Below are 57,210 nucleotides of genomic sequence, written 5' to 3' on the forward strand. Positions count from 1 at the left end.
CCCTGACCGAGCAGAGCAGCGCCAGCAATGACATTGCCAGCCAGGTGGAAAAAGTGGCGCAAATGACCGAAGAGAACAGTGCCGCCGCAGCCGAAACCGCCAGTGCGGCAAATAACCTGCAAGAATTGGCGAATACCATGCGGATAGCGGTGAACCGGTTCAAAATATGAGTTTTTATGGATACTTGGGGGTTCGAGAATATCGTCGAGCCTAAGTCGTTTTATGAACGGCTTTGTACCGAGGCTAGAGAAATCGTTATACTGTGAGGCACACAAACAGTGTCTTGCACAGGATGAACGTAAAAGCCACATTGCCCTTCCTCTTCCTGGCTGCGCTACTTTCTGCCTGTGCCTCCTCGCCTTCCCGGCAGGAAGGAAAAAAGCGTCCCCCGGCTTCATCCGACCTGAAACTTTCCTCCTTTGTAAAAACTGACATCGATACGGTGTCCGAGATTCACCAGCAGGAGAGCTTCAGCCATCTGCGCACGCTGATGGAAAAACTCTATCGGCGAAACCCTCGTGAATGGAAGAAGGGTGGGCAACCCTCCATGGAAAGTGCAATGTTGCGGGCGTTTGATGCCGGGCATGACTGGCGCTTTCCGGAACTTAACGGGAAACGCGGAGCCGAGTGCTTCTACCTGGCCTTCCAGGAAAACTATCAGGGGGATAGGGTGCTGGCTTTTATCGCGGGCCTGGCGACCATGATCATGGCTTCGTACAATGATAAAGCCGAGCTTTATGTCCTCGACGAACTCGATCCGCAGAAACTTTACAATAGTGCACGTAATGTCGAGATCGCGGTCTGGAAGCTGAGTGCCACGCGCGATAGTCGGGGTGAGTTGTTTCTGCTCAGCAATGAAAACGATGCAGCCAACCGTAATATGAGCTTCGAGCGGGAATTCGGCAAGTTGATCGCGCAGCAGGACACCCTGGCCAGAATCATCGCAGAAAAGAACAACCGCACCATCGTACGTGTCTTCCAGAGTGTGGCCAGCGCAGTTTTTCTTCCAATTTAAAGAGCGTAGAAATTGAAAAAGGGGGCATTGCCCCCTTTTTCAATTTCTACTTTGGCCTGCTTGCTGGATTACAACTCGGCAGCGTGCTTGGCCAGGTAATCGGCGACGCCTTTGGTGTCGGCTTTCATGCCGGCCTTGCCTTTGCTCCAGCCTGCCGGGCAAACTTCGCCGTGCTGCTCGGTGAACTGCAGGGCATCGATCATGCGCAGCATTTCATCGATGTTACGGCCCAGCGGCAGATCGTTCACGACCTGGTGACGTACGATGCCGGTCTTGTCGATCAGGAAGGAGCCGCGGTAGGCAACACCGCCTTCCGCTTCAACGTCGTAGGCCTTGCAGATCTCGTGCTTGATGTCGGCCACCAGAGGGTAGGCAACCTGGCCGATACCGCCGTTGTTGACCGGGGTATTTTTCCATGCCAGGTGGGTGAAATGGGAGTCGATGGAGACGCCGATCACTTCGACGTTGCGGTCCTTGAATTCTTTCAGGCGGTGGTCAAACGCGATCAGTTCGGACGGGCAGACAAAGGTAAAGTCCAGCGGGTAGAAGAAGATCACCGCGTATTTGTTCTTGATATGGGCCTTCAGGTTGAAATTTTCGTCGATGCTGTTGTTGCCCAGTACGGTAGCGGCGGTGAAGTCGGGTGCAGCTTTGCCTACGAGAACGGCCATGATTGCTTTCCTTATCGGTGGGGTTAAATTTAGAATATGTCTAAATATTGCACTAGTTTTTATTCCCTGTCAAATGAATTGATACGATAGGCTTAACGTGTCAGTCGTCGATAAATGTCAGCCACTTTAAGCGGCAGTTCTTTCACGTCAGCAATAACAGTGTAGTTTACGGCGCCATACATATGGGGAAGGTAGTCACGCCCTTCGGTATCAATCGTTATGCAGAACGGATGGATGCCGCTGCGCTTGGCTTCGATCAGGGCCATGCGGGTATCCTCGATGCCGTATTGGCCGCGGTAGCCGTCATGGTAGTCGTCCGGTTTGCCGTCCGAGAGCGTGATCAGCAGCTTGGTGCGGGCGTCGACTTCATTGAGAATAGCGGAGAGGTGACGGATGGCGACACCCATGCGCGTGTACTCCTGCGGGGAGATGCCTGCGATGCGCTGTTGCACTATTTCCCCATAGGGTTCGTCGAAACTTTTGACGCGGAATATTTCGCAGCGTTTGCGGGTGATTCCGGAAAAGCCATAGATGGCGTAGCGGTCGCCCAGCAGTTCCAGCGTTTCGCATAGCAGAACCAGGGATTCGCGTTCCGCGTCATTGATCCAGCCCTTGGTTGAGCCGCTCATGTCCACCATGAACATTACCGCAATGTTGCGCTCGCTGCGGTGTGTGCGCATGAATAGACGGTCGCTCATTTCGCTGCCATCGCGTGCATCGGCCAATGCCTCGATTAATGCATCAATGTCCACTTCGTCACCGGATGGCTCGCGTTTCAATAACCGGTTTTCGTCGCGCATTGCCTCGAAGGTGCGGCGCAAGTGTTTGACCAAGCCGCTGTGTTTATCCAGCGTCCGCTGCGTAAATCCATCATTCAGCGGTGTCACCGCCTTCTCTCGTAGCACGCACCAGTTCTTGCGGTAGTGCTGCCGGCCGAAATCCCACTCCGGATAAAGGCTTGCCCCTTCTTCATGGTAGGTGCCCTGCCATACCGTATCGGGGTCCTGGGTTTTTTCTTCTAGCAGGGAGGGATCATATTCGCCTGGCCCTGCGGGTACCAGATATTCGGGAGGGATTTCGCCCAGATCGAGATAGATCGAGGTGAGTAGTTGGTTCACGCCTTCAGGGGGCGCGATCGGTGCATCTTCCAGGGTGATTTCCAGACGCGGCAAATCATTGCGGTCGTCTGCTACCTGCCTGACGTCGAAGTGCGGAGCGTCGCGGCGTGTTTCTATGGTTTGCTTTTCAAGCTCCTGCGCCAGTTTGATCCGCAGCAGAATTTTTTCCCGTTCTACACGTGCCGCGATACTGGCGGCCACGGCGTCCAGCCGCAACTCACCCTGGTAGCAAACGGCATCGGCTGTTGGGTCGGGATAAACCCGCTCCACAAGACGGAGGCTGTCGGCGACGCTGGCTTCCGGTCGGGCGAGATCGGCTGCATGGAGTTCCCAGCCAGCCGGTAGATTCACGCCTGTCTCGGTTTTTAGTCGTTGCATTTCCCGGTACAGGCCAGGGAGTTCGCGGCCGATACATGCTTCCAGGCGCAGGGTTTCCAAGGCATGGAACTGTTTCAGCGCCTTGTCGATATCCGGGTAGGTATTCAGTGCCTCGGTCAGGTTGACGCGGAAGGTGCCGAAACGGGTCTGTGCCCATAGCAGGGCCACCATGGCTTTGCACAGCTTGAAGTTGTCGGCCGCCTCCCGCATCTGGGCAACAACGGCGGGCAGAAACAGGGTCTCGCTGTCAGTATAGGTCGCTTCGCCTTTTTCCAGCTTGAGGTGCCGCCCTGACAGCCCGCGCACGAAATTCAGCAGGATGCCGCCCACCTCCTCGAATAGCGCGCCTGCGGCATGTTCGTGGCTGAGTCGGGCGAAGCTGTCCAGCTCATTGATCACCTTGAAGGCGGGGCGTGACCCGGCTCGGTCAAAGGTGTCCATGGCATGCAATGCCCAGGCTTCGATCATGCGCCGGTCCATGCGGGCGAGTTGGCTGATGGCGCGAAGGGCGAATTGGTGGGCGATCTGGATGTTGGTGGTGGCGATGCGCCTTACCCACCCGAGCAGGAAGTCCTGATCTTCGCGAGGCAGGGCCGCGATCGCGGCGGCCAGATCATCTACCTGGATAAAGGTGAATTCCACCTCCAGCCACTGTTGCAGAGCATGGCTGATCTGTTCGGCCGATAACGGTGCGTTATCCGCCATGTGCTAGAAAAGCGAAGAGGAAAGTTCTCGAACTGCCGCCAGCATTTCGGCGTCGTCGGTAATCGCCTGGGCAATGGCGCTGCGGCAGGCGGCAACCGGTTCCACACCGGAAGCGATGAGCTTGCCTGCATGCACCAGAAGGCGGGTGCTGGCGCCTTCATCCAGGCCGCTGCCTTTTAGGTTACGGGTCATGTGAGCGAATTTGACCAGTTTTTCAGCCAGTGCGGTATCCACGCCGGATTCCTTGGCAACAATCTTGCGCTCCAGGTCTGCACTGGGGTAATCGAATTCCAGGGCAACGAAACGTTGCCGGGTACTTTGTTTGAGATCCTTGAGTACGCTCTGGTAGCCGGGGTTGTAAGAAATCGCCAGGCAGAAGTCGTCGTTGGCCTGCAGCAGGGTGCCCAGTTTTTCCATCGGCAGTACGCGGCGGTCATCGGCGAGGGGGTGGATCACCACGATGGCATCCTTCCGCGCTTCCACGATTTCATCCAGATAGCAAATTGCCCCCGCACGCACGGCGCGGGCGAGCGGACCGTCCACCCATACGGTCTCTCCACCCTTGATCAGAAAGCGCCCGACCAGGTCGGAGGCGGTCAGGTCGTCGTGGCAGGAAACCGTGATCAGGGGGCGCTTCAGCCGCCATGCCATGTATTCCATGAAACGGGTCTTGCCGCAACCGGTCGGCCCCTTGAGTAAAACGGGCAGCTTGTTTTCATAGGCCGCCTCGAAAATGGCGATTTCGTCGCCAGTGGCCTCGTAATAAGGTTCCGATTCGACGAAATATTCCTCACTGGTCAGGGCGCGAACTTGCACGGGATCGCCTCAGTCACAACCGCACTCAGGGTGGTCGTAGGGTGAATCGGGAGCCGGTGCCGGTTCGCTGGATGTCAGGCCCGCTGCCTCACGTTCCTGCTTTTTCGCCAGGCGTTTGTCAAAGGCGTCGGCTTTTACGGCGATGCTTTCTTCACTGAACATGACCTGCCTGAGGAAACGGAAGCCGAACTGCATGAGCTCGATTTCGTCCTCGGCAATCGTTTTCTTGAGATCGTCTGGCAGGTCGTACACTTCGTTGAACGAATCGCTGAAGACGAAATCGCGGAAACGATCGACGTCGTAGCAGGCCATGAAAAATAGTTGCAGGCTGCGCTTGGAGGGCGTCCCAACGGTCGGGCCGGAGGATTTCTTCTTCAGGATCAGTTGGCGCCAGCCGCGGCCCAGTTCGTCATAGTCCTCCAGGCCTTGCTCGTGGCGGTATTCGTCGATGGTCAGGGAGCGGTTTTCCTTATGTCCCAGGCAGTGCGCTTCTTCAACCAAGGCATAGGAATTGGTGTCGGTGTACTCGTTCTGCTTACGCATCGAGACCAGTGCTACGGGGTAGTAGCGGCAGGCGGTGGGGCGGTCTTCATAGACGCTGCATCCCTCGTCGGTCATGAACTGGCATGCGGTTCCATCTTCTACGGGCTTGAATTTGACGCCGGCGATGCTGTCCTTATCCATTTCGTAGGGTTCGGTGAAGCCCAGCAGGAATTCGCCGGAAGTCAGACCCAGACGGCGCTTCAGGCGCAGGATGTCGTAGGGTGTGAGGGTGATGTCGATATTTTTGCAGCAGGCGTTGAAGCAGGCGATTTCCTTATGGCAACGAAACTGGATCACTTTCGAGCCATCGTACGAGGTCGGTATCACCGGGCTTGGGACAAAGGGGGAGTCATTGATAATATTTTCCATCATTCTTACCTCATTGTGCGCTGCAAAAAACCCAAAAATTGGACTCTGCCATGTGTGCAGAGTTGCATGAAACTGAAATTATCTTGCCGTCCATGATACCAAAACGGTTTTAACGGTCTTACAGAATGAAAAACCGGGCGCCGCGAGGCGCCCGGTTTTTGCTTGCAACAATTATTCGCAACTACCTTAGTGAGCGGCAGGCTTGAACAATTTGGACTTGTCGACCAGATCCACGTGGGCGCGCTTGAACACGGTCCACTTCTGGGTGGTTTTGTCGTAGATCGAGTTCACGAAGCACTTCCAGTTTTCCTCATCGACAAAGTTCTTGTCCATGCGGTAGTAGAAGCCCGGGTAACGGGATTCTTCACGGAACTGGATGTGTTTCATGTGGGCTTCAGCCGTCAGGATGCGATGGTAGTTTTCCCATGCACGCAGCAGTTCGTGCAGGTCTTTCGCACGCATCTTCATTGCGTCTTCCTTCAGCATGCCCAGCTTCTCTTCTGCAACGGCCAGCATCTTGTCGTTGGTCGTGTAGTAGGTGGCAACGCCAGCAACGTACTCGTCCATGATTTTTTGCAGGCGGAACTGAAGCATCTTCGGCGTGATGTAGTTGGGGTTCACGTCGATAGCGGTAGAGTAATCCTTGTGCTCCAGGAAGTTACGCACCGGCTGGTAGATTTGCGCGACCAGATCATCGGCCGAGGTATCCAGCTCTGGTTTCCAGTCCTTGTTGTCGATGCAGTACTTGACCATCGATTTGGCACACAGACGGCCTTCAGCGTGTGAGCCGGAGGAGAATTTGTGGCCGGATGCGCCCACGCCGTCACCGGCGGTGAACAGACCCTTGACGGTGGTCATGGAGCGATAGCCCCAGTTCCATCCACTCGGCAGGTGTGCAGGAACCTTGCCAGCATCTGCGTGGCCTTCGGAAGTCGGCGCGCCGACATCTTCTGGACCGGATACCCAGATGCCGCAGCAACCGGAGTGGGAACCGAGCAGGTAGGGTTCGGTAGGCATCAATTCGGAGTTCTTCTTTTCCGGCTCGATGTTCTCACCGACCCAGACGCCGCACTGGCCAATACACATGTCGAGGAAGTCTTCCCAGGCTTCTGCTTCCAGATGCTTCACTTCGCGCGGGGACAGGGTCTCGCGCAGTTTTGCAAGAGCGGTCACAGTGTCCATGTAAATCGGGCCACGGCCTTCCTTCATCTCATGCAGCATCAGGTGGTTACGCAGGCAGGAGGCAGGAACGGCAGCTTGGCCATAGGGCGGGTAGTCGTTCAGCATCTCCTTGTTCCGAGCCATGTACACTTCGCCATTGGCGTTGACGGCTTGGGCCTTGAACAGCAGGAACCAGGCACCGACCGGGCCGTAGCCGTCTTTGAAACGGGCAGGCACGAAACGGTTTTCCATCATGGTCAGTTCTGCGCCAGCTTCGGCAGCCATGGAGTAGGTGGAACCAGCGTTCCAGACCGGATACCAGGCACGACCTTGGCCTTCACCAACGGAACGGGGGCGGAACAGGTTCACGCAACCACCGGCAGCCAGCAGGCAGGCCTTGAACTTGTACACAACCACTTTGTGGTCACGCGTGGAGAAGCCAACAGCACCAGCGATGCGCTTAGGATCGTTCTTGTCGTTCACCAGCTTGACGATGAAGATACGTTCCTGGATGCGATCCATGCCGAGGGCTTTCTTGGCGGCTTCAGCAACGATCCACTTGTAGGATTCGCCGTTGATCATGATCTGCCACTTGCCGGAACGCACAGGCTTGCCGCCGTCTTTCAGCTTGGGCATGTCGACGGAACCGTCATGACGCTCGCCGTTTTCGTCCAGTTTCCAGATCGGCAGACCCCATTCTTCGAACAGGTGGACAGACTCATCAACAACGCGGCCCAGATCGTAGGCCAAGTCGTCACGGGTGATGCCCATCAGGTCGTTGGAGACCATGCGGGCGTAATCCGCGGGATCCTGCGTATCACCGATGTAGGTGTTGATAGCGGACAGACCTTGAGCCACGGCGCCGGAGCGATCCATGGCGGCTTTGTCGACCAGTTTGATTTTCAGGTCCACGCCAGACTCGGCCTTGGCGGCGTCAGCCCAGCGCATGATTTCATAAGCGGCGCCGCAACAGGCCATGCCGCCACCAATCAGAAGAATGTCAACTTCTTCTTGGACTACTTCAGGATTTCCAAAAGTTCCAGACATTGCATTTACCTTTCAATGTTCGTTTATCAAAGACCGTTCGCTGATTCTTACTTGCGGATCAGTTCGGCAGGGTTGCCGGCGCGGAAACCATTTTCCTGGTTGAAGAAACCAGGTTTGGTGATGTTGGCCATGCTTGCAGTAGGTTTGCCGCCGTAGCAGTCGATGGAACCTTCTGGAGTGGTGCGGATCGGGAACTTGAAACGCTTCATGCTGCCATTACGGAATTTGATGGTCCACATGATGGAGTCAGTACCGCGCAGAGGTTGCACGGAGCCGCCCAGAGGAACCATGTCGGCGTAGTGACGGACTTCGATTGCATTTTGCGGGCAAATTTTCACGCAGGAATAGCACTCCCAGCACTGTTCCGGCTCTTGATTGAACGCCTTCATGGCGTGGCCCGTTTCGGAACCATCTTTATCCAGCTTCATCAGGTCGTGCGGGCAAATATACATGCAGGCAGTTTTGTCCTGACCTTTGCAGCCATCACATTTTTCTGTGCGTACAAATGTTGGCATTGCTTCTACTCCTCGTAGTTATCACAGTACTACTATTAACAAAGGCCGGTTACTTGCGTAACCGGCCAACCTTAAAAAACTATTTTGCGGAATGGCCTTTCAGCTCAACCTTGACGTTCTCTTCGGCGCTCAGGCCGGCGTAGTACTTCTGCAGGACCTTGGCGACCTCGGGACGGCTGAATTCGACAGGCAGGTCCTGGCCTTCGGAAAGCATTGAACGCACCTTGGTGCCAGACAACAGAATGCGGTCATCTTTGGTATGTGGGCAGGTACGCTGCGATGCCATGCCGCCGCACTTGTTGCACCAGAAGGTCCAGTCGATGTTCATGTTCTTGGTTTCGAGCGCATCTTTCGGAATCTCGTCGAAGATCTTCTGGGCGTCGAAGGGGCCGTAGTAATCGCCCACGCCGGCGTGGTCGCGGCCGACGATCAAGTGCGAGCAGCCGTAGTTCTGGCGGAACAGGGCATGCAGCAGCGCTTCGCGCGGACCTGCATAGCGCATGTCCAGCGGGTAACCGGCCTGGATCACGGTGTTCGGGGCAAAATAGTTGTCGACCAGGGTGCTGATGGCTTCGGAACGTACATCGGCGGGGATGTCGCCCGGCTTCAGTGCGCCCAGCAGGGAGTGGACCAGCACGCCGTCCATGGTCTCGATGGCGATCTTTGCCAAGTACTCGTGGGAGCGGTGCATCGGGTTGCGGGTCTGGAAGGCAGCGATCTTGGACCAACCCATTTGTTCGAACTTGGCGCGGGTCTCGGCGGGGGTCATGAACTGGTCGCCGTATTTCTCCTTGAAGCCGCCGGTGGACAACACCTTGACCGGGCCGGCCAGGTTGTACTTGCCCTGAGCCATCACCATCTTGACGCCGGGGTGCTCCATGTCGGTGGTCTTGTAGACCTCCATGCACTCGTGGGCCTTGTCGATCGTGTATTTCTCGGTCACCGTCATGGTGCCCATGATCTCGCCGGATTCGCCGTCCACCAGAGCGACATCGTCGCCGACCTTGACGCTCTCGTCGTCGGTCGACAAGGTGACGGGGATAGGCCAGAACAGGCCGTTGGCCATTTTGTAGCCATCGCACACACCCTGCCAATCAGCATGCGTCATGAAGCCGTCGAGAGGGGTAAAGCCTCCGATGCCTAACATAATAAGGTCGCCGGTCTCGCGCGAGCTCATGCGAACCTTTGGCATTGCTTGAGCGCGCGCCAGTTCCTGTTTCAAAGCCTCGCCGCTTAACAGCAATGGTTTGAGCTCTCCTCCGCCATGTGGCCTTACTAGTTTAGACATGATTTATATTCTCCATTATGTGGGAAAAATTCTTAGGTCGGCGAAGAATAGCATGGATGCAAAAGGGGCGTTATCCATTCTTTTTATTGTTATATAAGAAATTTCGATAAATTTCTCCGGTTAGTTTTTATTCGGTTTTCTTTGTCTGTATCGGTTGTCCCGCGGGTAAGCCGAATTGGATTATCAGGAATGCTTGATATGTACAGAAAAAGATTTATGCAGGCCGCTGCGGTGGCTTTTGGACTGATCAGCCTGAGCGGTTTTGCGTCGCAGGATTTTTCGGGGCTGGACACTACGGAATTGACCCGACTGAAACCCCGCGAGATGGGCGAGGAAGACCGTAACGCTTTTCGGACTGAAATGCAGAAACGTTCCGCGAGCATGAGTTCGGCAGAAACGGAGGTGTGCAAGACGGCAGCATGAACCGCGACGCTGCAGATGGTAAAATTTGCCAATTTTACGCACGAGATTGGAAATGCTGACCGCTATCCTGATTTTTGCCGCCACCCTGGCCATGGTGATCTGGCAACCGAGAGGACTCGGCATTGGCTGGAGTGCCCTGCTTGGAGCAGTGGTCGCGCTGGTTGCTGGCGTGATTACGCTTGCAGACGTGCCGGTGGTGTGGGGCATCGTGTGGGATGCCACCTTTACCTTCATCGCCCTGATCGTCATTTCCCTCGTCCTCGATGCAGCCGGATTTTTCGAGTGGGCGGCGCTGCATGTGGCGCGCTGGGGAAGGGGCTACGGCCATTGGCTATTTTTGCTGATCGTGCTGCTGACTGCGGTGGTGGCTGCGATTTTTGCCAACGATGGCGCGGTGCTGATTCTCACCCCGCTGGTGCTGGAGATGCTGCACGCACTGCGATTCCGGCCCGCCGCCGCGCTCGCATTCGTTTTTGCGACCGGTTTCATGGCGGATGCGGCGAGCCTGCCGCTGATGATCTCCAACCTCACCAACATCATCGTCGCCAACTATTTCGGTATTTCCTTCGCTGATTACGCGGCGGTGATGGTGCCGGTCAACGTGCTGGCGGTTCTGGCTTCGCTGGCCGTGCTGTGGCTGTTCTTCCGCAAGGATCTGCCGCCGCGCTTCGAGGTTTCGGCTTTGCCGGACCCTGCGGGGGCGATACGCGACCCCTTTGTGTTCAAGGCTGGTTGGCTGGTGCTGGCATTGCTGATGGCCGGTTATTTCGCCGCGCGTCCGCTCGGCCTGCCGGTGTCGGCCGTGGCCGGGGCCGCGGCGCTGCTGCTGGTGCTGGCAGCGCTGCGCGAGCATTTCATCCGCAAGCAGCCCCAAGCGGTAATCCCGGTGATGACCCTGCTGCGCGAGGCGCCCTGGCAGATCGTGCTGTTTTCCCTGGGCATGTATCTGGTGGTGTTCGGCTTGCGCAACCAGGGGTTCACCGCCGAATTGGGGGTTATTCTGGAATGGCTGGACGGCCAGGGGTTCTGGCCGGCCACTCTGGGTGCGGGATTCCTGTTCGCCTTTTTGTCGGCCGTGATGAATAACCTGCCGACGGTGATGGTGGCCAGCCTGGCCATCCACGACGCCCATCTTTCCGGTTTGACGCGGGAGGCGATGATCTACGCCAACGTGATCGGCTGCAATCTGGGGCCGAAGATGACGCCGCTGGGCAGCCTCGCCACTCTGCTGTGGCTGCACGTGCTGGAAGCGCGCGGCATCAGGATCGGCTGGGGCGAGTATTGCCGCGTTGGGTTTGCGTTGACGCTGCCGGTGCTGCTCATCACTTTGCTCGGACTGGCGGCTTGGCTTATGATGCTGCGATGAATGCAATCGTGAAAAACGTGCCATGAGTTTCTACGGCTTGCTCGCCGTCGGTGCGGGCGCGATGGTGGGCGCCTGGCTGCGCTGGTGGTTCGGCCTCCTGTGGAACCCGGTGTTTCCCACGCTGCCGCTGGGCACGCTGGCGGCGAACTTGGTGGGCGCCTACCTGATGGGACTGGCGATGGCAGTGTTCGCAGACCATCCCGGCCTGCCACCGGAAGCGCGGCTGCTGCTCGCTACCGGCTTTCTCGGCGGACTTACCACTTTCTCCACCTTCTCGGCGGAGACCGTGACGCTGCTGTTACGCGCCCAGTATGCCTGGGCCGGTGGGATTATTGCTATCCATGTAGCCGGTTCGGTCGCCATGACACTGCTTGGCATCGGTACCGTCAAGCTCCTGAAAGGATGAAGCGATGCAGGGAATCTGCCTGAAATTTTTCGTCAGCGAATCGCAAAGGCACCACAGCAAGCTGCTCTATGAATGGCTGCTGGAACAGGCGAAGGGCATGGGCATTGGCGGTGGCACCACAATTCGCGCCATTGCCGGTTTCGGCCGTCATGGCAGGCTGCACGAGGAGGCATTCTTCGAACTGGCCGGCGATCTGCCGGTCGAGGTCGAGTTCCTGGTGAGTGGAGAACAGGCCGAGCGCCTGCTGGCGTTGCTCAGAGACGAAAACCTGCAGCTTTTTTACGTCCGGATGCCAGCGGAGTACGGTATTTCCGGTTGATGTCGCTGCTCGACCAGTTCGTCCTTTTCCTCGCCTCCTTCCTCGCCAACTGGTTTTCCGCCCTTTCCGGCGGCGGGGCGGGGCTGATCCAGTTCCCCATGCTGATTTTTCTCGGCCTGCCATTCGGCGTGGCGCTGGCCACCCACAAGGTGGCGAGCGTGGCGCTGGGACTCGGCGCGACCATGCGCCACTGGCGTGAAAGCCACCTGGAACGGCGCTTTTCCCTGATCATTCTGGGTGCGGGCTTGCCTGGCGTGGTGCTGGGGGCCAGCACTATCCTCAAAATCCCGGCGCATTACGCTCAGCTTGCCTTGGGATTCCTGACTCTTGGGCTGGGGCTGTATTCCTTCTTCAAGCCGAAACTGGGCCTGGAGCACACTCCCAGAAACCGCGAGGGAAGAGCCCTCGCGACTGGCGTGGCCGGCCTGTTCGTGGTCGGCTTCCTCAACGGCTCGATTACTTCCGGTACCGGACTGTTTCTTACCATGTGGCTGATCCACCATTTCGGTCTCGACTACAAGCGCGCCGTGGCCTATACCCTGGTGCTGTGCGGGCTGGTGTGGAACGGAACAGGGGCAATTGTTCTGGGACTGATCGGCACCATCGCCTGGGGCTGGATGCCGGCGCTGCTGGCGGGCTCGCTGATCGGCGGCTATGTCGGCAGCCACTATGCGATCAAAAAGGGCAACCGCTGGATCAAACGCGCTTTCGAGATCGTCACCATTTTGATCGGGTTGAAGCTGATTATTTCCTGAGCAGCGCAACTATCCGAGCACATGATTGATGTGCGTCAATCGTTCTTTAAACATCATGATTTATAATGTTTAAATAAATATTAACTGGCTTACAGGGCCTCATAGTTGGTTTCATACTCCGCATCTTGTGACTGGCACTGCATTCCGCGCGGGATATGAAACCGACTGTGAGTCTCTGAAATAGGGGTACACATGAAGATCAACATGCCGGTCACCGGTATCGAAAAGCAGTTCGCATCGGGCACGATAGTCACCAAAACCGATCTCAAGGGAACAATTACCTACGCCAATGACGCTTTTGTCGACCTCAGTGGTTTCGGGCACGATGAACTCATCGGCAAGAGCCAAAACGTGGTACGCCATCCGGATATGCCGCCCGCTGCATTTGCGGATCTCTGGGCCACGATAAAACAGGGCAAGTCGTGGAGAGGCATCGTCAAGAATCGTTGCAAGAATGGCGACCACTACTGGGTGGAAGCGTTTGTCGTTCCGGTTCGCAAGAATCGCCAGATTACCGGCTACATGTCGGTGCGCACGCCGCCCAGCCGCGAGCAGGTTGCCGCAGCCGAACAGCTTTACGCCAAAGTGAACCAGGGCAAGTCTCTGCCCCAACCTGGCTTGTTAGAGAAATTCACCATCAAGGGCGGTCTGATCGGGCTGCTGAGCCTGATGGGTGTATCCCTGATTATTAGCGTGATCTTGGGTCGTGCCGGTCTGCATATGGAAAACATCTTGTTCGCTGCAGCGGCGATAGTCACCGCCACCGTTATCGGCATGCGGATGATCCGCGATATGAACCATGGTTTTGCCAAGGCGCACGAGATTTTCGAGAACATTGCCGAAGGCAACCTGCAAAATAAAATCGAAACCGGCAGCCAGAGCGAGTTCGGACAGATTCAGACTGCGCTCGCCTATGTGCAGGTACACCTCAAGGTGATTCTCGATGAGGTGGCCGTGGCTTCGTCCGTGATCGAATCGCGTAGCCACGAGTTGGAGCACGAGGTGGGGCGCGTCAGCGAGCGAGTCCATTCACAGAGCGATCAGGTGATGCAGGCTTCGGCAGCGATTGAGGAAATGAGCGTATCCAGCCGGGAAGTGGCGGAACATGCAAAAAACGCGGCAAGTGCCGCAAACCACACCCAGGACGTGGTGAAAGGCGGCAATGTCCAGATGGCGCTGAGTATGGAAGCCACTTCACGCGTGGTGCAGTCAGTGGATGAGTCCAGTTCGACGATTGCCGAACTGGATCAGTCGGTTCAGAGGATAGGCGACATTACCAATGTGATCAGGGAAATCGCCGACCAGACCAATTTGCTGGCGCTGAATGCGGCGATCGAGGCGGCGCGTGCCGGCGAGCAGGGCCGCGGTTTTGCCGTAGTCGCCGATGAGGTAAGAAAACTGGCCGAGCGAACGACAAACAGTACCGCAGATATCACCCGGATGGTGGCCAGCATCAAGGATGCTACTGCCGCCGCAGTCCGTTCGATGCAACAGGCCGCTCAGGAGGTGGATGAGGGGCTGAAGCTGACTCGCGCCAGCAGCGACAACCTGCAGGAAATCAGCGCGGCATCCGACCGGGTTACCGATATGGCACAGCACATTGCCGAGGCATCCGACCAGCAGTCTCTCGCCGGAGAGGATATGGCTGTCAGCATGGCCAGAATTTCAGAACTGGCCGAGGAGTCTAATCAGAGCATCAGCCAGGTGAACCTGGCAACCGAAGAACTGACACGCGTGGCTGCTGATTTGCAGACGCTGGTGAAACACTTCGAAGAGGGTGCCTGAAGAAACATTACCGACCGTATACCCACCGGTTAAGCAGCATCCTGGCGGCGTCGGCCACCTCCGTCGCGGTCAGCCCAATCGGGCCAATGCCTTGTTCCACCCAATCGTCGGCCGCCGCGCCGTGCAGGTAAACCGCCAGCAGCAGGGCTGATTGCGGTGTCAGCCGCTGGGCGATCAGGGCGGCGATCATGCCCGAAAGCACGTCGCCCATGCCGGCGCTGCTCATGCCTGGATTGCCGGTGGGGTTGATGAACCATTCCCCTTTTGGCGTCGCGCAGATGCTGCCGGCGCCTTTCAGCACCACCAGACTGTTGAGACGCTGGGCGATCAGCGTCGCTGAATGTACCCGTTCCTGCTGGATGTCGTGGGTGGTGCTGGACAGCAGCCGCGCTGCCTCGGCCGAATGGGGGGTGAGGATAGTGCCGCCCTTGCGGCTTTTCGTCAGTTCCTGCAGATCGTCGTGGATGGAGAGCAGATTGAGCGCATCGGCATCCAGCACCAGCGGCAGTTCGGTTTCCAGCGCCTGCCTGAGCAGTTGAACCGCTTGCGGGGATTGCCCCAGGCCGGGCCCGACTGCGAGACAGCTCAGGTGATCGATCTGGAAGAGTTTTTCCGGAGAGCACAGCATCAGCTCGGGCTGACCCATGTCCACCGCCGGGGCGACATCTGCCAGCAGTGCGGTATAGACCCGTCCAGCACCCAGCTTGAGCGCAGCGCGTCCGGCCAGCAGCGCCGCACCGCACATCGAGGATGAGCCGCCGAGGATGCCGACGCTGCCGAGCATACCCTTGTGGCTGTTGCGCGGGCGCGGTTTGAGCGCGGCGGCGACTTGGCTTTTCTCCAGCAGCCAGCCGGTGGGCTGGATCAGAGCAGCGGGGTCGATACCGAGGGTGTCGAGGTGGATTTCGCCGCAGTAGTCCGGCCCATAGGCGGTGAGCAGGCCCGGTTTCAGCGCGATGAAAGTGAGGGTGTGGCTGGCGCGGACAGCGGCACGGAAGGTCTGGCCGGCGTCGGCGTCAAGCCCGCTGGGAACGTCCAGCGCCAGAACCGGCAGGTTCATGCGGTTGATTTCCCGCACCAGTTCCAGATAGCGTCCGCTCAATTCGCGCGCCAGGCCGATGCCGAACAGGCCGTCGATCACCATATCCCATTTGCCATCGGCCGGAATGGCATCGAGCAGTTCGCCGCCGGCCTCCTGCCAGGCCTGCATGGCATTGGCGGCATCGACCGGCAGCTTGGCGGCTTCCCCGGTAAATACGACGGTTACCTTGAACCACCATGCTTTGAGGTGGCGTGCCGCCACCAGCGCGTCGCCGCCGTTGTTGCCCGGCCCGGAGATCAGCAGCACCGAGGTCTTGCCGGCCAGCAGTTCGCGCGCCAGTTTTGCCGCAGCCAGACCGGCCCGCTCCATCAGGTCGGCGACGCCAGCTTCCAGCGCCTTCTGCTCCAACTGGCGAATTTCGTGGGAGAAATAAATCGGGGTTTGCATGATTTTCTCTGTTGCATCGGGACAGCTTTAATAATGGGGCAAATATGCCGCCCAATCAACTGGCGGGCTTTTCATTTCAACCCTTCCCGATAATTTGCGGTGAAAGTTGTCAACTGCATGGTGGTGGCGTAGGGGTAATGCTTCCACGGCGTTTTCGGGTATGATTTACCCTTTGACGTTAGTTACTCAGGGTATTCATGCTTAAACTGCGCGGCGGCAACGCCCTTTCTTCTTTCCGTCTCGAAAAATTGATGCAGAGCCTGCGCGAAGCGGCACCTGCCATCTCTCACGTCCATGCCGAATACTGGCATTTCGCCGCCACCCGCCGCGCGCTGGAAGCGCTGGAATTGTCGGTGCTGGAGAAGATCCTTACCTACGGCCCGGCATCCCAGGTGGAAGAGCCGAAAGGCGAATTGTTCCTGGTGGTGCCGCGTCTGGGCACGATTTCGCCGTGGTCGTCGAAGGCCACCGACATTGCCAGCCATTGCGCCCTGGAGGCGGTCGAACGCCTTGAGCGGGGCGTAGCATTCTACGTGCAGAAGGCCGACGGCACGGGACTGGCGCAGCCGGAAAAGCAGGCGCTGCTACCGCTGATACACGATCGCATGACGGAAATGGTGCTGGCTGATTTCGACGCCGCGGAAAAGCTGTTCCGCCATTTCGAGCCGGCACCGTTTCACACCGTGGATATCCTGGGGCAGGGCAAGGACGCGCTGGAGCAGGCCAACCGCTCGATGGGGCTAGCGCTATCGCCGGACGAGATCGAATACCTGGTGGAGAACTTTAGCCGCATCGGCCGCAACCCGACCGACGTCGAACTGATGATGTTCGCCCAGGCCAACTCCGAGCATTGCCGCCACAAGATTTTCAACGCCGACTGGGTCATCGACGGCGAGAAGCAGGACAAATCCCTCTTCGCCATGATCCGCAACACCCACGAAAAAAGTCCACGCGGTACGGTGGTGGCTTATTCCGACAACTCCTCGATCATCGAGGGCTATAAAGTCAAACGGTTCTATCCGGGTGCGGGCGAAAAATACGGCTACAACGAGGACGATGCGCAGATCCTGATGAAGGTGGAGACCCATAACCACCCCACCGCGATTTCACCTTTCCCCGGCGCGGCCACGGGTTCGGGCGGCGAAATCCGCGACGAAGGCGCGACCGGCCGCGGCTCCAGGCCGAAGGCCGGGCTCACCGGTTTTTCCGTGTCCAACCTGAATATTCCAGGATTCAAGCAGCCATGGGAAGCTGATTACGGCAAGCCGGGGCGCATCGCCTCTGCTCTCCAGATCATGCTCGAAGGGCCAATCGGCGGCGCAGCCTTCAACAACGAATTCGGCCGCCCCAACCTGGCCGGCTATTTCCGCACCTACGAAGAGCAGGTGGCCGGGGAAATGCGCGGCTACCACAAGCCGATCATGCTCGCCGGCGGCGTCGGCAACATTTCCTCGCGTCATGCCGAGAAGCACCAGATCATGCCGGGCGCGCTGATCATCCAGCTCGGCGGCCCGGCCATGCTGATCGGCCTTGGCGGCGGCGCGGCCTCGAGCATGGACACCGGCGCGAATGCCGAAAACCTCGACTTCGACTCGGTGCAGCGCGGCAACCCGGAAATGCAGCGTCGCGCCCAGGAAGTGATCGACCGCTGCTGGCAACTGGGCGACCGGAATCCCATCATCTCGATCCACGATATCGGCGCGGGCGGGCTGTCCAATGCACTGCCGGAGCTGGTCAACGATTCCAAACGCGGCGGAATCTTCAAGTTGCGCGCCATCCGCAACGAAGAGCCGGGCATGTCGCCGATGCAGATCTGGAGCAATGAGGCGCAGGAGCGCTACGTGCTCGCCGTCAAGCCGGAGGATTTCCCGCAGTTCGAGGCGATCTGCCAGCGCGAGCGCTGCCTCTACGCCGTGGTCGGCGAGGCTACCGCCGAACAGCGACTGATACTCGAAGACAGCTATTTCAACAACAAGCCGATCGACATGGAACTGTCGGTGCTGCTCGGCAAGCCGCCGAAAATGACGCGCAACGTCGCGCACCTGGCCCGGGAATTGCCGGCTTTCGAGGCGGCCGGGATCGACCTCAACGAGGCAGCGCTGCGCGTGCTGCGCCTGCCGGCGGTAGCGGACAAGACCTTCCTGATCGCCATCGGCGACCGCACCGTCGGCGGCATGACCGCCCGCGACCAGCTCGTCGGTCCGTGGCAAATCCCGGTGGCGGATGTGGCGGTGACTCTGGCGGGATTCGAGGAATATCGCGGCGAGGCCTTCGCCATGGGCGAGCGCACGCCGCTGGCGCTGATCGATCCGGCCGCCTCCGGCCGCATGGCAATCGGCGAGGCAATCACCAATATCGCCGCAGCGCTAATTGCCGAGATCGGCGACATCAAGCTATCCGCCAACTGGATGGCGCCGGCCGGCCACCCCGGCGAGGATGCCGCGCTCTATGACACGGTGCGCGCGGTCGGCATGGAACTGTGCCCGGAATTGGGCATCAGCATCCCGGTGGGCAAGGATTCGATGTCGATGAAGACGGTGTGGGAGGAGGGCGGGCAAAAGAAGGAAGTCACCGCGCCGCTGTCGCTGATTATTTCCGCCTTCGCACCCTGCATCGATGCGCGCCAGACCCTGACCCCTTGTGTGCGCACCGACGCCGGCGACACCGATCTCATCCTGATCGATCTCGGCCAGGGCAAAAACCGGCTGGGAGGCTCGGCGCTGGCCCAGGTTTACAAACAAATCGGCAACGATGCGCCCGATGTGGTGAGCGCGGCCCAGCTCAAGGGGTTTTTCGATACGGTGCAGCGTCTCAATGCGGATGGACGCATCCTTGCCTACCATGACCGTTCCGATGGCGGACTGTTCGCCACCCTGAGCGAGATGATGTTCGCCGGGCATTGCGGCGTGACGATAGATGTTGACGAGCTGTGCCTCGAACGCATCCGCAACGATGCCGAGCTCAGCGGGAAAGAACCGGTAGTGCCGCCTGGCGGCTATACCGAGCGCATCTTCGGCGTGCTGTTCAACGAGGAACTGGGTGCGGTGCTGCAGGTGAAGCGCAGCGACACGGCGGCGGTGATGGAAGCGTTCTTCGCCACCGGCCTGCGCGGCGAGCTGCACATCATCGGCACGCTGAACCGGGACGACCGCCTGGTCATCCAGCGCAGCGACAGGGAAATCCTGGATATGCCGCGCGTCGAACTGCAGCGCACCTGGTCGGAAACCACCAGCCGGATGCAGGTTTTACGCGATAACCCAGAGTGCGCACAGCAGGAATTCGAACGCATTCTGGATGCCGGCGCCCCCGGCCTGCACGCGGCCTTGAGCTTCGACCTCAACGACAACGTCGCCGCGCCATTCATTGCCAAAGGCAGCCGCCCGCGCATGGCTATCCTGCGTGAGCAGGGCGTCAATGGCCAGGTGGAAATGGCCGCCGCCTTCGACCGCGCTGGTTTCGAGGCGGTGGACGTGCACATGAGCGATGTCATCGAAGGCCGGATTGCACTGAAGGATTTTCATGGCCTTGCCGCCTGCGGCGGATTTTCCTTCGGCGACGTGCTCGGTGCCGGGGAGGGCTGGGCCAAGTCGATCCTGTTCAATGCCCGTGCCAGAGACGAGTTCGAGGCGTTCTTCCAGCGCGGAGATACCTTCGCCCTGGGCGTGTGCAACGGCTGTCAGATGATGAGCAATCTTCACGCCATTATTCCCGGTGCGGAAAACTGGCCGCATTTCGTGCGCAACAAGTCGGAGCAGTTCGAGGCGCGCTTCGTCATGGTGGAAGTGACCAAGAGCCCGTCGCTGTTCCTCGATGGCATGGCCGGCAGCCGCATGCCGATCGTGGTGGCGCACGGCGAGGGCTACGCAGAATTCGGGAGCGAACAGCAGATGAATGCGGCCCAGGTGGCGTTGCATTACGTCGACAATCGCGGCCAGCCGACCGGAAATTATCCGGCCAACCCGAATAGCTCACCCCGGGGCATCACCGGCCTGACCACTCCGGACGGGCGTTTCACCATCATGATGCCGCACCCCGAGCGAGTCTTCCGCGCCGTACAGCATTCCTGGCATCCCGCAGAATGGCGCGAGGACGGGCCGTGGCTGCGGATGTTCCGCAATGCGCGGAAGTGGGTGGGGTGATCGGCGCAGAAAGTTGTCGCTGACAAACTGGCTTAGAAGTACAGGTGCATATTGAAGTGCAAGTTGCAATCTCGTTTGGGTTGGCAATTTCCATCTCCGTTGTCGGTGCAGTTTTTACCGTTATGGGGGTAGCTATGAAAAACTTAAACGCCTTTATTTTTTGCTTTGTGGCATGTATTTGGTGCGGAATATCGTTCCTGCGGAGCTTGGTGGAAATTCCAACCCAAATGAGAGAAAAACTTGTATAGACCGTGTTGCCTGCTAAGAGTGAACGCGGGAGGTTCGATTCCTTCCCTCCGCACCAATTTATTGAGTTGGCTAGCAACTCGCGTAAGGCGCAATGTAGGGTGCCAATAAGCGAAGCGCATTGCACCGGCCGTTTTCATTCGGCGTAATAACGATTGCACCCACACGGGTTGGCTGCTTGACTGCGATTGTTTACTCAAGTCATTCGCCGCAACATTTCATGCACTCCGGTGGTGAAGCACATATCAGGTTTGCGCCCAGCCGGAATCCGTCATTAGGTTCTCGTATAAAAAAACTTGAGGGGAAAAATGCGCATTTCACGTGACCGGATGGCAGACTGGGACTCAGTTAACCGTGGAACCAAACTCTCGGCGTTGATTCAGCTTCGGGATTACACTGGCATGAACAGCCAGGACGCCAAGTTGCGGCTCTGGTTGCCTGACATTGCCAAGCAGGCTTTGGAAGAGGTGTGTGAACGCGCTGAAATATCGATGACTGTCTATCTCACAGAATATTTCTCTATGTATCTGTATGGCTGGCACGAACTCCTGCGCATGCGAGAAACGAAAACCGGACTCTATGAGCCTTTGATGATCCGCTATTGCATGGAAGGCGTAGCCCAGGAACCACAGCCCAACCTGGGGAAAAATATCTTTGCACTGAAGATTTTCGTACCCATCAAGCTTAAGGCTGATCTGCTGCAATTGGCAGAGCGGTCAGCAATGACCTTGGGCGAATTTGCCCGTGGCTTGGTCTGCGCCCATTTGTTCGGTCGCGAATACGGACCAGGTAAACTGAAAGACTGGACAGACGAGGACGAAACGATGGCAAGGCAGTGGGAAGAGAGTGGTGCCGTTACTTGATCCCCATCTTTCCTGGACCGAAAAGGATGAGTCCGGCCTGAAAATCATCCTCGAAAAGTGGTCGAGAAACGGATTCGAAGGAGAGGTTAACCTGGGCAATCTGGCTGAAGGTTACGCTTCTATCACAACTCGCAACTGGGCGGCTCGTGCCGCGAAGCACGGCTCTTTCGTGACGATGGAGGTGCACAAGCTGCGGGGCAAGAAAGGTTTCTTCGGCACTAAAACCAAGTGGGTCGTACGCCAGTTTTCATGCGAAAGCTATGACGGCGTATTCCCTGTGATGCACGGTTGCGCGGAAGGCCATAATATTCTCTCGGCCCTTGCTCAGGCCATGCTGGATGTGGGGTATGGGTTTATGAGCAGGAGCAGATTGGAGGTGTATTTTGAAAAATAGGATGAACCGATTGATGGTGCGGCAGACAGTATCGTGAAGTCCATACAACCTAGCCAAGGCACATGGGTTACATTGTCCGCTGGGCATATGAAATCCATAATGGATTTTCGAGTGATTTACCAGGATGGTTCACTAGGTACCATCATTGACGAAAATCCTGCGATGGACGAATACACGATTTGTTTTGATGATGGAGTTGTGTCAGCTCAACCTCGGCATACATTTAAACCGGACGAAGAGTATCTGTCATATATTGAGGCTAAACGCCAAGACCTTATCAACAAACTCAGGCGGCGATTTCAGGATAATTTCCTTAATGCAGACGCACTGTTCAATCAACCTGAGTTCCTTGCCCTGATTTCCCCAGAAGAGTACGAGCAGGAAAAGTCACTCTTCATCCAAAATTGGATCAAACAATTACCCAAAGGGTCGGATGGCAAGAAGGCCACAGTGCCGGATGCCGAGCAGGCGGCGGCAATTGCCTCGACAGGGGGGCACATCCAAGTAATTGCCCGCGCCGGGAGCGGCAAGACAGAGACCATCGCTAATCGGGTGGTTTTCTTACATAAGCATTGTAATGTCGCGCTTGGGCAAATGCTGCTACTGGCATTCAATCGAAAAGCGGCGAAAGAAATGAGGGAACGACTTACAGGCAAGCTTGGTGAAGGTAATGTGCCGCACATCATGACCTTTCATGCTTTGGCCCTCGCCATCATCCCTCCCGAGCAGAACAGGGATTTGCTGACCAACGATGCTGAGGGAGAGAGCCAGGGCCTGAACAGGGTGTTTCAGGATGTGATCGACGGCTACCTGAAGGATGATGCCAGCCAGCAGCGTATTCGCCGTCTGATGCTGGCGCACTTCAAGGAGGACTGGGAGCGCATCATCGAAGGCGGATACAATCTTGGCCAAGAGGAAAAGCTACGCTTTCGGCGTAATTTGGCGCGGGAGACGCTGCGTGGCGAGTACGTAAAGTCTTATGGTGAGAAGGCAATCGCCAACTTTTTGCTTGAACATGGCATCTCATACCAATACGAACGGAATCATTGGTGGAGTGGCCTCAACTACCGCCCTGATTTCACGATTCCGCCAGACAAGCCAGAGAAACGAGGCATCATAATTGAGTATTTTGGTCTGATTGGCGACCCGGATTACGACGAACAAATTAAGCTGAAACGTGAGTACTGGGAATCCAAGAAACAGGACTGGGTGCTACTGGAATACACGCCGAATGACTTGGCTAACGGCACCGAAGGATTTGAGCAACGGCTCCAGACCGAGTTGAAGAAATTGCTTGGCACTTGCGATAAGCTGAGTGAAGACGAAATCTGGCAGCTGACAAAGAAGCGTGCCATTGGTCGATTTACTACCGCTATGACGGGATTTGTGGGCCGATGCCGTAAGGACTGGATACTTCCTGACAAACTGGCGGAAAAGGTTGCCGTCCACACCCCGCTTTCTGATGTGGAATCGTGGTTTCTTGAGCTGGCCTGCGAGCTATACACGGGCTATCTTGATCGCCTAGAAGCGACCAATCAGGAAGATTTCGATGGGTTGATGCAACGTGCGGCAATGCAGGTTGATGCCGGTGAAACCCAATTTGCCCGCAAAGCTGGAGCTGGAGATCTCAGAGACCTGAGATATATCTTCGTCGATGAGTATCAGGATTTCACTGAACTGTTCCAGCGTCTGGTGGAAGCTATTCGAAAGCACAACTCCACTGCCGAATTCTTCTGTGTCGGGGATGACTGGCAAGCGATCAACGGATATGCCGGTTCTGATCTTAAATTCTATAAAAACTTTGCAACCTATTTCGGAGAGTCGAAACAGCGGGACATCTCGAAAAATTATCGGTCAGTGAGAAGTGTAGTTGAGGTTGGCAATGCCCTCATGGACACATTGGGAAAACCCGCAACTACGGATAATCAAGACATGGGAGGGGTGCTTGTCGCCGATCTTAAGCAATTCATGCCGACACTATTGGAGGAGCAGAAATTCAAGAGTGGTTTGCTGACACCTGTGATCCTACGGATCGTAGGCAAGGTGCTGTTTGAGACAAAAATGAATGTGGCCTTGCTGAATCATGCTAATCATCTGTTTGTTCCAAGCGGTGGGCGCAAGCACATCGATGATTACCTAAACCTGTTGCGAAATGAATTGCCTGAAGAATGGCGCGACAGGGTCACCATTTCAACCGCCCACCGTTTCAAGGGAAACGAATGTGATGTGGTCATCGTAATGGATGCCTTTGAACGAAGCTACCCATTGATACATCCCAACTGGGTATTCGCACGAATACTGGGAGAGAGTTATCAGGAAATTGAGGCTGAGGATCGCCGTTTGTTCTACGTGGCGCTCACACGCGCCAGGCAAAAGTTGGTCATCATCACAGAAGCAGGACGTGTATCACCCTTCCTTCAGGACATACAGCGTCATATTCGGATTCCAGATGTAAATTGGGACGACTACCCCCCGCTTCCCGCCAAGACGCGTTGGCTGGTCGTCAAGGTGGGCGGTTCAATGGACGTCAATATGAGCCTCAAGGCAGAGGGGTATCAGTTCAGAAATCTTCAGCAGCGGGCTTCCAACGGTCAATTCGGTGGATCAAACCTGAAAAGCTGGGATAAGAGTTTCTTACGTGAGGGATTTTCCATTCAAACGTTGCAAAGCAGTGGATGGGCAATCAATGCCAAGCAGGAATTGCGGTGCCGATTATCTGTTCGAGTGCATGATGACAGGAACCAACCGCTTGCCGAATACGAAGTGCATGCGGGGCAATGGTTTTGTGTCATGGATAAGCTCAATGCTGATTAGGCCACAAGGAGCACTCTGCCGATGGCTGTAGAGAAGTTACTTTCGACACGAAAGCTCGCCGAGTATCTTGACCAAGAGGCAGAAGATCAGCTCGACGGGCACCATGTCTATGACATCGGAAACTACGGCTGGGTTGATGAAGACACTCCCGACCCACAGTTTCTAGGGCATGCCATGTGGCAAGTCGATCCGCCGCTGCAACACGAACATCATTCGTGGTATGGAGAAGCCCCAGTCCGCCATAGGCCAACCGAGGAAGAAGAGATACTGGCCGTATCCGGCACGGACTTTGAGGGCCTGATGCGCTTCGCGCGGATGTCTTTGGGGCTTAGCCTATGGCAGCAACAACTCGCTGAGGATGCACTGTTCGATGACAATCACTACTTCTGGCTCCACTACCTCAGCGCCATGGTAATGCTCAATGCTGCTTCCGACAGGCTTCGCGAGTTTTTTGTAATGGCCTTCTTTCGGGACAAGATCAAGATATACGAAAAAAAGGGCAAAAAACACTCGTGGTATCAAACACCATTCTCCGAGGCGAGAGACGCCACAAACGAATCAATGGCCGAGCTACTCGGAAAACTCGACTCCTTGGCTGAGGAAATCTACCAACACAGAGACAACCGAAACAAAATGATCCATGAAGTCGCTACGAAAGTCGGAAAATGGGAGCGCGAGCTGACGTACCAAAAGCGCCAACGATTTGACGAGCAGAAAAATTTTGGTTTCGTAGGGCAGTCGCCAGAGTTCAAGGATATCACAGCGAATTTTACGGAGGCTCAGGAGCTACATAAGGTGGAACTCCGCAAGACCACAGAGCAGATCATCTCGTGGTACAAAACACTCATTAAGGCGAGTAGTTACGTCTTTGAGGTGGAAAACATCATGCGCAGACGAAGGTCCTGAGCGAGGAAGCGCCAGTGCCAGCGGTGAAGTACATATCAAACTTAGCCTGTCGGTATCCGGCATCGGGCTTTCGAAAAAAACTTGAGGGGAAAAACGCGCACACATCCTGACCGGGTGGCAGACTTGGGCATCGTAATCACATGCCGCCAAGGAGAGTGAAATGGGAATCGGACTAGCGCACATGGACTTCACGCCGCTGTTCTACGGCATCGTGATGTTCCTCGGGTTGTGGAGCATGTGGCACAAGATCATAAATGGTCAGTTCCTCGGCTTCATTGTTGAAGTGTCCGTGTTTACGCTCGTGTTCATGTTGCACGGGGGCACCATGGCTGGCGGTTTTGCTGCCATGATCTGTGCCTTGCTGGCAGGAGTCATTCTGCCGCGTACTATAAGGAGGAAGAGATGATTCTGACTGGGAAAATTTGGGAATTAGAATCCATCTGCGCATGGAAACAATTTGTTGCGCGCCATCTATAATTTAGTCGAAGAACCCGCCCCATGTGGTGATGGCCTTTCGACAGGACTTAGAATGGAACTCTATGAGATTCGATTATGATCCCGAAGTGGACGCGTTGTATTTGCGCTTGTCGGAATCCAATGTGCTTGAATCCGAGGAGGCTCAGCCTGGCATCATTCTGGATTTCGACGAGAGCGGAAACGTCGTCGGCGTTGAGGTCTTGAACGCCAGCAAGCGCGGTCATCCGACACAAGCAGAAAAAATCGCTGCCTGACCACGCCGGGTGGGCATCACCCTGGGCATCCCGCGGAATGGCAGGAGGACGGGCCGTGGATGCGGATGTTTCGCAATGCCCGCAAGTGAGCAGGGCAGGGCGGGCTGGTTGTAGCCGGGTGCAACGGCGCGTGAATTGATGCTTCCGAAATGAACAAGGGCGCCAGTGGCGCCCTTGTTCATTGTTGCGGGTAGTTCGCTACGTTATTTTTTATCAGCTGCCGCTTCTGTCTTTTCTTCAACCTTGGCCTTGGCGCGCAAATCAGAGATCATCTTGTCGATTTGCTGTTGTTGCGCGCGCTGACGCAGGTTCTGTTTCACCTCGTCGAAGGGTGGCGCCTGCAACATGCGCGAGTCCTCGAGCTTGATGATATGCCAGCCGAACTGGCTCTTCACCGGTTCGGTAGTGTACTGACCTTTCTTCAGCTTGGTCATGGCGGCGCTGAATTCCGGCACGAAATTGGCCGGGGCAGCCCATCCCAGGTCACCGCCCTTGACCTTGGAGCCCGGGTCTTTCGATTTTTCAGCCAGCTTCTCGAATTTCTCGCCTTTTTTCAGCTTGGCGATGATGTCCTTCGCCTCAGCTTCCTTCTCCACCAGGATGTGGCGGGCATGGTATTCCTTGTCGCCCATCTGGGATTTGATTTTTTCGTATTCGGCTTTCAATGCATCATCGCTGAGGGGGTTGTTCTTGATGAAGTCCTGCAGGTAGGTGCGGATCAGTATGGTCTGCCGTGCGAGGTCGATCTGGGTGAGCACGTCGGCGGATTTGTCCATGCCTTTCTTGAGCGCTTCCTGAGCAACGATTTCCTCGGTAATCAGCTTTTCACGAAGGTTTTTCCGCGCTTCGGGGGAATCCGGTTGGCCCTGCTGCTGGGAAAGCTGGAGCAGGAAGTTGAAGCGTGCCTGGCTGATCGGGACGCCATTCACCGTAGCGATGGCGGCTGAGCTGACAGCAGGTGGCGTGGCGGATTTGTCGCCATCCTGAGCGTTGCACGAAGCGAGGGTGAGCATGCTGCCGATGGAGACTGCAAGAATTCGGGATTTGTATGAAAACATCAATAACATCCTTTGGTTAAAAAAACTTGGAAGGTTAAGTATAGTTTATTTAATTCTCGCCGGGAGTGTACGCTTTTATGCTGATGGCGTGAATCTCTTTTTGCAGCATTTCTCCCAACAGTTCGTTGATCATGCGGTGTCTGGCAATCAGCGATTTGTCGGCGAACTGGGCCGAAACGATAGTCAGGCGGTAGTGCCCGCCGCCACTCTTGGCGCCTTCATGGCCGGCATGCCGGGCGCTTTCGTCCTCGATTTCCAGGCGTTCAGGGGAAAGCGAGGCGAGTCGTTCGCGAATTTTTTCCGGTGTGCTCATGCAGGTAATACTTTCTTGAATGGTTTGACGGTAACCCGTTCGTAAACCCCGGCCGAGAGGTAAGGGTCGGCCTCGGCCCAGGTGCGCGCTGCATCTAGTGATTCGAATTCGGCCACGATCAGGCTGCCGGAAAAGCCGGCCGGGCCGGGGTTCGGGCTGTCGATCGCGGGAAATGGTCCGGCCAGCGCCAAGCGCCCATCCTGCTGCAAGGCATCCAGGCGGGCGAGGTGTGCGGGGCGGGCGGCCAGGCGATTTTCCAGGCTGTCCGGTACGTCATCGCCGATTATGGCATACAGCATCACTGAGCGTCCTTGTCTTCTTCAACTTCAACAACGTATTTTGCCAGCAGCACGCCCTGGCCGAGGATGAATACCAGCATCAGGCCAAGGATTCCGAACAGCTTGAAGTTGACCCAGGTGTCGGTGGAAAAGTTGAAAGCCACGTACAAGTTGACGAATCCGACCACGGTGAAAAAGGTGGTCCAGCCCAGATTCAATCTGTGCCAGATGTTTTCCGGCAGGACCATCTGCTTTCCCATCATGGCTTTAATCAGGTTTTTTCTGAAGACGACCTGGCTGATCAGCAGCACGCTGGCGAACAGCCAGTAGAGTACGGTCGGTTTCCACTTGATGAAAGTTTCATCGTGCAGGAGCAGGGTCGCGCCGCCGAACACCGTGATGATCGCAAGGCTGATCCACAGCATCTTGTCGACTTGGCGGTGGCGAAACCAGACCCAGCCGATCTGGGCAAATGTCGCGCCGATGGCTACCGCAGTGGCGGTGAAAATGCCGTAGAACTTGTAGGCGGCAAAAAACAGGATGATGGGAAACAGGTCGAAAAGGAATTTCATCAGGGCAGGTCGGATTACGCATCATTTCATCGAGACCCGTATTTTGCTATGATTCGGGTTGTTTTAACAAGCCCACTATTAATGTCTTCCGTTATTGACTTGCATAGTCACTCAACCATTTCCGATGGTTTGTTCACTCCTTCCGAGCTAGTCCGGCGGGCAGCCGCCCAAGGCGTCAGGGTGCTGGCGCTGACTGATCATGACGATGTCGCCGGGCTGGATGAGGCGCGTGCGGCCGCGAGCGAGGCTGGCATTGCGCTGGTCAACGGCGTCGAGATTTCGGTAACCTGGAACAAACGCAGCGTGCACATTGTCGGTCTGCGCATCGATCCCGCTTACGAGCCACTGCGAAATGGCCTGGCAGCGATTCGTGCCGGCCGAGGCGAACGTGCCATACGCATCGCCGCCGAGCTGGAAAAGGCTGGTATCCCGGACAGCCTGGAAGGCGCTTACGCCTATGCCGCCAATCCGGGCATCATCAGCCGTACCCACTTTGCCCGTTTTCTGGTGGCAAAGGGCATCGTCAAGGATACCCGTACCGTGTTCAAAAAATACCTGGTCAAGGGCAAGCCGGGCTATGTGGAGCACAGCTGGGCCGATTTTGCCGATGCAATTGGCTGGATTCGTGCGAGCGGCGGGATCGCGGTGCTTGCCCACCCCGGCCGTTACGATCTGGGCAGGACCAATCTGGGCAGCCTGATCGCCGATTTCAAGGAGACTGGCGGAGAGGCGATCGAAGTGGTGACGGGCAGCCATACCGCTGATCAGTTTATTCAATTTGCCAACTATGCCAGTGAATTCGATTTGCTGGCTTCCACCGGTTCCGATTTTCACGGTGTGGGCGAAAGCTACATGGATCTGGGTCGTTTGCCCGCGTTGCCATCCGGCTGCAAGCCGGTGTGGCACAACTGGCCTGAAATGAGTCCTGAGTCGGAAGTCCTGAGTTCTGAGTTGGGGACGGTGAGTTTTACTCAGCACTCAGCACTCAGCACTCAGGACTGATCTGCCATGGCCCAGTTTTTTGTCATTCACCCAGAAAATCCGCAGCCGCGCCTGATTCACCAGACGGTGGAAATCATTCGCAACGGTGGGGTGATCGCCTATCCGACCGACGCCAGCTATGCGCTGGGCTGCGGCCTGGGCGACAAAGAGGCGCAGCAGCGCATCCGCGCGATCCGCGGTGTGGATGAAGACCATCCGCTTACCCTGGTATGCCGCGACCTGGCCGAGATTTCCGTTTATGCCAAAGTAGACAACCGCCAGTTCCGGCTGCTCAAGGCGAATACGCCGGGCTGCTACACTTTCATCCTGGAGGCGACGCGGGAGGTGCCGAAGCGATTGCAGCACCCGAAGCGCAAGACCGTCGGCCTGCGCGTGCCGGATCATCCGATTCTCCAGGCGCTGCTGGCCGAGCTGGGCGGGCCGTTGCTGAGCACGACCCTGCAATTGCCCGGGGACGACCAACCGCTCAACGACCCTTATGATATTCGCGACTTGCTCGAGCGCCAGGTTGACCTGGTTGTGGATGGTGGCTACGGCGATGTGGACACCACCACCGTGATCGACCTGAGCGGTGAGATGCCGGTGCTGGTGCGGCGGGGCAAGGGAGACATACAACCGTTTGGACTGGAAGAAGAATAAATGGAATTAAGCATCGTACAACAGGTCGCCGTTTATGCCTTGCCGGTGGTGTTTGCCATCACCCTGCACGAAGCGGCGCATGGCTACGTCGCCAAGCACTTTGGCGACACCACCGCCTACATGCTGGGGCGTGTGAGCCTGAACCCGCTGCGCCACATCGATCCGATCGGCACCGTGCTGATCCCGCTCCTGACCCTGTTTCTGGGCGGTATCCTGTTCGGCTGGGCCAAGCCAGTGCCGATAAATTTCAACAATTTACGCAATCCGAAGAAGGACATGCTGTGGGTGGCACTGGCCGGACCCGGCGCAAATCTTGCCATGGCGCTCGGCTGGGCGGTGGTGATGAAGCTCGCCAACATGATGCCGGACAGTGCGCTTTCCCTGCCGATGTCGCTGATGGGCATGGCCGGAATCAACATCAATGTGGTGCTGATGGTGCTTAATCTGCTGCCGCTACTGCCGCTGGACGGCGGACGCATCGCTGTCAGCCTGTTGCCGAACCGGTTGGCCTACCGCTATTCCATGCTTGAACCCTACGGCATGATCCTGCTGGTGGTTCTGTTGTTCAGCGGCGTGCTGGGGGCCATCATGTGGCCGCTGATTAATGTGGCAAAATCGTTGATATTGCTGCTATTCGGTATTTGATAAGAAAGAACTAAGAACATGTTTACTGAACGCGTTTTGTCCGGCATGCGCCCGACCGGGAGCCTGCATCTTGGCCACTACCACGGCGTACTGAAGAATTGGGTGAAGCTGCAGCATGAATACGAGTGCCTGTTTTTTGTTGCCGACTGGCATGCGCTGACCACCCATTACGATACCCCAGGCATTATTGAACAGAGCGTCTGGGACATGGTGATCGACTGGCTCGCCGCGGGCGTGGACCCGTCCCGCGCAACCTTGTTTATCCAGTCGCGCGTACCCGAACACGCGGAACTGCATCTGCTGCTGTCGATGATGACGCCGCTGGGCTGGCTGGAGCGGATTCCAACCTACAAGGATCAGCAGGAAAAACTCAGCGGAAGGGATTTGAGCACCTACGGCTTTCTTGGCTACCCGTTGTTGCAAGCAGCAGATATCCTGATCTACCGCGCCAACCAGGTGCCGGTGGGCGAGGATCAGGTGCCGCACATCGAGTTCACGCGCGAGCTGGCGCGGCGCTTCAACCATCTCTACGGGCGCGAACTGGGTTTCGAAGAGAAGGCGGAAGCCGCGGTCAAGAAGCTTGGCGGCAAGCGCGCCAAGCTCTACGAGGAACTGCGCACCCGCTACCAGCAGGAGGGGGACGAGGAGGCGCTGGAATCGGCGCGCGCCCTTCTCAACGACCAGCAGAACCTGTCTTTGGGTGACCGCGAGCGGCTGTTCGGCTATCTCGAGGGCGGCGGCAAGATGATTTTGGCCGAACCGCAGGCGCTGCTCACCGCGGCTTCAAAAATGCCGGGGCTGGATGGGCAGAAGATGTCGAAATCTTACAACAACACCATTTCACTGCGCGAGGCTGAAGACAGCGTGGCGAAGAAAATCCGCACCATGCCGACCGACCCGGCGCGAGTGCGGCGCAACGACCCCGGCACGCCGGAGAAATGCCCGGTATGGCAGTTCCATTTGGTCTATTCTGAAGAAGACCGAAAGGAATGGGTGCGGCAGGGCTGCACCACCGCCGGCATCGGTTGCCTGGAGTGCAAGCAGCCGGTGATCGACGCCGTACTGGAAGAGCAGAAGCCGATGCGCGAACGGGCGCAGATGTACATGGACGACCCCACCCTGGTGCGCAACATCATATCCGACGGTTGCGAAAAAGCGCGCGAGCTGGCATCCGAAACCATGCGCGATGTGCGGGAGGCGATGGGGTTGAATTACGGCTGACCTAGCTCCATGTTAGGAATACCATGCCAAGAAAAAAGAAAATCACGCTAGATCAAGAATTCCTCGAAGGCGAGGTGCTGCGGTCCACCGATGTCGAAGAGGAAGCTGCGCCGCCGGTTCCTGCCGCCATTTATCCCACTACGCTTTACCTGCTGCCCCTGTCGGAGCGCCCATTTTTCCCTGCCCAGACCCTGCCTTTGTTGATGAACGAGGGGCCGTGGCTGGAGACGGTGAAGAAAATCGGTGAAACGCCACAGCAGATGGCGGGCATCATCCTGGTCAATCTTCCCCACGCCGAAGGGGCGACGCCGAGGGATTTCTATTCCATCGGCACGCTCGTGCGCATGCATCACCCGGTGCGCGCCGAAGGCAAGATCCAGTTCATTGCAGAGGGCCAAAGCCGCTTCCGCATCGTTAAATGGATTTCCACCAAGCCGCCTTACGTGGTGCAGGTTGAATACCCCCCTGAAATCGCGCGCAACGAAGATGAGCTGAAGGCTTACGCGATGGCGATCATCAACACCATCAAGGAGTTGATGCCACTCAACCCGCTGTATAGCGAGGAACTCAAGTTCTTCCTCAACCGTTTCAGCCCGAACGAGCCCTCGTTGCTGGCCGACTTCGCCGCTTCCCTGACTACCGTGTCGAAAGAGGAATTACAGTCGGTGATGGATGCCTTCAACCTGCGCCGCCGCATGGAGAAGGTGCTGGTGCTGATCAAGAAGGAGCTCGAGGTCGCCAAGCTGCAGTCGCAGATCCGCGAGCAGGTCGAGCAGAAGATGAGCAAGCAGCAGCGCGAATTTTTCCTGCGCGAGCAGCTCAAGGAAATCCAGAAAGAGCTAGGACTGGCCAAGGACGACAAGACCGCCGACATCGAACGCTTCAGCGAGCGGCTGGCCAAGCTGAAACTTTCCGAATCAGCGCAAAAGCGCGTCGACGAGGAGATGCAGAAGCTCTCGGTGCTCGAATCCGGCTCGCCGGAATACGCGGTGACGCGCAACTACCTCGACTGGCTGAGCCAGTTGCCGTGGGGCAGGTTTTCCAAGGACAAGCTCGATCTGGCGCGTGCGCGCAAGATCCTCGACCACGATCATGATGGTCTCGGCGACGTCAAGGAACGCATCATCGAGTTTCTTGCGGTGGGTTCGCTCAAAGGCGAAATTGCCGGTTCCATTCTGTTGCTGGTGGGCCCGCCCGGCGTCGGCAAAACTTCCATCGGCCGGTCCATCGCCAATGCCCTGGGACGAAAATTCTACCGTTTCTCCCTCGGCGGGATGCGCGATGAGGCCGAGATCAAGGGTCATCGCCGTACCTACATCGGCGCCATGCCGGGCAAGTTCGTCCAGGCGATCAAGGAATGCGGCGTGGCCAACCCGGTGATCATGCTCGACGAGATCGACAAGATCGGCGCCTCCTATCAGGGCGACCCGGCTTCGGCGCTGCTGGAAGTGCTCGATCCCGAGCAGAACGTCGATTTTCTCGACCACTACCTGGACGTGCGTTTCGACTTGTCCAAGGTGCTGTTCATCTGCACCGCCAACCAGCTCGATACCATCCCCGCGCCGCTGCTGGACCGGATGGAGACGATCCGGCTTTCCGGCTACATCACCGCCGAGAAGGTGCAAATCGCCAAGCACCACCTGTGGCCGAAACAGCTCAAGAAGGCCGGGCTGAAGCGCGGCAATCTCACCATCACCGAAGCCGCGCTGAAGCGCGTCATTGAAGGCTTTGCGCGTGAGGCGGGGGTGCGGAATCTGGAAAAGCAGCTTGGCAGCATGGTACGCAAGGCGGCGGTGAAGATCGTCGGCGGAGTGGAACAGCCAATTCGCCTGGGTGTCGATGAGGTCGAGGCATATCTGGGCAAGCCGGTGTTCATGCCGGAAAGGCCGATCACCGGCATCGGCGTGGTGACCGGCCTGGCCTGGACGGCGATGGGCGGCGCCACGCTGTCGATCGAAGCAACCCTGGTGCACACCAAGAACCGTGGCTTCAAACTCACCGGCAAGCTCGGCGAAGTGATGCGCGAATCGGCTGAGATCGCCTACAGCTACATAGCGTCGCACCTCAAGGCATACAAGGGCAACCCGGCGTTTTTCGACGAAGCTTTTGTCCACCTTCATGTGCCGGAAGGCGCGACGCCCAAGGACGGCCCGAGCGCAGGCATCACCATGGCCACAGCGCTGCTGTCGCTGGCGCGCCACGAGAAGATTTCCCGCCCGCTCGCCATGACCGGCGAGCTGACCCTGACCGGCGAAGTGCTGCCTATCGGCGGGTTGCGCGAGAAAGTCATTGCGGCAAGGCGCATCCGTATTACGGAGTTGATTTTCCCGGAAGCCAACCGGCGTGATTTTGATGAGCTGCCGGATCACATAAAGGAAGGCGTGACGGCGCATTTTGTGAGACAATTCAAAGATGTGGTGAGGATTGTTTTTGCCTGAACCAAACTTAACCACGAATTACACGAATGTTCACGAATGAACTCGAATATACAGAGGGCACAAATAAAACCATTCGTGAAAATTCGTGTTTATTCGTGACATTCGTGGTTAAAGGTTTTGATGATTGAAACCCTGCAATCGCCCGTTGCCCGCATCCACGGTGAGCCGCTCGCCGAGATGCCGCACGACCTCTACATTCCGCCCGAGGCGCTCGAGGTTTTTCTCGAAACTTTCGAAGGTCCGCTCGATCTCCTGCTGTACCTGATCCGCCGCCAGAACCTGGATGTACTCAACATCCAGATGGCAGAACTGACCCGGCAGTACATGCACTACGTAGAAATGATGCATGCCGGCCAGCTCGAGCTGGCGGCCGAGTACCTGCTGATGGCGGCGCTGCTGATCGAGATCAAGTCGCGCATGCTGCTGCCGCGTCGCGACGAGAGCACCGAGGACGAAAACGATCCGCGCGCCGAACTGGTGAGAAGGTTGCTGGAATACGAGCAGATGAAGCTGGCGGCACAGCGACTGGATGAGCTGCCTGTCGCCGGGCGCGATTTTGCACTGGTTCAGGTATGGCTGGAGCAGGCTGCGGCAAAGCGCATACCGGAAGTCAGTCTGGACGATCTGAAACAGGCCTGGCTGGGCGTGCTGGCGCGTGCCAGGGTCAATTGCCACCACAAGGTGAGCCGTGAGGAGCTGTCGGTGCGCGAGCACATGAGCCGCCTCCTGCGCCGCCTGAAGGACGAGCGCTTCGCCGAGTTCGGCGCGCTGTTCGACCCGACACGTGGAGTACCGGAACTGGTGGTGACCTTCCTCGCCGTGCTGGAGCTGGTGCGGGAGTCCCTGGTGGTGGTCACCCAGCAGGAACCGTTCGCACCGATTTATGTGAAACTGAGCCATGCAGACGCCTAATCTGAAAGAGATTAAACTGGTGCTGGAAACTGCCCTGCTGGTGGGCCAGGAGCCGCTTTCCCTGCACGAGCTGAAAAAGCTGTTCGACTTCGAACTGAGCACGGATATCCTGCGCAAGCTACTGGAAGAACTGCACCAGGACTGGACGGGGCGTGGCGTGGAGCTGGTCAGTGTAGCGAGTGGCTGGCGCTTCCAGGCGCGCGCCGAATACCAGAAACATCTCGACCGCCTCAACCCGGAAAAGCCGCCGCGCTATTCCCGGGCAGTCATGGAAACCCTGGCGATCATCGCCTACAAGCAGCCGGTGACGCGTGGCGATATAGAGGATATCCGCGGCGTTACGGTCAGCAGCCAGGTGATCAAGACGCTGGAAGAACGCGGCTGGATCGATGCGATTGGCCACCGCGACGTGCCGGGACGGCCGGCGCTGTTCGCCACCACCAAACAAATGCTCGACGATCTCGGTTTGCGCTCGCTGGAGGAATTGCCACAGCTGGAGCAGACCGACGTAAATTTACTCGCAACAACTAACGAATAGCGGAAAGCAGGACGATATGCCAGAAAAGAAGGATTCCACCGGACCGCGCTCCGATTCACCGCCAAGGAAGAAAGCGAGCAACCAGGAATTCCGCGGCGGCAAGAAGACGCCATTTCGCAAACCGCTGAAGGCGCAAAGCGATGTGAAGCCTGCCAAGGTAGAGGAAGTTCTCGCTCCAGTGTATGAAGTTGAGGAGGACGATGAGGTAGCCGACAAAGCCGCCACGCCACATGCGCGTCGAGGTCAGCCAACCCAGAAGTTGCAGAAGATCCTGGCCCAGGCCGGACTGGGTTCGCGCCGCGACATGGAAGAGCTGATCAAGGCCGGACGGGTGACGGTCAACGGTCAGGTGGCCGAACTGGGCGCGCGCATCAGCGATGAAGACATGGTGCGGGTGGATCGCAAGAACGTCCGAGTTCGCGCGGCTGGCAAGATGCCGCGCATCATGCTCTACCACAAGCCGGAAGGCGAGATCGTCAGCCGTGACGACCCGGAAGGCCGTCCCAGCGTGTTCGATCGCCTGCCACAGATGAGAACCTCGAAATGGATCGCCATCGGGCGCCTGGATTTCAACACCAGCGGCCTGCTGATTTTTACCACCTCCGGCGAACTGGCCAATCATTTGATGCACCCGCGTTTCGAAGTGGAGCGCGAATACGCAGTGCGCACCCTGGGTACGCTCACGCCCGAGCAACTGGGGCAGCTCACGGCGGGGATCGAGCTTGAGGACGGCACGGCGAATTTCGATACGATTTCCGACCAGGGCGGTGAAGGCATCAACCACTGGTACCGTGTCGTCTTGCGTGAGGGTCGTAACCGCGAGGTGCGGCGCATGTTCGAAGCCGTCGGCCTGACCGTCAGCCGTTTGATGCGGGTGCGCTTCGGCGCGATCAACCTGCCGCCGCGCCTGAAGCGCGGGCAAACCATGGAGCTGGATCCGGTACAGGTGCGTCAGATACTGAAATGGGCGGGGATAGAAGCTCCCGCCATCGCCGACAAGCAGTCGCGCCCCGACGAGGAGAAGCGAGTAAGCAGGATCAGATCACATCCTCCTGTGGCGCCAGCTGTGGCATCAGAAAAACCGGCTCGCCGTCCGCGCAAGTCGTCGCCATCCCGCTGATTTTCTGAGAGTTGGGTGAGCATGCAGCACAATTAGCGCCACTCATGCTTCGACAGGTCCAGCACGAACGGCGGAATTGAATCGCGTCGGGATTAAGCCATTTGCTCGCGGGTAAGCAGGAAGACATGCTCGTCGCCAGCGCTGGTTTCCAGCCAGGTAAACGGCAGTTCGGGGAAGGCTTCTTCCAGCGCATCGCGGTTGTGGCCGATTTCCACCACCAGTAGTCCATCCTTGTTCAGGTGTTTGGGGGCCTCGCGCAGGATCGTGCGTACATGCTCCAGACCGTCCTCGCCGCTGGCCAGTGCACCAACCGGCTCGCGCCGGTATTCCTCGGGCAGGGTTTGCATCGAAGGTGCGTTGACGTAGGGCGGGTTGCTCACGATCAGGTCGTAGCGCCGTCCTTCCAGTGCCGTGAACAGGTCGGACTGGATCAGGCTCAGCCGGTCTTCCAGGCCATAGTCGGCGACATTGCGCCGTGCCACATCGAGCGCATCGGCGGAAAGATCGACCGCGTCGATCTGGGCGTTGGGGAAGGTGAGCGCCATCAGGATGGCAAGGCATCCAGAGCCGGCGCACATGTCCAGGCCGCGGGTGATGGCTTCAGGATCCTCCACCCAGGGTTGAAGGTGTTCGCGCAGCAGTTCAGCGATGAAGGAGCGTGGCACGATCACGCGTTCGTCGACATAAAATCGCAGGTCACCCAGCCAGGCTTCATGGGTGAGATAGGCCGCAGGCAGGCGTTCCTCGACGCGGCGGCGCAGGATTTCCACCACGGCATCGACTTCCTCCGGCAGCAGACGCGCATCGAGAAACGGCTCCAGCCGGTCCAGCGGCAGGTGCAGCGTGTGCAGGATCAGGTAGGCCGCCTCGTCGAAGGCGTTGGTGGTGCCATGGCCGAAAAACAGGTTGGCCTGGTTGAAGCGGCTCACTGCGAAGCGCAGCAGGTCGCGCACCGTAATCAGCTTATCTTTCGCTTCTTCGAAACTCATTTTGTCACCAATAAATTCACCAGCGTACGCCGGTAAATTTCCTTCAGCGGTTCGATGTCGGCCACGGCCACGCATTCATCGATCTTGTGGATGGTGGCGTTGAGCGGGCCGATTTCGAGCACCTGCGGGCAGATGTCGGCGATGAAGCGGCCATCCGAGGTGCCGCCGCTGGTGGAAAGCTCGGCTTCCACCCCGGTCGTGTCCTTGATTGCCTGGGCGACAGCGTCCACCAGGCTACCTTTGGGAGTGAGGTAAGGCTTGCCGGAGAGTGCCCATTCCAGATCGTAGTCCAGACCATGCTTGTCGAGAATGGCGTGAACCTTGGCTTTGAGACCATCGACCGTGCTCGCTGTGGAAAAACGGAAGTTGAACAGGATTTCCACCGTGCCGGGCACGACGTTGGTGGCGCCGGTGCCGCCCTGGATGTTGGAAATCTGCCAGGTGGTGGGCGGAAAATATTCGTTGCCCTCGTCCCACGTGGTATTCGCCAGTTCGGCGATGGCCGGGGCGGCGAGATGGATCGGGTTCCTGCCCAGATGCGGGTAGGCGATGTGGCACTGGATGCCTTTCACCACCAGCGTGCCGGATAGCGAGCCGCGCCGGCCGTTCTTGAGGGTGTCGCCGAGTTTGGAGACGCAGGTGGGTTCGCCGACGATGCAGTAATCGATTCCCTCTCCCCGCTTTTGTAGCGCTTCGACCACGCGTACGGTGCCGTCTACCGCCACGCCTTCCTCATCCGAAGTTATCAGCAGCGCAATGGAACCGGACGCGTCGGGATTTGCGCTGGTGAATTCCTCAATAGCGGTGACGAAGGCGGCGAGCGAGGTTTTCATGTCGGCAGAACCGCGCCCGTAGAGCATGCCGTCGCGCAGGGTGGGGGTGAAGGGCTCGCTGCCCCATTTTTCCACCGGGCCGGTGGGGACTACGTCGGTGTGGCCGGCAAAGCAGATCACCGGCTTGGCTGAGCCGCGGCGCGCCCAGAAGTTGTCCACGTCGCCGAAGCGCATGCGATCGATTTTGAAGCCGATTTTTTCCAGGCGTTCGATCAGGATATCCTGGCAGCCGGCGTCGTCCGGCGTGAGCGAACGGCGGGCAATCAGGGCCTTGGCCAGTTCCAGCGTGCTGTTGTTCATCATTTAATTCCGAATAGCGATTGATAAGCGGCTTCGTCGAAGCCGAGGATGATCTTGCCGTCCATTTCCAGTACCGGGCGCTTGATCACGCTGGATTTTTCCAGCATCAGCCGGATCGCGCTGGTTTCATTGCAGACCGCGGCCTTGGCTTCGTCCGGTAGTTGGCGCCAGGTGGTGCCCTGACGGTTAACCAGTTTTTCCCAGCTGATCTGTTTCAGCCAGACCTTGAGCAGCTCCTCGCTGACACCCTGTTTCTTGAAGTCGTGGAAAGGGATTTCGATGCCGTTTTCCGTCAGCCAGGTGCGGGCCTTTTTGACGGTGTTGCAGTTGGGGATACCGTAAAGTTTCATGAGAATCATCTCAGCGATTGCAGGGATCCACATTCAGTTGCAGCCACAGTTCCAGCAGGGCCAAGTGCCAAAGCTTGCTGCCCTGGATGCGGGTGAAATGGGCTTCCGGTTCGGCCAGCAGCTTTTCCACATAAGGGCGCTGGTAGAGGCCGCGTTTCATGCAGGCGTCCGACAGCAGAATGTTGCGCATGAATTCGAGGAAATCACCGCGCACGTATTTCAGCGCCGGCACCGGGAAGTAGCCTTTGGGGCGGTCGATCACCGCATCCGGGATCAGCCCGCGGGCGATGGCCTTGAGCGGGTATTTTCCACCTTCCTTGAGTTTGAGCGAAGGCGGCATCTTGGCCGCCAGTTCTACCAATTCGTGGTCGAGAAAGGGGACACGCGCTTCCAGACCCCACGCCATGGTCATGTTGTCGACGCGCTTGACCGGGTCGTCGACGACCAGCGTGGTGGCATCGAAGCGCAGCACCTGGTCGATAAAGGTGTCGGCCTTTGGTTTCGTTAGTTCCCGCTCCACCAGTTCGGCGGTGACGTCCGGCACATGCCAGGCCGGGGCGACGGTTTCCAGGTATTCGGCATGGTCGCGGTCGAAATAGTTGAGGCGGAAGCGGTCGAGGGCGGAGCCTGTGGCCTCGTCCATACGCGGATACCAGAAGTAGCCGCCGAACACCTCGTCCGCGCCTTGGCCAGAGAGCACCACCTTCACTTCATCCGCAACCCGCTCGCCGAGCAGGTAGAACGCCACCGCATCCTGGCCGACCATCGGCTCGGCCATGTTGGCCACAGCCTCGGGCAGGCGCTTCAAGACTTCAGCGTTGGGAATGAGGTATTTGTGGTGGCGGGTCTTGAAGCGTTCCACCACCTGGTCCGAATACTCGAATTCGTCGGCTTTTTCCGCGCCTTCGCCGACATCCTCGAAACCGACCGAGAAGGTCAGCAGGTCGTCCACGTGATCGGCCAGCAAGCCCACCAGCAGGCTGGAGTCCAGTCCGCCGGAGAGAAGAACCCCGACCGGCACGTCGGAGGCCAGACGGTGGCGCTCCACGGCGCGGTTCAGCACGGCACGGGTGGCGTTCAGCCAGTCCTGTTCGGACAGCACATGCGCCGGGCGGGTGGCATCCAGGCTCCAGTAGGTGCGCTGGGTAACCTGTCCCGCGGCGCTCACCGTCATGGTGGTGGCCGGGGGCAGCTTTTTCACACCGTTGAGAATGGTGCGCGGAGCAGGCACTACGGCGTGCAGGGTGAAGTAGTGGTGCAGGGCGATCGGGTCGATGCTGGTGTCCACACCACCTGCGGCAAGCAGTGCCTGGACGCTGGAGGCGAAGCGCAGGCTGGCGCCGTCCAGCGAGTAATAGAGAGGCTTGATGCCGAAGCGGTCGCGAGCCAGGAACAGGCTGGCGTGGCGCACGTCCCACACGGCGAAGGCGAACATGCCGTAGAAGCGCTCCACGCACTTTTCGCCCCAGGCATGGTAGCCCTTGAGGATGACTTCGCTGTCGCCTTCGGAGAAGAAGGTATAGCCCATCTCCGAGAGTTCCTGGCGCAGTTCCTTGTAGTTGTAGATGGTGCCGTTGAACACCAGGGAAAGGCGGAGTTCCTTGTCCACCATCGGCTGGTCGCCGCTGGGGGAGAGATCGATGATGGCGAGGCGCCGGTGGCCGAAAGCCAGTGGGCCGTCGCTGATCAGGCCTTCGTGGTCGGGACCGCGGCGGGCGAGCTTCTCCGACATCCGCCGAATGACGGCGGTGTCAGGAGAAGCTTGGTCAAAGCGCAGTTCGCCGCAAATGCCGCACATAATGAAGGCTTAACCGCAAAGGCGCAAAGAACGTGAAGAGGAAGTCAAAACTTTGCGTCTTTGCGGTTCAGTTTTAGATCCCGCGCAACAGTTCGTTGATGCCGACCTTGGAGCGGGTCTTTTCGTCGACCTTCTTCACGATCACGGCGCAATACAGGCTGTAGCTGCCGTCCTTGGAGGGCAGGTTGCCGGAAACCACCACCGAGCCGGCGGGGATGCGGCCGTAGGTGACTTCGCCGGTTTCGCGGTCGTAGATCTTGGTGGACTGGCCGATGTAGACGCCCATCGAGATGACCGCGTTGTCTTCCACAATAACGCCTTCCACCACTTCAGAGCGGGCGCCGATGAAGCAGTTGTCGCCGATGATGGTGGGGTTGGCCTGTACCGGTTCAAGCACGCCGCCGATGCCGACGCCGCCGGAGAGGTGGACGTTCTTGCCGATCTGGGCACAGGAGCCGACCGTGGCCCAGGTGTCGACCATGGTGCCTTCATCGACATAGGCGCCGATATTGATGTAGGAAGGCATCAGCACGACATTCTTGCCGATGAACGAGCCCCGGCGCGCGGCGGCAGGTGGCACCACGCGGAAGCCGCCATCGCGGAAATCCTTGGAGTTGTAATCGGCGAACTTGGACGGCACCTTGTCGAAATAGTTGGTGAAACCGCCCTTGATGAAGAAGTTGTCCTCCATGCGGAACGACAGCAGCACCGCCTTCTTCAGCCACTGGTGGGTAACCCAGTCGCCGTTGATCTTTTCCGCAACGCGCAGCTGGCCTTTGTCCAGCATGTCGATCACCTGCTCGACGCTGTCCTTGAGTTTGGAATCGACGTTGCGCGGGGTGATGTCGGCGCGGCGTTCAAAGGCTTCATCGATAATGCTCTGTAGTTCGTTCATTGTTATTCCTAAGTTCTTTAAAAAGGCTAACCACGAATTTACACGAATGTTCGCAAATGTTCACGAATGAAAAAGGAACAGTCCCAGAGTTTTTATTCGAGCAAATTCGTGTTTATTCGTGTCATTCGTGGTTAAGTTTTTTTACCAGATTCTGGATTCTTTCCGCTGCTTCCATGCATTGCGCCAATGGCGCGACCAGGGCGATGCGGACGAAATTCGTGCCGGGGTTGAGACCGTGTGCTTCGCGCGCAAGAAAACTGCCGGGCAAAAGCGTGACATTATAATCCCGGTACAGCGCTTTCGCGAATCCCGTATCGGATACCGGGGTCTGCGCCCACAGGTAGAACGCGGCGTCGGGCTCCTCCACTTTGAGTGCCTGCCGCAGGAGCGGGGTGACGGTGGCGAATTTTTCCCGGTAAAGGCGGCGGTTTTCCTCGACATGCGCTTCGTCGTTCCAGGCCGCAGCGCTTGCTGCCTGCACCGCCGGGTTCATGGCGCAGCCGTGGTAGGTGCGGTAGAGCAGGAATTTTTCCAGGATCGACTCGCAGCCGGCGACGAAGCCGGAGCGCATGCCGGGCACGTTGGAGCGCTTGGAAAGGCTGTTGAACACCACCAGCCGGCCGTAATCTTCGCCGCCCAGCTGGTGCGCGACCTGCAGCGCGCCGAGCGGCGGCATATGCTCATCGGGGTACAGCTCCGAATAGCATTCGTCGGAGGCGATGATGAATCCGTATTTGTCGGACAGGTCGAACAGGCGCGACCATTCCTCGATATCCATCACCTTGCCGGTGGGGTTGCCGGGCGAACAGGCATAGATCAGCTGGGTGCGCCGCCAGATTTCCTCGGGAACGCTGGAGAAATCCATGGCGTAGCCGTTTTCCGGCGTGGTGTTGAGGAAATACGGCGTGGCCCCGGCCAGTAGCGCCGCGCCTTCATAAATCTGGTAAAAGGGGTTGGGGCAGATGATGACCGGGTCCGGCTTGCTGGTGTCGATGACCGCCTGGGCGAAGGCGAACAGCGCCTCGCGGCTGCCGTTCACCGGCAGGACCTGGGTGTTCGGGTTGAGCTGCGGAATGCCGTAGCGGCGCTCTATCCAGGCGCCGATACTCTGACGCAGCGCATCGCTGCCCTGGGTTGTGGGATAATTCGCCAGCCCGTCCAGGTTTTCAGCCAGCGCGCGGCGGATGAAGTCGGGTGTTGCGTGCTTCGGTTCGCCGATGGAAAGATTGATCGGACTGTAATTCGGGTTCGGCGTCACGCCGCGGAACAGGTCGCGCAGCTTCTGGAACGGGTAGGGGTGGAGCAGGTCGAGGTTGGGGTTCACAATTTTCGGGACGGTAACGTTTCTAGATGCAAACATTATAAAGGCTCGCTGCGTGGCATCCAAAGAAAAACTTCTGGCCGTTTCCGGTCTGCTCTCTGGCGCGATCATCTGGGGATTGATCTGGTACCCCTACCGGCTGCTCGAACAGATGGGCGTTTCCGGCGCGCTTTCCAGCTTTGCCACCTATTTGATCCCGCTGCTGCTCGGCTTCACCCTGTATTCCGAGCGCTTGCGGCTGCGGCATTTTCCTCCGATTCTGCTGCTGATCGGTCTGACGGCAGGCTGGACCAATCTCGCCTACGTGCTGGCGGTCATCGACGGCGAGGTGATGCGGGTGTTGCTGCTGTTTTACCTCTCGCCGCTGTGGACGGTGCTGCTGGCGCACCTGCTCCTGCACGAGCGCCTCCATTTTCATGGCTACATGGTGATGGCACTCTCTTTTGCGGGTGCCGTGGTGATGCTGTGGCGGCCGAGCCTGGGGCTGCCGCTGCCGCAGAATACGGCGGAATGGATGGCGCTCTCCGCCGGGTTGACGTTCGCCGCAACCAACGTGCTGTCGCGCCGCGCCGAGGCATCCGATATCTGGCTGAAATCGCTAAGCGTATGGGTCGGCGTAAGCGTGCTGTCGTTGCTGGCGCTGATCTACCAGCCCGCCACGCTGGCGGCTTTGCCGGTTTTGCCCTTTTCCGGATGGGTGTGGCTGCTGTTGGTCAGCATCCTGATTTTTACGGTGACCCTGACCGTGCAATACGGCTTGGCGAGGGCGCCTGCCAACCAGGCGATCGTGATTTTCCTGTTCGAGCTGGTGGTGGCGGCGGTAGCGAGCTACCTCCTTGCCGGCGAAGTGATGACGGCCCAGGAATGGCTGGGCGGTGCGATGATCGTCGCCGCCAGCCTGTTTTCAGGCAAGCTGGATGGGATTCCGCTAGCAGTCAGTCAACATGAAAAGTCGCCATCGTAGGTCGGGTTTTAAGCCGACATCCCGGAAATTCAACGTGACTGACTGCTAGTCATGGTGGTGCGGCTTGATTGCGCGGCGGTGGTAGCGGAAAACGGTGCGGGAGAGCCAGTCCTGAGCTTCTTCGTCGAGATGGGTGAAAGTGGCGTAGATCCTTGTTCCGCCCGGCTCTGGCTGTACGGCTTTAATTTTCGCGGGTAGAACCAGCGGTTGTGGCAGTTTTGGGCTGACGTAGGCGGAAATAACGATATTATCGCCCTCCGTAGCCGCTTCTTTGCAGATCCATTCCATGCCCTCGGCGCTGACAAAGGCGGGGCAGGTTGAGGGCATGGCTGCATTCTGTGTCAGCAGTTTGGCAACCAGGCTGAGCGTCAGGTCGATTTTGAATTCGAGGCGCTCCAGCACCTTGCCCACGCCGGACCCCATGTCGCCATCCCGCTCCGGCTGCATTGATTCGATCGTGGCCAATGCTCGCAGCAGCGTGACGTCGTCATACATCCAGACAGCGATATCGTCAGCCGAGGGCTCAGCCTCCGGGCGCCAACTCAGGGGGATAATGGTGAAGTAGGAAACGCCTTCCTGAGAGAAAACCCTGTCCAGTCTGTCCATTTAGTTGCTGTTCTCCGCTTGTGCTTGCTCACAGCATAACAAATTTTCTCCCCTGGCCGCCAGTAGCGCGGTGCCATAGGCGGCTTCAACGTGAGAGGAAGGCTGCACTGGCACGCCAAGGAATCGGGAGCGCATCGCGGTCCAGGCCGGATTGCCTGCCCCGCCTCCGGCGGTCAGCACCGAGTCGAGCGGGGTTGCACCCAACTCCTGCAGCAGTCGATAACCCTGCGCCTCGATTCGGGCCATCCCCTCCAGCAGGCCATGCAAAAACAGGGTGTCGTCTTGCGGTCTGGGCGTCAGGCGTGGCTCTAATTCCGGATCGTTGATCGGGAAACGCTCTCCCGGACTGGGCAGGGGGTAATAGTCCAGGCCGCTGCCTGTTTCTGGATGAACGCGGGCACTTAATTCTTCCAGTCGGGCGTCGCTGAAAAACGATCGCAGCACTGCGCCGCCGCTGTTGGAGGCGCCGCCCGCCCGCCACAGGTTGCCGATACGGTGGCTGTAGATGCCATATTGCGCTGCGTCTACCCGCTTCCGGCTCAGCAGTTTCAGCACCAGGGTCGATCCGAGCGAAGTCACTGCCTGGCCAGGATGGTCGGCGCCGCTGGCAATGAAGGCAGCGATGCTGTCGGTGGTGCCGGCGCGAATGAGACAGTCGCGCGGAAGGGCGAGGTGCTCGGCGATTTTGGCGGTGACCGGGCCGATCGCGGCTCCCGGTGCCAGGACTCGCGGCAATAGCGGTGTCACCGTCAGGCGCAGCAGCCATTCCGGGTAACGCAGGGTTTCCGGGTCAAAGCCGAGCTTGAGGCTGTTGTGGTAGTCGCTGATGCCCGGCCTGCCATGCAGCAGCGAGGCCAGCCAGTCGGCCTGGTGCAGGAAAAAGCGGGCGCGGGAAAATTCGGGCTGTTTCTGGAACCAGAGCAGCTTCGCCAAGCTGGAACTTGCGCTCAGCACCGGATGGCCGGGCGGGGCGATCTGTGCAAGCAGCCTTGCCTCGGCCTGAGCCCGCGCATCGTAGTAAGGCAGGGGCGGGCAAAGCGGCTGGTTGTCCGCGTCGCATAATAGCGCGGTGGTTGAAGTGCCGTTGATGGCGATGGCGGTTAGCCTGCGCCTGATGTCCGCCGGAATTTGACCGATCAGGTCGAACAGGGCAGCGCGCCAGGCTTCCGCGGTTTGATCGCTGAAAACCCATCGCGCCTCGGCGAGGATGTTTCCACTGCGGTCAATGGCGATTGCACGGGCGCCGCTGGTGCCGAAGTCAATGCCTAGAAAAGCGTGAGGGGTGAGGGGTAATGAGGGATGGGTCATGATGCCGAACTTCAAGAGTTTCCTCGCTTCTCACGCATTACCCATGACTTATTATCGGGTATTCGATTGGTGCGCGAAGGCCGTCAGGTCAACCAGAGGTTGCGGTTCCCAGCCCGGCTTGCGGTGTTCGGCCACGACATTGGTGAAGATGCCGCCGCGTACGTAGAATTTCGCCGTCAGGCGCATGAAACGCGGCTGAGTCGCGGCCACCAGGTCGTTCAGGATGCTGTTGGTGACGGCTTCGTGAAATGCGCCCTCGTTGCGGAATGACCAGATATACATCTTGAGGCTCTTCAGTTCGACACACTTCTGATCCGCGATGTAGTCGAGATACAGCGTGGCGAAGTCAGGCTGACCGGTCTTCGGGCACAAACAGGTGAACTCAGGGATTTCCATGTGGATATGGAAATCGCGTTCCGGGTTAGGATTCTCGAAGGTTTCCAGGGTTTTGCTGGGTTGGCTGGCCATTTTCGCACTCTCAACTAAATCGGTTAAAATGCTGTCATTATAACGCAGGCTTTATGCCCCACCTTTCCAAAACTGCTGCCGACAAAAAATTGCGTCTTACCCACATCAAACTCGCCGGCTTCAAGTCCTTCGTTGATCCGACCACGATCCCAGTCCCCGGGCAGCGGGTTGGCGTTGTCGGCCCCAATGGTTGCGGCAAGTCCAACGTGATCGACGCGGTACGCTGGGTGCTGGGCGAATCGCGGGCGCGGGAGCTGCGCGGCGAATCCATGCAGGACGTGATTTTCAGCGGCTCCGCCACGCGCAAGGCGGTGAGTCGAGCCAGTGTCGAGCTGATCTTCGACAACAGCCTGGGCAAGGCCGCCGGGCAATGGTCGCAGTACGCCGAGATCGCCGTCAAAAGGATACTTAGTCGCAACGGCGAGTCCGCCTATTACATCAACAACCTGCACGTCCGTCGCCGCGATATCACCGATATTTTCCTGGGTACCGGGCTGGGGGCGCGCGCCTACGCCATCATCGAGCAGGGCATGATCTCGCGCATCATCGAGGCGCGACCCGAGGAGCTGCGCGTTTTTCTGGAAGAGGCGGCGGGAATTTCCAAATACAAGGAACGGCGCCGCGAAACCGAGCTGCGCATGAAGGATACCCGCGAGAACCTGCTGCGCGTCGAGGACGTGCGCCAGGAGCTGGACAAGCAGATCGGCAAGCTGGAAACGCAGGCCGAGGTGGCACAGCAGTATCTGGCCTTGCAGGCTCAATTGAAGCTGTCGCACAACCTGCTGGCTTTGCTCAAAAAGCGCGAGGCGGCCGCACAGTGCGAGCGCTGGCAGCGCGAAGTGGCGCGTCTGAACAACGAGCTGGAAGCGGAAAACGCGCGCCTGCGCCAGGCCGAGAGCCAGCTGGAACAGTCGCGGGAAGCCCATTACGCGGCCAGCGATGCGCTGCATGAGGCGCAGGGCGGCATTTATGCGGCCAATGCCGAGGTTTCCAGGCTGGAGCAGAACCTGCAGCACCAGCGAGAAAGCCGCCAGCGCCTGGCCACACAGTCCACCGCCCTGCGCGAACAGGGCGAGCGCCTGGCAAGGCAGCGCGATGAGGCGCTGACAGCCCTGGAACACTGGCGCGGCGAACTTGCGGTGGCGGGTAAACTCTTGGTGCAGAACCAGGAACAGATGGAGCAGGAGAGCCGCAATCTGCCGCTGGCCGAGGAAAGTTTCCGTGGTTGCCAGCGGCGCTACGGCGAGCTGCAAAGAAGCCTTGCCCAGGCCGAGCAGGCGAAGCAGATCGAGGAAACCCATCGTGCTCATGCGCAAAGAAATTTGCAGCAACTGCAAGCCAGGCAGCAGCGTTTGCAGCAAGAGGCCGGCAGCTTGCCGCGCTTCGATGTCGCGGTGCTGTCACAGAAAGAGGTCGAGCTTGCCGATGTGGCGGGCCAGTTCGAGACGGTTCAGGCTGAATTGGCACGGCTGCTTGCAGTGTTGCCCGAACTGGAAAAGGGTGCGCGCGAGGCCAGGGACGGATTGCAAGCGGAGCAGCGCCATGCCACCGAATTGGAAGCCCGGTTGAACGCCTTGAAACACCTGCAAAGCCGCCTCGACCATAACCAGAAATTGCAATCGTGGCTGGCAAAGCACCAGCTGGAAAATTTGCCGCGACTGTGGAACAGCCTGTGCATTGAAGCGGGCTGGGAGGATGCGCTGGAAAGCGTGCTGGGCGAGCGCCTGAATAGTATTGCGCTGGAAAACATCGAGCAGGCGCAGGGGTGGCTGGGGGATGCGCCGCCGGCGGCGGTCACCGCATTCGAAGTTGCTCCCGCCCCACCGGCGGAGGAGGGTTGGGGAGAGGGGATGGTGCCTCTGTCCCGCTACGTGTCTTGGGCGGATGGCAGCGGCCCTGTTTTCCTGGGCGACTGGCTGGCTGATATCTATGTAACCGAAAACGCCGCCGAGGGTTTCGCTCAGCGTAAAGAGCTGCCGCGCGGTGCGATGCTGGTATCACGCGCGGGCCATGTTTTTACCCGCCACAGTATTCGTTTCCATGCGCCGCAAAGCGAGCTGCACGGGGTGTTGGCACGCCAGCGCGAAATCGGGCAACTGCAGGCGGATCTTGAAGTGAAGCAGGCGGCGCTGGCGCAGCGGCAAACCGCGATGGTCCAGGCCGAGTCTGCGCTGGCGCAGCAGCAGAAAGAGATTTCCCGGCTGCGCGGCGCTACGGGCGAAGCGCAGCAGAAGCAGCACCGCCTGCAACTCGAGGTGCAGCGGCTGGTGCAGGTCAGGCAGCAGGCCGAGCAGCGCCAAAAAGGGATTTCAGCGGAGCAGGCGGAAATCGCCGAACAAATGGAGCAGGAAAGCGAGCAACTCGTTGTCGCGGAAACTAGCCTGGAGCAGGGCCAGATCCAGATCGAGGCGCTGCGCGAGCAGCTGGAGCTAACCCGCCAGGAGCGTTCAGGTGTTGAGCAAAATCTCAACCGGCAACGCGAGGCGCTACGGCAGGCGGAGCGCGCCGCGCAGGAGGCGGTGTTCGTCGAGAAGAACTGCCTGAACAAGATCGGTGAACTGGAGGTTTCAAGCGTCCAGCTCGCCGAACAGGCCAATGAAGCGGTCACCCAGCTTGAAAACCTGCTCGCCGAGCAGCAGGGGTTCAGCGAGGAACCGTTGAGCCAGGCGCTGCAGCAGGGATTAGCCCAGCAGCAGGAGAAGGAGAGCGCTTTGGCGCTGGCGCGCGATGCCTTGGCCGAGGCGGCGAACAACCTGCGCGAGCTGGAGCAGCAGCGCATGAGCAGCGAGCAGAGACTGCAACCGCTGCGCGACCAGATCGGCGAGCTGTGCCTCAAGGAACAGGAGGCGCGTCTTGGCCAGGAACAGTACGAGGGCCAGCTCAGGGAAGCCGGTGCCGACGAGGCGGAACTGGTGCAGCTGATGGAGAAAAACCTCAGGCCCAATGCCCTGCAGGGCGAGATCGTCAGGCTCACGGCGGAAATCGAAGCGCTCGGCGCGGTCAACCTGGCCGCACTGGAAGAGCTGCAAGGCAGCCGGGAGCGGAGCGGCTATCTCGAATCCCAGGTCAACGACCTGAACGAGGCCATCGACACGCTGGAGCAGGCGATCCGCCGCATCGACCGGGAAACGCGGGAGCGCCTGCAGAGCACTTTCGATGCAGTGAACCGTAATTTCAGCGAGCTTTTCCCGTCGTTGTTCGGTGGCGGGCAGGCGCGCCTGGTGCTGACCGGCGAGGAAATTCTCGACGCCGGGGTACAGATCATCGCCCAGCCGCCGGGCAAGAAAAACAGCTCGATCCACCTGCTTTCCGGCGGGGAGAAGGCCCTGACCGCGCTGGCGCTGACCTTTTCCCTGTTCCAGCTCAATCCCGCGCCGTTCTGCCTGCTCGACGAGGTGGACGCGCCGCTCGACGATTCCAATACCGAACGCTTCTGCGAGCTGGTGAAAAAAATGTCCCTGCAAACCCAGTTCGTCTACATCAGCCATAATAAGATCACCATGGAAATGGCGGAGCAACTGGTCGGCGTCACCATGCAGGAAATGGGCGTGTCGCGCGTGGTGGCGGTGGACATCGAAGAGGCGATGCGGATGAAGGATGAAGTGCCGGCGTGAGTTATAATCCTAAAAAACTCAGTTGAACCGCAGAGACGCAGAGGCGCTGAGGAAAAACAATGAGTTATAGTATTGTACGACCTCACCCATTTGGAGAGACAGAAAATTGTTGTAACCCATTTACTCCTCTGCGTCTCTGCGCCTCTGCGGTTAAGCGATTGCCGTTTTTAGGATAATTTATGCAGCAATAGTCCGATAAAAAATGCGTTTACAGCAGAGGGCGCAGATGCGGTTCAATAGCTTTTGTAGAATAACGGAAATTTTATGAGCGAATTGCAAATCAGTTTGCTGGCGATCGGTCTCCTGATCGTTGTCGGCGTGTACGGTTTTAACCGTTTCCAGGAAAGGAAGTATCGGCGCATTGCCGAGAAGGCTTTCCCTGCCAAGCCGGAGGATGTGCTGCTGGACAGCGGCTCTGATACGCTTCCCGACACACTTCCGGACGCGCACGAAATTGCCGGATTTCGCAAAGAGTCGCGGATCGAGCCGGTCGTTTCGGCGCCGCCGGAGGAGTTGCCAGTGGAGCCGGCAGAGGAATGGGTGGCAGAGGAAGAAATCATCGAGGAAATCGAGCCCATCCCCGCGGTTGAATCGCAGCCGGAAGAGGAGGTAAAGCCGCCTCTCGTCGCTCAGCACGAAGACAGGCCGGACGTGCTGCAGGATGAAACCATCAATTACCGGGTTCAGCTTCATCTGAGCGAACCGGTTGGAATCGCGACTCTCATTGAAGCGATACAGCGCCAGGGAGACTTCGGGAAACGCGTGCACTGGCTCGACATGAATTCACTGACCGGCAGATGGGAAGAGCTCGGGCAGGGGAGTGCCGAGGAATATCTCAATATTGTCGCAACATTGCAGCTGGCGGATCGCTCCGGGCCGGTTTCAGAGCCGGATCTGGCGGCGTTCTGCAGCCAGGTTCAGGCGGTAGCCGACGATCTGATGGCGATCGCCGAATTCCCCGACCGGCAGCCCGCCTTGGCGCGCGCCGCGGCGCTCGATCAGTTTGGCGCCGATGTCGATGTGCTGATCGGGGTGAACGTGATCACGCAGAACGGTGTGGCCTTCGCCGCCACCAAGGTGCGGGCCATGGCTGAAGCAGCTGGAATGAAATTGCAGCCGGACGGTGCGTTCCACTTTTTCAATGAAGAAGGTGCGGATTTATTCTCGCTGGCCAATCTGGACCCGGCGCCGTTCTCCGCAGAAAACATCCGCCAGCTCAGCACCCATGGCGTTACCTTTCTGTTCGATGTGCCCAGGGTTGCCGACGGAGTGCGCGTATTCAACCAGATGCTGATGTTGGCCAGGCAGATGGCCTCCTCGTTGGGTGGGCAGGTAGTGGACGATAACCGCCGACCGCTGAGCGACGCCGGAATCGCCAGGATCAAGCAGCAGCTTGCCGACATCTACGCAAGGATGGAGGCGCAGCAGATCAAAAGCGGTAGCGCCCGCGCGCTAAGGCTGTTTTCCTAAATGGCTGTTCCGCAGGATGTCGCCGCCCGCACCCGTTTCCTGCGCGAGGAAATCGAGCGGCACAACTACCTGTATTACGTCCTGGACAAGCCGGAAATTCCGGATGCCGAGTACGACAAGCTGTTCCGCGAATTGGAGCGACTGGAGGCGGAATATCCGCTGCTCGCCACGCCCGATTCCCCCACCCGGCGCGTTGGCGCCGTGCCCCTCGCCGAATTTTCCCGACTGACCCACCGTGTGCCCATGCTTTCCCTCAACAATGCGTTCGAGGACGAGGAAGTGGCGGCGTTCGACCGGCGCGTGCGGGAGGGTCTCGGCGTCGAAGTGGTGGAATACGCGGTAGACCCCAAATTCGACGGCCTGGCAATCAGCCTGATCTATGAAAAAGGCATCCTGGTTCAAGGTGCGACGCGGGGCGACGGCTACACCGGCGAGGAGGTGACCACCAATCTGAGGACGATCAAGGCCATACCGCTGCGGCTCCATACGGCGAATCCGCCAAAGCTGCTGGAAGTGCGCGGTGAAGTGCTGATCCTCAAGGCGGACTTCGAAAAGCTCAATCGCCAGCAGCGGGAAAAGGGTGAAAAGGAATTCGCCAACCCGCGCAACGCCGCCGCCGGTTCGCTGCGCCAGCTCGACCCACGCATTACAGCCACGCGTCCGCTGGCCTTCTTTGCCTACGGCCTGGGGAGTGTCGATGGGGTGAATTTGCCGCGCAAGTTAAGCGCCGTCATGGATTTCCTGGAAAGCCTGAGAGTGCCGGTTTGCCGCGAGCGCAAGGTGGTGCAGGCGCTTGAAGGCCTGCTGGACTACTACCGCATGATCGGTGCCCGGCGTGGCGGCCTGCCCTACGATATCGACGGCGTGGTGTACAAGGTCAACGACCTGGATTACCAGGAGCGGTTGGGGTACGTCGCGCGCGCGCCGCGCTTCGCCGTCGCCCACAAATTCCCGGCGCAGGAAGCGATGACCGAGCTGCTGGGGATCGACGTGCAAGTCGGGAGGACCGGGGCGCTGACCCCGGTGGCGCGCTTGAAGCCGGTTTTCGTCGGCGGGGCGACGGTGTCCAACGCCACTCTGCACAACGAGGACGAAATCCGCCGCAAGGATGTGCGGATTGGCGACACCGTGATCGTGCGCCGCGCCGGTGACGTCATTCCGGAGGTGGTGGGCGTCGTGCTGGCAAAGCGTCATTCCGGGGCGCAGGAATTCAGCTTGCTGGAACAATACCCGGTGTGCCCGGTGTGCGGCTCCCATGTCATCCGCCTGCCGGACGAAGCGGCGGCGCGCTGTAGCGGCGGGCTGTTCTGCCCGGCGCAACGCAAACGGTCTATCCTCCACTTCGCCAGTCGCCGTGCCATGGATATCGAGGGCATGGGCGACAAGCTGGTGGACCAGCTGGTGGACAAGGAACTGATCCATACCCCGGCCGACCTGTATGAACTGGATATGGATACCCTGGCCCACCTCGATCGCATGGCGGAAAAATCCGCAAGCAATACGCTGGCGGCGATCGAGGCCAGCAAGAATACTACCCTGGCGCGGTTCATTTTCGCCCTCGGTATCCGCAACGTGGGCGAGGCTACCGCCAAAGATCTGGCGCGCCATTTCGGCGGCCTCGACGCACTGATGGCAGCAGACGAGGGTGCGCTGCAACAGGTGCCGGATGTGGGGCCGGTGGTGGCGCAGAGCATCGCCCAGTTTTTTGCCGAGCCGCACAACCGCGAGGTGATCGCTCAGCTTATCGCCGCCGGTGTGCACTGGAAAGAGGGCGCAGGGTCGCCGATCAGCACCAGCCCGATCAGCGGGAAAACCTTCGTGCTGACCGGAACCTTGCCGAACTTGACACGGGATGAGGCCAAGGAAAGAATCGAGGCTTTGGGCGGCAAGGTGAGCGGCAGCGTGTCGAAGAAGACCGATTATGTGGTGGCCGGTGCGGAGGCGGGCAGCAAGCTCGCCAAGGCTCAGGAGTTGGGTGTTACGCTATTGGACGAAGCAGGATTGATGGAGTTACTGGAAGAGAAACGATGACAAAAATAACCAAGGCGGTTTTTCCGGTGGCGGGTATGGGTACGCGCTTCCTGCCTGCAACCAAGGCCAGTCCGAAGGAAATGCTGCCGATCGTGGACAAGCCCCTGATCCAGTATGCGGTCGAGGAGGCGGTGGCGGCCGGCATTACCGAGCTGATTTTTGTCACCGGGCGCAGCAAGCGCGCGATCGAGGACCATTTCGACAAGGCCTATGAAATGGAGGCCGAGCTGGAAGCGCGCGGCAAGACCAAATTGCTCGAGCTGCTGCGCGGCATCACCCCGCCCAACGTGACCTGCGTCTACATCCGCCAGGCCGAGGCCTTGGGACTCGGACATGCAGTGCTGTGCGCCCGGCAGGTGGTGGGAAACGATCCATTCGCTGTGCTTCTGGCCGACGACCTGCTCGATGGCGTGCCGCCGGTGCTGAAGCAGATGGTTGACCTCTATGCACATTATCACAGCTCGGTGATCGGGGTGCAGGACGTGCCGCGCGAGGAAACCTCGCAATACGGCATCGTCGATGCCAAGGAATGGGAAAAGGGCATCTACAAAATGAACGGCATCGTGGAAAAGCCGCAGCCTGACAAGGCGCCTTCGACCTTGGGGGTGGTGGGGCGATACATTCTGACCCCGAGCATCTTCAAGCATCTGGAAAAAGTCCAGGCCGGCGCGGGGGGGGAAATCCAGCTGACCGATGGCATCGCCTCGCTGCTCAAGCAGGAGCAGGTACTGGCTTATGCATACAAGGGCATCCGCTACGATTGCGGTAGCAAGATCGGCTACCTCAAGGCGACCATCCAGTTTGCCCTGAAACACCCGGAAGTGAACGACGATTTCCGCGCCTATCTTTCTTCTCTCGAGTTATAAAATGATTTCGGCGCAAGAAGCACTGGATATTCTTGACGGGGCGGAGCAAATCTGTCCCGCCGAGGAAGTCGCCGCCACCGTCAAAAGGATGGCCGGTGAAATAGGCGCGTCCCTGGGGCAGTCCCATCCGTTGGTGTTGAGCGTGATGGGAGGCGCTGTGGTGTTTAGCGGCCAGCTGTTGCCCCTGCTCAATTTCCCGCTGGATTTCGACTACATTCATGCCACCCGCTACGGCAATGAAACGCGGGGCAACGCATTGCAATGGAAAGTGATGCCCAAGGAGAATGTGGCGGGGCGGGTAGTGCTGGTGCTCGACGATATCCTGGATGAAGGCCACACTCTGGCGGCGATCCGCGACAAGATACTCGGTCTCGGCGCCAAGTCATTCCACAGCGCCGTGTTCGCGGACAAGGAATTGGGTCGACCAAAGCCAATCCAGGCTGATTTTGTCGGGATCAGCCTGCCCAACCGCTATGTGTTCGGCTTCGGCATGGATGTGCGCGGGGCATGGCGTAACTTGCCCGCAATTTATGCATTAAAGGAAGAGTAAAAAAATGTTAGGAATTATCGGCGGCACCGGATTGACCCAGCTGGCAAATCTCGAGATCACCCATCGGCAGGTGATCCGAACTCCCTACGGCGAGCCATCCGGCGCGCTGACTTTCGGCAAGATCAAGGACCATGAGGTGGCTTTCATGGCACGGCACGGCTACGGCCACTCCATTCCGCCGCACGAGGTCAACTATCAGGCCAATATGTGGGCGCTACAGGCTCAAGGGGTGAAGAATGTCGTGTCGATCGCCGCTGTTGGGGGAATCAACCCGGATTACGAGCCTGGCGCCATCGTCATCCCCGACCAGATCATCGACTATACCCACGGGCGCAAGGCCACTTTTTATGAGGGAAATGGCAAGTCGGTCACTCACGTTGATTTCACCGAACCCTATTGCGAGAAAATGCGCCAGCAGTGCATGCAGGCAGCATCGTTGGCAGGAGAGAAATTCATCGATGGCGGGGTATATGCCGCGGTGCAGGGTCCGCGCCTGGAAACGGCAGCTGAAATCAACCGCCTCGACCGTGACGGCGCCACCATGGTGGGCATGACCGGCATGCCGGAAGCGGTGCTCGCCCGTGAACTGGGGCTTTGTTATGCCGCTATTGCCGTGGTCGCCAATCACGCGGCCGGCCGAAATTCCAGCAAGCATGTCATTAGCTTCGAGGAAATCGACGCCGTGTTGAAGCAGGCCATGCAGCGTGTAAGAATCATCCTGGAGCATGTAGTGGGGCTGGATGGTGATTAAAACTAATTCTGTTCGTTTAAGCTCGTTCGCCCTGAGCTTGTCGAAGGGTGAATGGGCATCGACAAGCTCAGCCCGAACGGTAATTGACCCGTATGGCGATTAGAGCCGTGTTGCGTATGGGTGACCCGCGGCTGCTGGAGGCCGCAGTCCCGGTCATTTCTTTTGATACCCCGGAATTGCACGCACTGTTGCAAGACATGCGTGACACCATGGCCGCCTTCAGTGGCGCAGGGTTGGCCGCGCCACAGGTCGGGATCGGCCTGCAAGTGGTGATTTTCGGCGTAGCCTCCAACCCGCGCTACCCGGATGCCGAGCTGGTGCCGGACACGGTGCTGATCAATCCGGAGCTAACGCATCTCAGCGACGAAATGGATGAAGGCTGGGAAGGTTGCCTGAGCATCCCCGGTCTGCGCGGCTTGGTGCCGCGTTACAAAAGGTTGCGCTACCAGGGCTTCGATCAGTTCGGCAACCAGATAGACCGCACCGTGAGCGGCTTCCATGCCCGGGTGGTGCAGCATGAATGCGATCACCTTTTGGGCATTCTGTACCCGATGCGGATCAGGGATATGAGTCGGTTTGGGTTTGTCGAGGAATTGTTCCCCGACAATCCACCTGTTGCTGAGTAGCCGGGAGTCCGGTGGTGCTTCATAGTTCAGTTGGGGAAACTCTCGGCTATGCAGGGAGACTCATAAAGGTTCGGCTTTTGCGGCGATTGTGTGGAAAGTCAAAAATAGAATTCCTTCTCTTGGCAGCATAAATCCTCGCAACGGGCGTATTCGTACTGATGATTTGGACTACAATACGAAAATCATGAACACTCTCAGCATCCTACGAAGCAAAAGAACCGAAATCCTGGCCCTTGCAGCCAAGCATGGGGCAAGCAATGTTCGCCTGTTCGGTTCGGTTATCCGTGGTGAAGATCAGGAAGGCAGCGACGTGGATTTCCTGGTGGACATGCAGGAAACCCGCAGCCTGTTTGATTTGATCGGCCTGCAACAAGACATCGAGAAGGCAATCGGTAGAAAAGTTGACGTGTTGACCCCCAACGGCATCAATCGTTACCTGAAAGACCGCATTCTGGGCGAGGCTGCGCCATTG

General features: G+C 58.4%; 53 protein-coding genes and 1 tRNA gene (2 of these 54 cut by a window edge). 33 read left to right on the plus strand and 21 right to left on the minus strand.

Translation table 11 applies throughout. The annotated features are described in order from the left end of the window. The first annotated feature begins 292 nt into the window (after positions 1-292). The gene (locus VMV64_RS07480) at positions 293-1,015 is read left to right on the plus strand and encodes a hypothetical protein (protein WP_325329327.1); all 723 of its coding nucleotides are present in this window, start codon (positions 293-295) and stop codon (positions 1,013-1,015) included. A 68-nt stretch (positions 1,016-1,083) separates the two neighbouring features. Here the strand turns inward: VMV64_RS07480 and VMV64_RS07485 are convergent, their stop codons facing one another. From VMV64_RS07485 to sat, 7 genes are all read right to left on the minus strand, one after another. Then, positions 1,084-1,686 carry a peroxiredoxin gene (locus tag VMV64_RS07485; RefSeq protein WP_325329328.1) on the minus strand — a complete coding sequence of 201 codons (603 nt, stop codon included), beginning with the start codon at positions 1,684-1,686 and terminating at the stop codon, positions 1,084-1,086. A gap of 92 nt (positions 1,687-1,778) precedes the next feature. Further along, positions 1,779-3,887 (minus strand): nitric oxide reductase activation protein, encoded by a 2,109-nt coding sequence (locus VMV64_RS07490; RefSeq protein ID WP_325329329.1) that lies wholly within the window; start codon positions 3,885-3,887, stop codon positions 1,779-1,781. A gap of 3 nt (positions 3,888-3,890) precedes the next feature. Continuing rightward, the gene (locus VMV64_RS07495; protein WP_325329330.1) at positions 3,891-4,703 is read right to left on the minus strand and encodes a CbbQ/NirQ/NorQ/GpvN family protein; all 813 of its coding nucleotides are present in this window, start codon (positions 4,701-4,703) and stop codon (positions 3,891-3,893) included. Positions 4,704-4,712: 9 nt separating this feature from the next. Next, positions 4,713-5,618 carry a YkgJ family cysteine cluster protein gene (locus VMV64_RS07500; RefSeq protein WP_325329331.1) on the minus strand — a complete coding sequence of 302 codons (906 nt, stop codon included), beginning with the start codon at positions 5,616-5,618 and terminating at the stop codon, positions 4,713-4,715. Between the two features lie 183 nt (positions 5,619-5,801). Then, complete coding sequence (gene aprA, locus VMV64_RS07505; RefSeq protein WP_325329332.1) at positions 5,802-7,823, minus strand: adenylyl-sulfate reductase subunit alpha; 2,022 nt, start codon at positions 7,821-7,823, stop codon at positions 5,802-5,804. Positions 7,824-7,870: 47 nt separating this feature from the next. Further along, positions 7,871-8,338, minus strand: a complete 468-nt coding sequence (gene aprB / locus VMV64_RS07510) for an adenylyl-sulfate reductase subunit beta (RefSeq protein ID WP_325329333.1) — start codon at positions 8,336-8,338, stop codon at positions 7,871-7,873. Positions 8,339-8,417: 79 nt separating this feature from the next. Then, the gene (gene sat / locus VMV64_RS07515) at positions 8,418-9,626 is read right to left on the minus strand and encodes a sulfate adenylyltransferase (protein ID WP_325329334.1); all 1,209 of its coding nucleotides are present in this window, start codon (positions 9,624-9,626) and stop codon (positions 8,418-8,420) included. 198 nt (positions 9,627-9,824) lie between these two features. Between sat and VMV64_RS07520 the strand changes: the two genes are divergently transcribed. The 6 genes from VMV64_RS07520 (at position 9,825) to VMV64_RS07545 (ending at position 14,680) form a co-directional block, all read left to right on the plus strand. Then, entirely contained in the window at positions 9,825-10,049 is a 225-nt protein-coding gene (locus VMV64_RS07520; RefSeq protein ID WP_325329335.1) for a hypothetical protein, read from the plus strand. Between the two features lie 52 nt (positions 10,050-10,101). Further along, positions 10,102-11,415, plus strand: a complete 1,314-nt coding sequence (locus VMV64_RS07525) for an arsenic transporter (RefSeq protein ID WP_325329336.1) — start codon at positions 10,102-10,104, stop codon at positions 11,413-11,415. 22 nt (positions 11,416-11,437) lie between these two features. Then, complete coding sequence (gene crcB, locus VMV64_RS07530; protein ID WP_325329337.1) at positions 11,438-11,821, plus strand: fluoride efflux transporter CrcB; 384 nt, start codon at positions 11,438-11,440, stop codon at positions 11,819-11,821. A gap of 4 nt (positions 11,822-11,825) precedes the next feature. Further along, entirely contained in the window at positions 11,826-12,140 is a 315-nt protein-coding gene (locus tag VMV64_RS07535; protein ID WP_325329338.1) for a DUF190 domain-containing protein, read from the plus strand. Beyond that, the gene (locus VMV64_RS07540; RefSeq protein WP_325329339.1) at positions 12,140-12,895 is read left to right on the plus strand and encodes a sulfite exporter TauE/SafE family protein; all 756 of its coding nucleotides are present in this window, start codon (positions 12,140-12,142) and stop codon (positions 12,893-12,895) included. Before VMV64_RS07535 ends, VMV64_RS07540 begins: the two co-directional genes overlap by 1 nt. 192 nt (positions 12,896-13,087) lie before the next feature. Continuing rightward, positions 13,088-14,680 (plus strand): PAS domain-containing methyl-accepting chemotaxis protein, encoded by a 1,593-nt coding sequence (locus VMV64_RS07545; protein ID WP_325329340.1) that lies wholly within the window; start codon positions 13,088-13,090, stop codon positions 14,678-14,680. 7 nt (positions 14,681-14,687) lie between these two features. Here VMV64_RS07545 and VMV64_RS07550 read toward each other — a convergent pair whose 3' ends face one another. Beyond that, positions 14,688-16,169, minus strand: coding sequence for an NAD(P)H-hydrate dehydratase (locus VMV64_RS07550; RefSeq protein WP_325329341.1), 1,482 nt, complete (start codon positions 16,167-16,169; stop codon positions 14,688-14,690). A gap of 197 nt (positions 16,170-16,366) precedes the next feature. Here VMV64_RS07550 and purL point away from each other — a divergent pair, with 197 nt between their 5' ends. The 8 genes from purL (at position 16,367) to VMV64_RS07590 (ending at position 26,262) form a co-directional block, all read left to right on the plus strand. Further along, positions 16,367-20,308, plus strand: coding sequence for a phosphoribosylformylglycinamidine synthase (gene purL / locus VMV64_RS07555; RefSeq protein ID WP_325329342.1), 3,942 nt, complete (start codon positions 16,367-16,369; stop codon positions 20,306-20,308). Positions 20,309-20,507: 199 nt separating this feature from the next. After that, a tRNA-Ser gene (locus VMV64_RS07560) sits at positions 20,508-20,612 on the plus strand. A gap of 271 nt (positions 20,613-20,883) precedes the next feature. Then, entirely contained in the window at positions 20,884-21,417 is a 534-nt protein-coding gene (locus VMV64_RS07565) for a hypothetical protein (protein WP_325329343.1), read from the plus strand. Beyond that, positions 21,404-21,811 carry a hypothetical protein gene (locus VMV64_RS07570; RefSeq protein ID WP_325329344.1) on the plus strand — a complete coding sequence of 136 codons (408 nt, stop codon included), beginning with the start codon at positions 21,404-21,406 and terminating at the stop codon, positions 21,809-21,811. The genes VMV64_RS07565 and VMV64_RS07570 overlap by 14 nt, the downstream gene beginning before the upstream one ends. Positions 21,812-21,922: 111 nt before the next feature. Next, complete coding sequence (locus tag VMV64_RS07575) at positions 21,923-24,625, plus strand: UvrD-helicase domain-containing protein (protein ID WP_325329345.1); 2,703 nt, start codon at positions 21,923-21,925, stop codon at positions 24,623-24,625. A gap of 21 nt (positions 24,626-24,646) precedes the next feature. Further along, on the plus strand, positions 24,647-25,531 hold the full coding sequence (locus VMV64_RS07580; protein ID WP_325329346.1) for a hypothetical protein: 885 nt from the start codon (positions 24,647-24,649) through the stop codon (positions 25,529-25,531). A gap of 160 nt (positions 25,532-25,691) precedes the next feature. After that, positions 25,692-25,937 (plus strand): hypothetical protein, encoded by a 246-nt coding sequence (locus VMV64_RS07585; protein WP_325329347.1) that lies wholly within the window; start codon positions 25,692-25,694, stop codon positions 25,935-25,937. A gap of 133 nt (positions 25,938-26,070) precedes the next feature. Continuing rightward, a complete protein-coding gene (locus tag VMV64_RS07590) occupies positions 26,071-26,262 on the plus strand; it encodes a DUF2283 domain-containing protein (protein WP_325329348.1) in 192 nt (63 codons plus the stop codon). 203 nt (positions 26,263-26,465) lie between these two features. Here VMV64_RS07590 and VMV64_RS07595 read toward each other — a convergent pair whose 3' ends face one another. The 4 genes from VMV64_RS07595 to VMV64_RS07610 are packed head-to-tail and all read right to left on the minus strand — an operon-like array spanning position 26,466 to position 28,483. Further along, positions 26,466-27,320 (minus strand): peptidylprolyl isomerase, encoded by an 855-nt coding sequence (locus VMV64_RS07595; protein WP_325329349.1) that lies wholly within the window; start codon positions 27,318-27,320, stop codon positions 26,466-26,468. A 49-nt stretch (positions 27,321-27,369) separates the two neighbouring features. Further along, positions 27,370-27,633, minus strand: a complete 264-nt coding sequence (locus VMV64_RS07600; protein ID WP_325329350.1) for a BolA family protein — start codon at positions 27,631-27,633, stop codon at positions 27,370-27,372. After that, the gene (locus VMV64_RS07605) at positions 27,630-27,932 is read right to left on the minus strand and encodes a YciI family protein (RefSeq protein ID WP_325329351.1); all 303 of its coding nucleotides are present in this window, start codon (positions 27,930-27,932) and stop codon (positions 27,630-27,632) included. The genes VMV64_RS07600 and VMV64_RS07605 overlap by 4 nt, the downstream gene beginning before the upstream one ends. Next, entirely contained in the window at positions 27,932-28,483 is a 552-nt protein-coding gene (locus tag VMV64_RS07610) for a septation protein A (RefSeq protein ID WP_325329352.1), read from the minus strand. Before VMV64_RS07610 ends, VMV64_RS07605 begins: the two co-directional genes overlap by 1 nt. Before the next feature lie 81 nt (positions 28,484-28,564). Between VMV64_RS07610 and VMV64_RS07615 the strand changes: the two genes are divergently transcribed. The 8 genes from VMV64_RS07615 (at position 28,565) to rluB (ending at position 36,998) form a co-directional block, all read left to right on the plus strand. Further along, positions 28,565-29,485 carry a 3',5'-nucleoside bisphosphate phosphatase gene (locus tag VMV64_RS07615; protein ID WP_325329353.1) on the plus strand — a complete coding sequence of 307 codons (921 nt, stop codon included), beginning with the start codon at positions 28,565-28,567 and terminating at the stop codon, positions 29,483-29,485. 6 nt (positions 29,486-29,491) lie between these two features. Further along, a complete protein-coding gene (locus VMV64_RS07620) occupies positions 29,492-30,124 on the plus strand; it encodes an L-threonylcarbamoyladenylate synthase (RefSeq protein ID WP_325329354.1) in 633 nt (210 codons plus the stop codon). Next, positions 30,125-30,769, plus strand: coding sequence for a site-2 protease family protein (locus VMV64_RS07625; RefSeq protein WP_325329355.1), 645 nt, complete (start codon positions 30,125-30,127; stop codon positions 30,767-30,769). Between the two features lie 18 nt (positions 30,770-30,787). After that, on the plus strand, positions 30,788-31,990 hold the full coding sequence (locus VMV64_RS07630; RefSeq protein ID WP_325329356.1) for a tryptophan--tRNA ligase: 1,203 nt from the start codon (positions 30,788-30,790) through the stop codon (positions 31,988-31,990). Between the two features lie 23 nt (positions 31,991-32,013). Next, positions 32,014-34,428: an endopeptidase La gene (gene lon, locus VMV64_RS07635; RefSeq protein ID WP_325329357.1), complete on the plus strand. Its 2,415-nt coding sequence runs from the start codon at positions 32,014-32,016 to the stop codon at positions 34,426-34,428. Between the two features lie 120 nt (positions 34,429-34,548). Then, entirely contained in the window at positions 34,549-35,340 is a 792-nt protein-coding gene (locus VMV64_RS07640) for a ScpA family protein (protein WP_325329358.1), read from the plus strand. Next, positions 35,327-35,878: an SMC-Scp complex subunit ScpB gene (scpB, locus tag VMV64_RS07645; RefSeq protein ID WP_325329359.1), complete on the plus strand. Its 552-nt coding sequence runs from the start codon at positions 35,327-35,329 to the stop codon at positions 35,876-35,878. The genes VMV64_RS07640 and scpB overlap by 14 nt, the downstream gene beginning before the upstream one ends. A 16-nt stretch (positions 35,879-35,894) precedes the next feature. Continuing rightward, entirely contained in the window at positions 35,895-36,998 is a 1,104-nt protein-coding gene (rluB, locus tag VMV64_RS07650; protein WP_325329360.1) for a 23S rRNA pseudouridine(2605) synthase RluB, read from the plus strand. Between the two features lie 92 nt (positions 36,999-37,090). On the opposite strand, the gene prmB is transcribed toward rluB, so the two are convergent. From prmB to dapC, 6 genes are all read right to left on the minus strand, one after another. Then, entirely contained in the window at positions 37,091-37,987 is an 897-nt protein-coding gene (gene prmB / locus VMV64_RS07655) for a 50S ribosomal protein L3 N(5)-glutamine methyltransferase (RefSeq protein ID WP_325329361.1), read from the minus strand. After that, complete coding sequence (dapE, locus tag VMV64_RS07660; RefSeq protein ID WP_325329414.1) at positions 37,984-39,120, minus strand: succinyl-diaminopimelate desuccinylase; 1,137 nt, start codon at positions 39,118-39,120, stop codon at positions 37,984-37,986. Before dapE ends, prmB begins: the two co-directional genes overlap by 4 nt. Next, positions 39,120-39,470 (minus strand): ArsC family reductase, encoded by a 351-nt coding sequence (locus tag VMV64_RS07665; RefSeq protein WP_325329362.1) that lies wholly within the window; start codon positions 39,468-39,470, stop codon positions 39,120-39,122. The genes dapE and VMV64_RS07665 overlap by 1 nt, the downstream gene beginning before the upstream one ends. Positions 39,471-39,480: 10 nt before the next feature. Next, positions 39,481-41,268 carry an N-acetylglutaminylglutamine amidotransferase gene (locus tag VMV64_RS07670; RefSeq protein ID WP_325329363.1) on the minus strand — a complete coding sequence of 596 codons (1,788 nt, stop codon included), beginning with the start codon at positions 41,266-41,268 and terminating at the stop codon, positions 39,481-39,483. Positions 41,269-41,341: 73 nt separating this feature from the next. After that, positions 41,342-42,163: a 2,3,4,5-tetrahydropyridine-2,6-dicarboxylate N-succinyltransferase gene (gene dapD / locus VMV64_RS07675; RefSeq protein ID WP_325329364.1), complete on the minus strand. Its 822-nt coding sequence runs from the start codon at positions 42,161-42,163 to the stop codon at positions 41,342-41,344. 121 nt (positions 42,164-42,284) lie between these two features. After that, positions 42,285-43,487, minus strand: coding sequence for a succinyldiaminopimelate transaminase (gene dapC, locus VMV64_RS07680; protein WP_325329415.1), 1,203 nt, complete (start codon positions 43,485-43,487; stop codon positions 42,285-42,287). Between the two features lie 52 nt (positions 43,488-43,539). Between dapC and VMV64_RS07685 the strand changes: the two genes are divergently transcribed. Continuing rightward, the gene (locus VMV64_RS07685) at positions 43,540-44,448 is read left to right on the plus strand and encodes a DMT family transporter (RefSeq protein ID WP_325329365.1); all 909 of its coding nucleotides are present in this window, start codon (positions 43,540-43,542) and stop codon (positions 44,446-44,448) included. A gap of 45 nt (positions 44,449-44,493) precedes the next feature. Here the strand turns inward: VMV64_RS07685 and VMV64_RS07690 are convergent, their stop codons facing one another. From VMV64_RS07690 to queF, 3 genes are read right to left on the minus strand one after another with little or no spacing between them, the layout of a single operon-like run. Beyond that, positions 44,494-45,054: a PilZ domain-containing protein gene (locus VMV64_RS07690; protein WP_325329366.1), complete on the minus strand. Its 561-nt coding sequence runs from the start codon at positions 45,052-45,054 to the stop codon at positions 44,494-44,496. Then, positions 45,055-46,377, minus strand: a complete 1,323-nt coding sequence (locus tag VMV64_RS07695) for an FGGY-family carbohydrate kinase (RefSeq protein ID WP_325329367.1) — start codon at positions 46,375-46,377, stop codon at positions 45,055-45,057. Between the two features lie 36 nt (positions 46,378-46,413). After that, positions 46,414-46,830 (minus strand): preQ(1) synthase, encoded by a 417-nt coding sequence (gene queF / locus VMV64_RS07700; protein ID WP_325329368.1) that lies wholly within the window; start codon positions 46,828-46,830, stop codon positions 46,414-46,416. Positions 46,831-46,883: 53 nt separating this feature from the next. Here queF and smc point away from each other — a divergent pair, with 53 nt between their 5' ends. Continuing rightward, positions 46,884-50,444, plus strand: a complete 3,561-nt coding sequence (gene smc, locus VMV64_RS07705; protein WP_325329369.1) for a chromosome segregation protein SMC — start codon at positions 46,884-46,886, stop codon at positions 50,442-50,444. 264 nt (positions 50,445-50,708) lie between these two features. Beyond that, positions 50,709-51,914 (plus strand): cell division protein ZipA C-terminal FtsZ-binding domain-containing protein, encoded by a 1,206-nt coding sequence (locus VMV64_RS07710; RefSeq protein WP_325329370.1) that lies wholly within the window; start codon positions 50,709-50,711, stop codon positions 51,912-51,914. Next, positions 51,915-53,945: an NAD-dependent DNA ligase LigA gene (gene ligA / locus VMV64_RS07715; RefSeq protein ID WP_325329371.1), complete on the plus strand. Its 2,031-nt coding sequence runs from the start codon at positions 51,915-51,917 to the stop codon at positions 53,943-53,945. After that, positions 53,942-54,811, plus strand: a complete 870-nt coding sequence (gene galU / locus VMV64_RS07720) for a UTP--glucose-1-phosphate uridylyltransferase GalU (protein WP_325329372.1) — start codon at positions 53,942-53,944, stop codon at positions 54,809-54,811. Before ligA ends, galU begins: the two co-directional genes overlap by 4 nt. A 1-nt stretch (position 54,812) precedes the next feature. Next, positions 54,813-55,361: a hypoxanthine-guanine phosphoribosyltransferase gene (locus VMV64_RS07725; protein ID WP_325329373.1), complete on the plus strand. Its 549-nt coding sequence runs from the start codon at positions 54,813-54,815 to the stop codon at positions 55,359-55,361. A gap of 4 nt (positions 55,362-55,365) precedes the next feature. Further along, complete coding sequence (locus VMV64_RS07730) at positions 55,366-56,112, plus strand: S-methyl-5'-thioinosine phosphorylase (RefSeq protein WP_325329374.1); 747 nt, start codon at positions 55,366-55,368, stop codon at positions 56,110-56,112. Between the two features lie 92 nt (positions 56,113-56,204). Beyond that, positions 56,205-56,738 carry a peptide deformylase gene (gene def, locus VMV64_RS07735; RefSeq protein WP_325329375.1) on the plus strand — a complete coding sequence of 178 codons (534 nt, stop codon included), beginning with the start codon at positions 56,205-56,207 and terminating at the stop codon, positions 56,736-56,738. Between the two features lie 184 nt (positions 56,739-56,922). Beyond that, positions 56,923-57,210, plus strand: partial view of a nucleotidyltransferase family protein gene (locus VMV64_RS07740; RefSeq protein ID WP_325329376.1) — the 5' portion only. The gene runs 3 nt beyond the window's last position; only the first 288 of its 291 coding nucleotides appear in the window; the start codon lies at positions 56,923-56,925; its stop codon lies beyond the right edge, outside the window. Further along, a protein-coding gene (locus tag VMV64_RS07745; protein WP_325329377.1) for a DUF86 domain-containing protein crosses the window boundary here: on the plus strand, position 57,210 shows a 1-nt sliver of it. It continues 377 nt past the right edge of the window; a 1-nt sliver of its 378-nt coding sequence is all that appears in the window; the start codon is cut by the window's right edge — 1 of its three bases falls inside, at position 57,210; its stop codon lies beyond the right edge, outside the window. The genes VMV64_RS07740 and VMV64_RS07745 overlap by 4 nt, the downstream gene beginning before the upstream one ends.

This window comes from Sulfuricella sp. (genome assembly GCF_035531155.1).
GTDB lineage: Bacteria > Pseudomonadota > Gammaproteobacteria > Burkholderiales > Sulfuricellaceae > Sulfuricella.

What these genes read in the sequence shown, in the direction of transcription:
- VMV64_RS07480 (WP_325329327.1), top strand. Translation starts at nt 293, where the DNA reads ATGAACGTAAAAGCCACATTGCCCTTCCTCTTCCTGGCTGCGCTACTT.
- VMV64_RS07485 (WP_325329328.1), bottom strand. Translation starts at nt 1,686, where the DNA reads ATGGCCGTTCTCGTAGGCAAAGCTGCACCCGACTTCACCGCCGCTACC.
- VMV64_RS07490 (WP_325329329.1), bottom strand. Translation starts at nt 3,887, where the DNA reads ATGGCGGATAACGCACCGTTATCGGCCGAACAGATCAGCCATGCTCTG.
- VMV64_RS07500 (WP_325329331.1), bottom strand. Translation starts at nt 5,618, where the DNA reads ATGATGGAAAATATTATCAATGACTCCCCCTTTGTCCCAAGCCCGGTG.
- aprA (WP_325329332.1), bottom strand. Translation starts at nt 7,823, where the DNA reads ATGTCTGGAACTTTTGGAAATCCTGAAGTAGTCCAAGAAGAAGTTGAC.
- aprB (WP_325329333.1), bottom strand. Translation starts at nt 8,338, where the DNA reads ATGCCAACATTTGTACGCACAGAAAAATGTGATGGCTGCAAAGGTCAG.
- sat (WP_325329334.1), bottom strand. Translation starts at nt 9,626, where the DNA reads ATGTCTAAACTAGTAAGGCCACATGGCGGAGGAGAGCTCAAACCATTG.
- VMV64_RS07520 (WP_325329335.1), top strand. Translation starts at nt 9,825, where the DNA reads ATGTACAGAAAAAGATTTATGCAGGCCGCTGCGGTGGCTTTTGGACTG.
- VMV64_RS07525 (WP_325329336.1), top strand. Translation starts at nt 10,102, where the DNA reads ATGCTGACCGCTATCCTGATTTTTGCCGCCACCCTGGCCATGGTGATC.
- crcB (WP_325329337.1), top strand. Translation starts at nt 11,438, where the DNA reads ATGAGTTTCTACGGCTTGCTCGCCGTCGGTGCGGGCGCGATGGTGGGC.
- VMV64_RS07535 (WP_325329338.1), top strand. Translation starts at nt 11,826, where the DNA reads ATGCAGGGAATCTGCCTGAAATTTTTCGTCAGCGAATCGCAAAGGCAC.
- VMV64_RS07540 (WP_325329339.1), top strand. Translation starts at nt 12,140, where the DNA reads ATGTCGCTGCTCGACCAGTTCGTCCTTTTCCTCGCCTCCTTCCTCGCC.
- VMV64_RS07545 (WP_325329340.1), top strand. Translation starts at nt 13,088, where the DNA reads ATGAAGATCAACATGCCGGTCACCGGTATCGAAAAGCAGTTCGCATCG.
- VMV64_RS07550 (WP_325329341.1), bottom strand. Translation starts at nt 16,169, where the DNA reads ATGCAAACCCCGATTTATTTCTCCCACGAAATTCGCCAGTTGGAGCAG.
- purL (WP_325329342.1), top strand. Translation starts at nt 16,367, where the DNA reads ATGCTTAAACTGCGCGGCGGCAACGCCCTTTCTTCTTTCCGTCTCGAA.
- VMV64_RS07565 (WP_325329343.1), top strand. Translation starts at nt 20,884, where the DNA reads ATGGCAGACTGGGACTCAGTTAACCGTGGAACCAAACTCTCGGCGTTG.
- VMV64_RS07580 (WP_325329346.1), top strand. Translation starts at nt 24,647, where the DNA reads ATGGCTGTAGAGAAGTTACTTTCGACACGAAAGCTCGCCGAGTATCTT.
- VMV64_RS07585 (WP_325329347.1), top strand. Translation starts at nt 25,692, where the DNA reads ATGGGAATCGGACTAGCGCACATGGACTTCACGCCGCTGTTCTACGGC.
- VMV64_RS07590 (WP_325329348.1), top strand. Translation starts at nt 26,071, where the DNA reads ATGAGATTCGATTATGATCCCGAAGTGGACGCGTTGTATTTGCGCTTG.
- VMV64_RS07595 (WP_325329349.1), bottom strand. Translation starts at nt 27,320, where the DNA reads ATGTTTTCATACAAATCCCGAATTCTTGCAGTCTCCATCGGCAGCATG.
- VMV64_RS07600 (WP_325329350.1), bottom strand. Translation starts at nt 27,633, where the DNA reads ATGAGCACACCGGAAAAAATTCGCGAACGACTCGCCTCGCTTTCCCCT.
- VMV64_RS07605 (WP_325329351.1), bottom strand. Translation starts at nt 27,932, where the DNA reads ATGCTGTATGCCATAATCGGCGATGACGTACCGGACAGCCTGGAAAAT.
- VMV64_RS07610 (WP_325329352.1), bottom strand. Translation starts at nt 28,483, where the DNA reads ATGAAATTCCTTTTCGACCTGTTTCCCATCATCCTGTTTTTTGCCGCC.
- VMV64_RS07615 (WP_325329353.1), top strand. Translation starts at nt 28,565, where the DNA reads ATGTCTTCCGTTATTGACTTGCATAGTCACTCAACCATTTCCGATGGT.
- VMV64_RS07620 (WP_325329354.1), top strand. Translation starts at nt 29,492, where the DNA reads ATGGCCCAGTTTTTTGTCATTCACCCAGAAAATCCGCAGCCGCGCCTG.
- VMV64_RS07625 (WP_325329355.1), top strand. Translation starts at nt 30,125, where the DNA reads ATGGAATTAAGCATCGTACAACAGGTCGCCGTTTATGCCTTGCCGGTG.
- VMV64_RS07630 (WP_325329356.1), top strand. Translation starts at nt 30,788, where the DNA reads ATGTTTACTGAACGCGTTTTGTCCGGCATGCGCCCGACCGGGAGCCTG.
- lon (WP_325329357.1), top strand. Translation starts at nt 32,014, where the DNA reads ATGCCAAGAAAAAAGAAAATCACGCTAGATCAAGAATTCCTCGAAGGC.
- VMV64_RS07640 (WP_325329358.1), top strand. Translation starts at nt 34,549, where the DNA reads ATGATTGAAACCCTGCAATCGCCCGTTGCCCGCATCCACGGTGAGCCG.
- scpB (WP_325329359.1), top strand. Translation starts at nt 35,327, where the DNA reads ATGCAGACGCCTAATCTGAAAGAGATTAAACTGGTGCTGGAAACTGCC.
- rluB (WP_325329360.1), top strand. Translation starts at nt 35,895, where the DNA reads ATGCCAGAAAAGAAGGATTCCACCGGACCGCGCTCCGATTCACCGCCA.
- prmB (WP_325329361.1), bottom strand. Translation starts at nt 37,987, where the DNA reads ATGAGTTTCGAAGAAGCGAAAGATAAGCTGATTACGGTGCGCGACCTG.
- dapE (WP_325329414.1), bottom strand. Translation starts at nt 39,120, where the DNA reads ATGAACAACAGCACGCTGGAACTGGCCAAGGCCCTGATTGCCCGCCGT.
- VMV64_RS07665 (WP_325329362.1), bottom strand. Translation starts at nt 39,470, where the DNA reads ATGAAACTTTACGGTATCCCCAACTGCAACACCGTCAAAAAGGCCCGC.
- VMV64_RS07670 (WP_325329363.1), bottom strand. Translation starts at nt 41,268, where the DNA reads ATGTGCGGCATTTGCGGCGAACTGCGCTTTGACCAAGCTTCTCCTGAC.
- dapD (WP_325329364.1), bottom strand. Translation starts at nt 42,163, where the DNA reads ATGAACGAACTACAGAGCATTATCGATGAAGCCTTTGAACGCCGCGCC.
- VMV64_RS07690 (WP_325329366.1), bottom strand. Translation starts at nt 45,054, where the DNA reads ATGGACAGACTGGACAGGGTTTTCTCTCAGGAAGGCGTTTCCTACTTC.
- queF (WP_325329368.1), bottom strand. Translation starts at nt 46,830, where the DNA reads ATGGCCAGCCAACCCAGCAAAACCCTGGAAACCTTCGAGAATCCTAAC.
- smc (WP_325329369.1), top strand. Translation starts at nt 46,884, where the DNA reads ATGCCCCACCTTTCCAAAACTGCTGCCGACAAAAAATTGCGTCTTACC.
- VMV64_RS07710 (WP_325329370.1), top strand. Translation starts at nt 50,709, where the DNA reads ATGAGCGAATTGCAAATCAGTTTGCTGGCGATCGGTCTCCTGATCGTT.
- ligA (WP_325329371.1), top strand. Translation starts at nt 51,915, where the DNA reads ATGGCTGTTCCGCAGGATGTCGCCGCCCGCACCCGTTTCCTGCGCGAG.
- galU (WP_325329372.1), top strand. Translation starts at nt 53,942, where the DNA reads ATGACAAAAATAACCAAGGCGGTTTTTCCGGTGGCGGGTATGGGTACG.
- VMV64_RS07725 (WP_325329373.1), top strand. Translation starts at nt 54,813, where the DNA reads ATGATTTCGGCGCAAGAAGCACTGGATATTCTTGACGGGGCGGAGCAA.
- VMV64_RS07730 (WP_325329374.1), top strand. Translation starts at nt 55,366, where the DNA reads ATGTTAGGAATTATCGGCGGCACCGGATTGACCCAGCTGGCAAATCTC.
- def (WP_325329375.1), top strand. Translation starts at nt 56,205, where the DNA reads ATGGCGATTAGAGCCGTGTTGCGTATGGGTGACCCGCGGCTGCTGGAG.